The organism is Achromobacter sp. EB05 (assembly GCF_044232075.1).
In the GTDB taxonomy this organism is placed as follows: Bacteria; Pseudomonadota; Gammaproteobacteria; order Burkholderiales; family Burkholderiaceae_B; genus Achromobacter; species Achromobacter dolens.
This window is the reverse complement of record NZ_CP155917.1, coordinates 57,672-114,322: the sequence shown is the minus strand read 5'-3', so window position 1 is coordinate 114,322 and position 56,651 is coordinate 57,672. Positions and strand designations below refer to the sequence as shown.

Below are 56,651 nucleotides of genomic sequence, written 5' to 3'. Positions count from 1 at the left end.
TCGCCTCGCTGGCCGGCATCCAGGCCGGCACCTACTGCCACGCGCTGCTGGCGGCCTTCGGCCTGTCGCAGCTATTCGTGGCGGTGCCCATGGCCTACGACGCGGTGCGCTTCGCCGGCGCGCTCTACCTGCTGTACCTGGCCGTGCGCGCGTTCCGCTCGCGCCCCGTGTCGCACATGCCCGATGCCGCCCGGGCCCGCTCGCCCGTGCGCGAAGTCTTCCTGCAAGGCCTGCTGACCAACCTGCTCAACCCCAAGATGGCGCTGTTCGTGCTGGCTCTGTTCCCGCAGTTCGTGCGCCCGCAAGACGGCTCGGTGGCCCTGCAGATCCTGGTGCTGGCCACCATCCTCAACGTCATCGGCCTGTTCATCAACGGCGCCGTCATCCTGGCCGCGCACCAGCTCAGCCGGCGCTGGGCCGGCCGCCAACGCGTGTCGCGCTGGCCGCAGTACGTACTGGGATCGGTGTTCCTGGCGCTGGCGCTGCGCCTGGCCACCGCCAGCCGCAACTGACGCGCGCGCTCCATGCAAAAGATCGAAGGCAAGGAATTCCGCATGGCCCTGCACAAGGGCAACGCGCATTTCCACGACCTGCATCTGCACGACTGCGCCTTCGATAACTGCGGTCTGTCGATGGTCAAGTATCCGCAACGCATGTCGCGCGTGCAGAACGTGACGCTGTCGCAATGCCGCGTCGTGAATTCAGAGATCAAGCCGTGCGTGTTCGAGGACGTGGTGGTCGAAGACCTGTCCACCAACCCCATTCTGCTGGTGTGGGCCGCGTTCCTTCGCCGGGTCACGTTGAAGGGCAAGATCGGCAAGATCAACTTGAACCTGACGCCCGAAGCGTTCTGCACGGATGCGGACCGGCTCCAGCAATTCGAGACCGCCCGCGCCGCGTTCTATGCCGAGACCGATTGGGCGCTGGACATCAGCGAAGCCAGGCTGTTGGGGCTGCGTTGCGAAGGCGTGCCGCTGCACCTGATCAGGCGCGATCCGCAAACGCAGGTGATCCTGGACAAGCGCGGGCGCTATCGTGGGCAGCAGGCGCTGGATGCCAGCTTCGCCAAGGCGTTTCCCGTTGCCGACAGCGTGCTGCGCGGCTTCGACGAATCCGACCGGCCGGCCATGCTGCTGACCGCATCAATGGGTGCGCCGAAGAAGCGGCGTGACGAGGAACTGGGCGCGATCGCGGAGTTGCGCACGCTGGGATATCTGGAAGAGTGAAGCGCGTGCCGCGTCAACGCCATAGCCAGTAGCCGACTGCCGTCACCACCGCCATCCACAACGCCACGATCACCGCCGCGCCCACCCGGCTGCGCGGCTTTTCGCGCTTGGCCTGGATCCACGCGTCCGCCTGGCTGCGGCATTCCCGCAGCACATCTGGCGGCAACAACTTGATGACCAACCAGATCAGGCCCGGCAGCAACAGCACGTCATCCAGATAACCCAGCACCGGGATGAAGTCGGGAATCAGATCGATGGGACTGAGGGCGTAGGCCACCACGAACAGGCCCAGCGCCTTGGCGTGCCAGGGCGTGCGGGGGTGCTTGCCGGCGAACCAGAGGGTCAGGCCGTCGCGCTTGATGCGCCGGGCCCAGGTTTTGAGGCGGTCGCGGGTTGGCATGGAGCGCGGGGTAGGGGGCAGCGGGGATGGATTCCAGATTGAACCCGTGACTTGGCTTCAACGCAATCTGCTCGCTAAATCCGCAGCCGCTTGCATCGCGTGCTTTGACGCCCGATAGGGGGGCAATACCTTGGGCAATCGCCGGATGATGACCGCGACGCGTCTTTCCGAGGCAGCCAAGGCACGCACCAGGACGTCGCCGAACATCTTGCGAATGGCGGTATTCGTATCGATCGCGCCCACCTTCGCGTACAAGCGACCGCAGGTGGGGATCGCACCAGTACGGACCCAGCGTCGTTCATCACGGCACAAAAAGGCGAACATCATCAGTCTTCGCATCCTCAAAAGCTTGCTTTAGTTGATCTCGACGCGGTCCTTCGGGCTCGTTCTTCAGCGCATCTTCCAGCGCCTTGGCTTGCCTGGCCTGAGCCTCCAGGAACTGCCCGACCTGCTTCTGAGCCTCCGACGCGATCTCGAACCCCGCCTCGATCTTCTTCTCGTCGAAGATCGGCTTGAGCGCATTCAACGTATCCGACGACGTGTCGCGATTCAGCGCAGCGTTTGACTGGATATCGCCGCGCCGACCAAGGTCGTGTTTCGCGCGATATCCAACTGGAAGCCGCCGTCGCCCGCCTTCAGGCCCGCCTGTTCGCTGGCGGATCGGAAGTCGCCGTTCATCCGGCCTTGGGCGACGTGGCCCGACACCGAACGCTTGCAGTAGCCGTACACGCAGATGTTGGCCTTGATCGCGACGCGGTCCTTCAGGCTCGTTCTTCAGCGCATCTTCCAGTGCCTTGGCTTCCCTGGCCCGCGTTTCCAGGAACTGCCCGACCTGCTTCTGAGCCTCCGACGCAATCTCGAACCCCGCCTCGATCTTCTCCTTGTCGAAGATCGGCTTGAGCGCATTCAACGTATCCGACGACGTGTCGCGATTCAGCGCAGCGATCGTTTGAGTCGCCGTCAGTCCAGTTAAGTCCTGCTGCGCGACTTCATCGCGAATCACGACATTGCCGCCACTGATCGCGCTGCGCGTGGCCGAGCTGGCATTGCCGGAAGCGCCTACGACAACAGGCAGGCCTGCCGACGCCCCGCTCTTGTCGCCCGGGTCCCGCGCGTTGTCGGCCCCGCCCGCCGTCTGGCCGTTGGCGTTCGCGGCTACGTCCGCTTTGCCCGCATCGCCTTTCTTGGGTGCGCCCCCGCCGTCGCCGCCCCAGCTATAGCCCCCGCTCAGGGCAATCTGGTCGGCCTTGTACCGGGCCGTGTTCTTTACATCCTGAACATCCAGCGTGCGCGTGCCGAGCGCGTTTCGGCCTTCCAGCGCCGCGCGCTCGCTGCTGGATATCGCCGCGCCGACCAAGGTCGTGTTTCGCGCGATATCCAGTTGGAAGCCGCCGTCGCCCGCCTTCAGGCCGGCCTGTTCGCTGGCGGATCGGAAGTCGCTGTTCATCCGGCCTTGGGCGACGTGGCCCGACACCGAACTCTTGCAGTAGCCGTACACGCAGATGTTGGCCTTGACGCCGATGCTTTGCTGCTTGGCGTCGTAGGTGCTGGCATCCTGCAGGGTCTCCAGGCGCAAGTCCTTGCCCACCGACGCGATGATCCGGTCGGCTCGACCAGTTCCACCGATCAAGGACGTGTCAGCGCCGGATCGCAACGCCAGCATAGTGCCGGCGCCCACGAGGCGCTATCGACGAATCCCTACATAAGGCGACAGTAAAGCAAACCAGAGCCCTCCCGGATCACAATCCGTCGCACCCGAATTGAGCCATTCCCTTATTACGGCGTTCACAATCTCTTCATTTGATTTTCCATATTGAAGCTGAAGCAGCCAATCATATTCTGTCCCCCCTCCACCTACTACAGGCTTAGCTCCCCTGTCTAACAGTGCAAGGACACACCGGCGCACAAACTCCGTGAGATCGTCGCCACTCAATCCAAACTCTTGTCGACCTGTCGGGATGATCTGCCACATACCCACGGCATCGGTAGGCAATTCCCCCGCTATCGTGTTTATACATTCAGCCATTGTCTGGCCAAAAATTCCAACGGAGTGAAGATTCAAACTCATCTTTGGTGCACCTTAAATCCTGGTGGCAAGCTCAGGTTATTGCTCTTTACCACATCAATCGTGGCACCGCTTTTTACGCTGTTCCGAATGCCAAAGACAGTTCCATCTGCTCTTTGATACCAAGTACCGGCATATCCCGGCGGGGTTGGGACCGGACTAGCCCCGCTCATCAACTGTGCCTGTAGAGCGCCAAATTGTTCTGGTGTCACAGTCCTGATTCTTGGCCCGGCGCCAGGGTGCACATTTCCTACAGGAATGCCGTTCGGCATCAAAATATCACTCGTGCTCCCACGGTTTGTGGCATCGTTCAATATGACCTGCGGCCCTTGCGGCTCAGCCATCGGCGTAACGCTGCCGCCTAGATACGCATTCCCATCCGCGTCATAGCTCGGCGTGGCCAGACTCCCCTGATCCGCCTCATACCCCGGCGTACTCTGCGCATGCCGCCCATCTTCCGCATACCCCGGCACTCGCGTATCGCCACCCGGCGGCACAGCCGGTGTCTCCAACGGCCCATTCGCCTCTTCCGGTCCGCTATCCTTCTCGAATAGCCTGTTCCACACTCGCGTCAGATGCCGCGCAATGTTCTCATTCGCGCTTGCCACGCCGTTAGAGTCGCGCCGCCCCAAGCTTCCGAATGCGCCGCCGGCCGAGCCCGCGCCTATTACCGGCAACGGCAATGCAAGTTGGTTGTTCTCCAACTCCACCCGCGCCGCGTCATTCACCGCCGCCACGGCCTTCGGATCCAGCGCCGCAGTCAGGCCCGCCAGCACGCTCGTCACCAGATTGATGCGCGCCTCGCGCTTCACGGGATCGAGCTTGTTCGATGACTTGCCGGACACCTGCTCCATGAGCTGGCTGATGACGATTCCCGCGGATGCGCCGGTGGCGGCGGCGCCGCATCCTGTGCTTTTTGCCGCAGCCCCCGCGCATCCCAGCAAAGCATGCAGTGCCACATGTCCGGCGGAACCTTCCCCGCCAAGCAGCGGCGCGATTTCCTTGATCTTGGCCGCGCTCAAGCTCTGCAAGTAATTCACGGTTGCCGCTTGCACGAACCCGCTGGCGCTACCCGTCACGTTTGCGCCAGTGGCCAAGCTCACAGCCATCAGTGCTTCACGGTATCTGCCTCCTGGTCCCCATTTCTGGACCGCTTCGTGTTGGGCACGTAGTTGATCTCGACGCGGTCCTTCGGGCTCGTTCTTCAGCGCATCTTCCAGCGCCTTGGCTTCCCTGGCCCGCGTTTCCAGGAACTGCCCGACTTGCCGATTGACCTCCGACGCGATCTCGAACCCCGCCTCGATCTTCTCCTTGTCGAAGATCGGCTTGAGCGCATTCAACGTATCCGACGACGTATCCCGATTCAGCGCGCCGATCGTTTGAGTCGCCGTCAGTCCAGTTAAGTCCTGCTGCGCGACTTCATCGCGAATCACGACATTGCCGCCGCTGATCGCGCTGCGCGTGGTCGAGCTGGCTTTGCCGGAAGCGCCCGCGACAACAGGCAGGCCTGCCGACGCCCCGCCCTTATCGCCCGATTCCCGCGCCTTATCGGCGCCGCCCGCCGCCTGGCCGTTGGCGTTCGCGGCTACGTCCGCTTTGCCCGCGTCGCCTTTCTTGGGTGCGCCCCCGCCGTCGCCGCCCCAGCTATAGCCCCCGCTCAGGGCGATCTGGTCGGCCTTGTACCGGGCCGTGTTCTTTACATCCCGAACATCCAGCGTGCCCGTGCCGAGCGCGTTTCGGCCTTCCAGCGCCGCGCGCTCGCTGCTGGATATCGCCGCGCCGACCAAGGTCGTGTTTCGCGCGATATCCAACTGGAAGCCGCCGTCGCCCGCCTTCAGGCCCGCCTGTTCGCTAGCCGATCGAAAGTCGCTGTTCATCCGGCCTTGGGCGACGTGGCCCGACACCGAACTCTTGCAGTAGCCATACACGCAGATGTTGGCCTTGACGCCGATGCTTTGCTGCTTGGCGTCGTAGGTGCTGGCGTCCTGCAGGGTCTCCAGGCGCAAGTCCTTGCCCACCGACGCGATGATCCGGTCGGCTCGACCGGTCGCACCGATCAAAGAGGTGTCAGCGCCGGATCGCAACGCCAGCACGTTGCCGGCGCTCACGTCGGCATAGGTCCAACGGGTGTCCTTGCCATCGGCGCGGCCACGAGCGCCGCTGACGCCGATGGTGACCATGACGCCAGCCCCGTTCTCGCTGTCGGCCGACACGCCGATGCCCACGCTTGCGCTGGAACTCTTGTTCTTCGTGTTCTGCTCGAAGGTGTTTTGCGCGGCCCGCAGCTGGATGTTCCCATCGGCATCAAGCAGGGCATTGCCGCCCGCCGACAAGCGCGATCCCGTGAGCGTGATGTCCGAAGCCGACCCCGCGCCCTGGGCGAGGAGGGTAAGGTCCTGGCCGGCGGCCACCGTCGATCCGGCCGTCGACGAAGACGCGCGGTCCGTGGCGCTCTGGCTCTTGCTGGTGCCCAGGTCGATACTGAGGCTCACGCCGCCCGCGCTTTTCGGGTCCGCCATCATCGCGTCGTAGGCATTGAGCGCGGCAAGGCCCGTGGTCGCCAGGGCCAGGCCCTGCATGACCTTGTTGTCGGTCTTGCCGGCGGCCTCGTTCATCCGGCCGGCGGTCTGCATCGCGCTGATCAGCGGCGCGCTGGCGTTGATGCTGACGCCGGATTGCTTGACCTCGTGCAATTCCTTGTCGCGCGTGGTGTCGAGCGCCGCGGCGATATTGATGCCGCGCCCGGTCAGCGTCACATCGCCCTGGCGCGCCAGGACGTTGCTGCCCGTCACGTTCAGTGCGCGCTCCGCGCGGATCAGCGTATCGCCTTCGACGCTGCCGACGGTGCTCGCGGTATGGAACACGTTCTTGCCGTCGAGCGAGTCGGTTTGCCTGCGCGTGCCGTAGCTCAGCCCTCCCATCGCGCCTAGCCCCGACTTCCTGACCATCTTGTAGTCATAGCGGTCAGAACGATTCTCGCCAGGCAGAATGTTCACGTCGCGCTCGCCAGCGATGAGCAGGTCTCGCTGCGCGCCGACGTTCGATCCCGTCACGTTCAGGTCGCGGCCCGCCGTCAGCACCGCCGTGTCGCCAGTAAAGGTGGCAGCCTGCGCCAGTATCTGGTCCACCGACTGTATCTTGTGGGTGGACTTGGATCGCAGAAAGCCGCGCTCCTTGTTATGGCTTTCGGCATACGCGTACAGCGTCCGCTCGCCAGCGGTTATCTGGATGTCACGGCCCGCATCGACGGCCAATTGCTTGCCCGCGGTGACGTCCGCCGCGCGCGCAATGACGTCTTGACCGGCAACCAACGCCAGGTTGCCACCCGCGGCGATTGTCGTGCCGGTCTGCTCACTGCTACGAAACTCGTAGCGATTGCGCGCGTCCCGCACATTGGTTTCGCCATGGCTTTGGGTCAGGGCGGTCAGCGACAGGTCGCGTCCGGCCTGCAGGCGCGCGTCGTCCTGGACGGCTAGCTGCGCCGCCGTCAAGGCAAGGTCGCGCCCGGCCCGCATGTCCAGACTGCCTGCGTCAATACGCGCGATGCCGGTCAGGTACGAGCCCCAGGTCGTGCCGTGGTTCTCCTTGGCGGCGGTCGATGTCAGGCGTATATCGCGGCCGGCCAAGAACGCAACCGTCTTGCCCACGATCCTGGATACCTGGTTGGTGAGGTCCTCGCGCGCGGCCAGATCGATCCGCCCGCCCTGGATGCGCCCGCCCGCCTGGTTGACGATATTGGCCGCGCCCATCACGAGCGCCACGCGCGCGCCCAGGGTGCCGCTGTTGGCGATATCGCCTTGGGCCGCGAGTTCGACATTGCGCCCGGTCATCAACGTGCCGTCGCCTTTCAAATCGTCCGGCCGCACCAGCAGATAGACCCTCGGGACAAGCACGCTCCCGATGCTGCCATCGGCCAGTGTGATCGACTCCTCCTCCAGCCAGACGAGATCAGTGGTCAGCAGGCGCTGCTGCGCCTCGCTCAGCGCCACGCCGATCTTCAGGCCATTGCGCTGGGCGAAGCGCGCGCCTTCGGCCATGAGCGCCTTGTATTGCGCGTCGTAATCGCTGTAGTTCTCCAGGAAGCGCTGCCCCGAGGAAGCCAGGATCTGGTCAGACACGAGCTTCTGTTCGTAGAACCCGTCACCCAGGCGTCTGGGCTGGCCCGTGGGCGTCAGGAATCCGGCGCTTGCGGGAAACAGGGCGTCCCAATCCGGCGGGCGCGCGTCGGACGACCCTTTGCCTGTCGTCGCAGCGCCAATAGTGGTGTCCGGCGCCGCGCCGGGCTGGCGCAACAAGTCCAGCAGGTAATCGCTGGACACGAACGGACGCTGGCCAACGAAACGCGGGTCGGTAGCCACGATGTACGGCGCGTCCGGCTTGCCGTTGACGACAAAGAACTGACTGTCGGGAATACTCGCGGGATTGGCAACGACACGCACCGTGTTGCCACCGGGCAGGTCCACACTGGCCACCTGCACGGGGCCGGGTGCGGCGATGCCGCTGGCCCCCGGCGTCTTGCCGCTCAGTGACACCACTGCATTGCCGCCTGCGGCGCCCACCGGCAATTCGATGCTCTCTTCGCTTGCGGTGCGCCGGTAACGCGATTGGTTTTCTTTGCGGTGGTTCTTTCTGCCCGGATAGGTATGGGTTTGCGTGCCCTCGCGCGTCGTGATGCGAACCCCGCCGGCTCCTATATTCTGGATCGCCGGACCTTGCACGGACAACGCACCGCCCGCCGCAATCTGGCTTTTATCGTTGACGACAGTGCCGGCCAGTGTCATGGCGCCGCCGGCCAGGATCTTGCCGGGATCGGAGCTCAGCGTCCGCGTTTCGGTGACCGTTTCATCCAGGTAGTAGTAGGTAAAGTCATCGACCAGATGGCGCTGGAAGTCCGCATTGAATGCGTTGATGCGGGTATTCAGTTCGAGGAAGGGCGCCTGGTAAGCGGCGAACGCGCGCTTGTAGGCCTCCCGGCTGGCGTTCTCCTCGGCAATGCATCGGCCATCGCGTCCGCAGTAGCGCGGCGTCCACTGCGGCGCCGGGCCTGTCGGCGGCTTCACGTCGAAAACCTGCCAGATCTTCGCATCCACGCGGTAGGCGTAGGACGGCCCCGAGCTCCCGAACCTACCGCTCCCGAATTTCTTGGGCCGGGAACACTTCGGGCCGCTCCCCTCCAGGGCGCAGCGGTCCAATTGGGGAACCCGGATAGGCGTGACCGGAATATGCCCGTGCTTGTTGCGAATACCTGGCGTGTAATCGAACTGCGGCCCGTAGCGCGATGCCGGATATTGGTCGGACGGCAGCAGCAGCATGCGCTCGGCGTCGTCGTCCATGAAGCTTCGGGGATCCTGACTGCACAGCTTGGTGACCGAGTCGCAGACCCAGTTGTCCGCCATGTCGTACATGACGCCGGAATTCCATGGCTTGGCATAGACCTTTTTCTGCTCGGCCACCTTCACCATGCCGCTGGTGTACTGGGTGTTCTGGTTATCGATCCGCGCCGCGCAGATGTGCGCATCGCCGGCAGCCTCGATGGTGGCCGAGGCGTTCAAGAGCGAGGCGGCCTGATCGATAGCCGCGCCGTGCATATCCAGCGCGCCGCCGATGCGCAGGTCGGCGCCCGAGTAAATCAGAGCATGGTCGCGGTTGGTCAGCGATGCCACTCCGAGATTCATGTTCCCGCGCGAGGCGATGACGGCGCCGCCGCCCGCCCCGGCGCCATTGACCAGCGTGCCCGCCTGGATGGACAACGTGTCGCCATAGATCCGGCCGGTGTTCTCCAAGCGATCCGCGGCGATGCGCGTCGAGCCGCCGTCGATAAGACCCGAGTTGGTCAAGCCGCGCGCGACCGTGATGGCATTGGCGCCGCCGGCCAACAGTTCGCCCGAGGCCTGGTTGTTCAACGAGTCTGCCGTGATGGTCAGATCGCGAACGGCGCTGATCCGGGCCCGGTTGTCCATGTCGCCGCCCACGGACAGCGCAAGATCGCGGCCGCTGGCGATGTCGCCTTCCTGGTTCAGGGAGCCGGCGTATTGGAACGACAGATCGCCCGCCGACTGCAATGTGCCCAACCCTTGCAAGACCTTCGTGCTCACCGCCAGGCGCTTGTCCGCCAGCAGCTTGCCGCCGGCGTTGTCCAGCCGGTCGGCCAGGATTCGCGCATTGCCCTGGGAGGCGATTTCGCCGCCGGTGTTGTCCAGGTCCTGGGTGGACAGCGTCAGATCTTCGCGCGCTTGCACGGACCCCGTCTGGTTACCCACCCGGTCCGCCAGAATGTCGACCACCTTGCCCAGCACGCCCTTGGGGGGATCGCCGGCCGCGGTCAACGTGCCGCCGTTATCGAGGCTGGCCGCGCGCAGCGTCAGCGCGTTGTCGGCCTGGATCAGGCCTGCGTGGTTGTCCACCGCGTTCGTGGTGGCGGGGGAGGAGGTTGCGGTGACGGTCACATCACGCCCGGCCAGCGTGCCGCGGCGGTTGGCGATGGCGGCGGCCTCGATGCGCGCGGCGCCCGCTGCGGCAATCCGCCCACCCGTGTTGTCGAGATTTCCGTCAAGCTCGATCTTGGCATCGCTCGTCGCAATCAGCTCGCCGCCCTGGTTGCGCAGATTGGTGGCGGTGGCGATCAGATCGCCGCCAGCCAGCACCGAGCCCGTGTTGTCCAGCGTGGTTCCGGCCTTCAGGGTGGCGCGCCCGACTGCCGTGGCGATACCGGCGTTGCCCAGCGCACCGCCTGCGCTCAGGTCGAATGCCGCGCCGGACTGCAAGCGGCCGTCCGCCGTGGTGTTGAGTTTGCCGGCGGCGCTGACGGCGAGGTCGCCCGTTTGCGTCGCGGCGAGGCCGCCCAGCGTTGCGTCGGCGCCCGCGCGCAGGGTCATGCCGTGTTGCGCGACCACCGAACCCAGCGCGGTGAGCGCAGCGCCAGCGTGAGCCGTCAGGCCACCGCCCGCCTGCTGCCGCGAGGCGGCGCGCAGCGCGATGTCGCCGCGCTGCGTGGTCAGCGAAAGATCGCCCTGCAAGGCGACGACCGTGCCTTCGATGCTGAGCGTGTCGCCCGCGGTCAAAGATTGCGAGCCGCCCGCCAGCATGCGGCCAGCCACTTCCAGTGCCCCTGATGCTGAAGCGTTCAACGTGCGGCCAGCTTGCGCCAGCCCGGCCGTGCCCACCGCCACGTCACGGCCTGTCAGCGTCAGGGTCGCGTCGGTGGCGGTGGTCCCGTTCAAGTGTGCGTCGTGCGTGGCGGCAAGCCGCATGTCTCCCACCGAACTGAGGGCGCCCGCCACGAACAGGGAGCGCCGCGCGTTGGCGGTCAGCGTACCGGCGGCCTGCAACGACCCATCCTGTTTGACGACGACATCGCTCCCAGCCGTGAGAGAGGCATCGCCCGCTGCGCGCCCGCCCAGCGCAGCCGCCAGACCGCCCACGCGGACGTCGCCTTTTGCGGCAAGCGTCAGGCCGCCGCCGGCGGCAATGACGCCATCAGCGTCCAACTGGGCGCCGGCACTCGCGTTCAGGTTCTGCGACGCCTGCATCCTGCCGGTTGCCGCGACTTCCAGGTTTGCGCCCGCGTCAGCCGTAAGCCCGCCCGCCAGCGCAGTCGCGATGCCGGCGACACGGATGTCGCGCCGCGCGCCCAGGACAACGGGCGAGCCGGCGGTCGCCGCGCCGGTGATGAACAGATCGCGGCCCGCCTGCGCTTGCAACGCACCCAGGCGCGCACCAGACCCGGCGCCCTTGGCGGTACCCGCGATGCCGGCGATTCGCAGGTCCTGGCCCGCGCTCAGCAGCAGCTTGGCGCTGCCCTGGGCCAGGCCCGTCTCGCCGACGGTCAGATCATCGTTCGCCTCGCTGCGCAGGGTACCGTTGGCGACGGTCTTGCCGTTCAACTCCGCGTTCTTGCCAACTGTCAGGATGATGTCCCGCAGACCGGAAATCGAGCCGTTCGCCAGCAGCTTGCCGCTGGCCTGCGCCTGCAATGATCCGCCGGCCTGCAGCGCACTCGCACCGCCCAGCGTCAAGCCGCCGCCGCTGCTGACCTTGAGCGCCCCCGTGTCCACCAATACCGTGCCGTCCACGGTCAAGTCCCTTTCGACTCGCAACGTCGCGGCTTGACCCGCCACCAACGTGCCCGCCAGCGTCCCGGTCCCTACCCGTGCCAGGATCGAACCATTGGCCTGCTGTCGCGATCCCGCCAAGGTGGTCAGGCCGCCGGGCGTCTGAATGATCAGGTTGCCGGCGGCGAAGTGCTGGCCCGCAAGGCGCTGATTGGTCGCTTCCAGTATCAGGTCGCCCAGCGATGTCATCGTGCCGGTGGCCATCAGCGTGCTGCCCGCGCGTGCTTGCAATACGCCACCTGCCAGCGTCTGGCTGTCGGCAGACAGGTTCATACCTTTTCCGGCGATCAGATCCAGGGGCCCGTTGGCGGACGCAGCGGTGCCGGCCAAGTCCATCTGGCTGCCGGCCTCCAGGTGCATGCCCATGTCACCGCGCGTCGCGCCGGCCACCGATAAATCGCCTGCCGCGAGCAGGCGCGCCTTGCCGGATGCGTCTGCCTGCCCGGTGGCGCCGATACGTAGATTGCGTCCGGCGTCCATACCCAACGATCCACCGGCACTGAGCGTTCCGTCCACACGCGTATCGCGTGTCGCCCGCGCCTGGAGATCGGCCGCGGACACCAATGCGCCGCCCAATGTGAGGTCGCGGCCCGCAGTGGCCCGCACCTGCTTGCCTTGCAGCTTGCCCGCCGAACCCTGCGCCAGATCGTTGCCGCTTGTCAGGCTCAACGCCGCGTCGCTCAGGACGGCCCCGCCCAAGGATGCATCCCGGCCGGTTCGTAGCGTGACGTTGCCGGTCGACTGCAATTGCGTGCCGGCCTCCAGGGTCAAGTTACCGTCGGCCTGGGTCAGCAACGTCCCCGACGCGTACACCTGTTGCGGCAGTACCAGGTCGCGTCCCGCTTGCAGCGTGACGTAATCCTTTGCGGACACCACGCCGGCCACCAGGGATACGCCGCCGCGCGAGTCGGCCGGCGCGTCGGACGGCTTGCCCAACTGCGCATCCGCCTGCGCTGCGGCATCGGCACCACTATCGGTGGTTACGCCCTGGGCGGGTTGCGGCACGGCCGTCTGAAGGGCCACCGTCAGGTTGCGGCCAGATTGCACGCGCGCGTCCTGGCCCGACGTCAGCAGGCTTCCCGATAGCGAAAGGTCCCTGCCGGCGGCTACACGCAAGGCGCCCTGTGTACGCAGGCTGCCTTGTGCGCCCACAGTTGCGTCGCCGCGCGCGTCCACGTCCAGCGCCGCGCCCGCGCCGACCGCGCCCGACACCGCGACTTTACCTGCGGCGGTGAGCGCCACCGCGCCTGTCGCCTGCGCCGCGCCCTGCACGGCCAGGTCGCCGCCACTCTCCACGCGCAGATCCCCCGCTGCCTGCACGGTGGCGCGCGGCGCAATGCGGACGTCGCCGGCGGCATTGACCTGCAAATCGCCCGTCAGCGCCATCAGATTGCCGCCGATGTTCACCCCCACGCCGGCCTCGGTGCCGATCAGGCGGATGCTGTTGGCGTACATGCCGCCCAGCGCGGCGGTGTCCAGCGTTACCCCGGGTGCTGGGCCATCACCCGCCTGCGGCGATACGGCGCCCGTGCCATAGTCGACCTGCGACGCGCCGGCCGTCACGCTCAACCGGTTCGCCCAGACCTGCGCGTTGATCTCCAGCGTGCGCGCGATCAGGTCCACCTGGCTCAGGTTCATGCCGTTCAGGCCTTGTCCCTCGATGCCAAGCCGGCCTGCCGCCACGTCAAAGCCGATGCCACCGTCCGGCCCGACGCGGGGTTTGCCGGTGGTCAGCGTGGCCCGGTCGGCATTCAGGAATCCGCAGCCATTGCACGTAATGCCTGCCGGGTTGGCGACGATGACGTTGGCCCGATTGCCAGCCACTTCCAACGTGCCGAGCAATTGCGACGGATTGGGCGCGGTGACCTGGTTGAGAATGGTGCCCGCATGCCGATTGCCCAGCATGGGGTTGCCGTCCACTTGCCCGGCCAGTTGCGACGGGCTGGCGCCGCCGCTGTTATTGAGCACCACGCCGGATGGGCCGACGTTGAATTGCGTGTAGCGGTTGTTCGACACGCCACCGGCCGAAGGCGGCGCGATATTGACCACCGGCACGCCATGGCTGACGCTCACGAAGGGCTTGGCGCCCGGCACACTTCTGTCCACCGAGATCGGCAGGGTCTGCGCCATCACGGGCGACCAGACCTGCGTGAAGACCACGGACCACGCCATCAGGGAACGGAGCTTGGACATCATTCGTACTCGGTTGAAGGCGGCTTGGAGGGAGGGCGTCGCAATCGTCTTGATGACTGCGGGACTCCCCACATCCCGTCACCCGCCACGGATCGCCAGCGCTATCTGCGATCGGCAATTGCGTGTTTCGCGAAGCGCCATGCAGGGCTTCACTTTTAGCCGTGCCCCGTTCGTGCAAGACGTAGGAACGATCCGAGATTCAGCGTGACACGCGCGAAAATCGGATGAATGACGTGTTGTGTGGGTAGTCCGCGCATCGGCGGCAATCACGGTGGATGGGATCGAAAGCCCCGCGCCGGCCTCACGCAATGCCTTTCGTCCGTTCAGTCCAGGCCCACCTTCGCCGAATGCTTCGGCGCCCGATAATGCGACGAACGCTTGCGTGATTGCCGTGTCGTGGCCTCAAGGGACCGCCCCGGCTTGGCCAGCGCCCGCGCCAGTTGCTTGCCTGACACCCTACGGCGGCCGACGGTGTCTTCGTCCACGTCCACCTTGACGTACAGCCGGAACAGCCAGAATTGCCGTTCGGCATCGCACCAGTAATAGATCACCCGCAGGCCGCTGCGCTTGCCCCGGCTACGGTGGGGATCGGCGTAGCGCAGCTTGCGGAGTCCGCCCGTGCCTTCGAGCACCACGCCCGCCTCCGGCATTTTCAGCATCATGCATTGCAGCGCGCGAAATGCGTCATCGTCCAGGAACTTCTCGCGGTCGCGCGAGAACTCGGGCCGTTCGACAAACAGGGCATTCATGGCAATGCACGCGTATCACTATCGTGGATAGACTGAAACCCATTTTGAAGGGCTTCAACGTATCCATGCGCGTGCGGGCCGTGGGTTTCGGACGAAGCGAATGACTGCGCCTCACGGTGGAGGTCAGAACGGCTTCATCACCACCAGCAGAATGATCAGCACCGGCGCGGCCAGCACCACCGGCATCAACCGCGCACGACTCGCCTCAGTGACGTCGCCCGCCGCCTCCGCCAACCGCCGCAGCCGTCCCGCCTGCATCCCGTGCACCGCCGCCAGCAACAGCACCAACGCCAGCTTCACCGAAAGCCACCCGCTGCCAAACCAGCCCGCGCTCGTCGCCAGATACACGCCGCTGGCCAACGCGCCCACCATCGACGGCGTGGTCAGCAACCGTTCCCACTTGCGCAGCAGGCGCAGGCGCGCCAGCTCCTGCGGCAAGGCCGGGCCCGGCAGCTTGTCGGCCGCCGCCAGCACGAACGCCTGCACCACCATCCCCGCCACCCAGAACAGCACCAGCGCCAGGTGCAGCGACTTGATCAGCAGATACGCCATCGCTCACGCCTCCCGCGCGCGGCGCAGCGAACGCGCGATCACGAAGCCGCCAAACGGCACCAGCGTCGCCACCAACGTCCACACCAGCCGCTGGCGCGGCCAACCCTGCGCCGACGCCACATTGCACGCCAGCGCGATATAGACCATGAACGCCACCCCATGCACCGGCCCCACCCACGAGACCCCTTGCGGCATCCCGGCCAGATGCTTCAACGGCACCGCGATGCCCAGCAGCGCCAGCAGCGTCACCCCTTCCAGCATGGCCGCCCACTTGAAGAGAGCAGGGGTCGAAGCATCGGCGTCTTTCAGGGGCATGGCAGCGTCTCGCAACAGGATGAGCGGCATTGTCCGGGCTGGCGCAATCGCCAGCCATTGGCCAAAATGCCAATCTTCGAAAGAAATCCGCCAACCGTGCGCCGCCGTCCGCCCGACCCATCTCGAGGCCCCAGCCCCATGCCCCCGCCCACCCCGCACCGCGTCGCCGTGCTCGCCTTCGACGGCCTCGTCGCGGGCGACCTGTCCATCCCCTGCGAGATCTTCCAGCTCGCCGAAACCCTCGACGGCCGCCGCCCCTACGCCGTGCAGGTCCACGCCGGCAAACCCCGCGTCCGCACCCACGCCTACGACCTGCACATCCGCCACCGCCTGGACGCCGCGCGCGGCGCCGACACCCTCGTCATCCCCGGCCTGGCCGACCCGGCCGACAGCGTCCCGGACGACATCCTCGACCTGGTCTGCCACGCCCACGCCCGGGGCGCCCGCATCGCCTCCATCTGCACCGGCGCCTTCGTCCTGGCCGCCAGCGGCATCCTCGACGGCCTCAAGGCCACCACCCACTGGAAAGCCGCCGGCCTGCTCGCGCGCCGCTACCCCGCGATCGACGTCAACCCCAACGTCCTGTTCGTCGACAACGGCCAGGTCCTGACCTCCGCCGGCGCCGCCGCCGGCATGGACCTGTGCCTGCACATGATCAAGCGCGACCACGGCGCCGCCGTCGCCGCCAACAGTGCCCGCCTGGCCGTCGTGCCGCTGGAACGCGCCGGCGGCCAGGCGCAATTCATCGTCCGGCCCACGCCGGCCTCGCACACCGACCTGACGCCGCTGCTGCACTGGATCGAACACCGGCTGGCCGAGAACCTGACCGTCGCCGCGCTGGCCGCCCAGGCCGCGGTCAGCGTGCGCACCTTGAACCGGCGGTTTCAGGAACTGCTGGGGGTGAGTCCGCTGCAATGGGTGATCCAGGCGAGGGTGAATCGTGCGCGCGAGATGCTGGAGACGACGGACCTGCCGGTGGAGCGGGTGGCGATGGAGGTGGGGTTCGGGTCAGCGGTGTCGCTGCGGGAGCATTTCACGGGGATCTTGGGGACGAGCCCGGTGGGGTATCGACGGGCGTTTCGGCGGGCGGGGTGAGGACTGCCTGATGCTTGGGGATGGGGCGGCCTGACGCTTGGTGGCCTGGAACTGGCCTGACGCATTACGCGACAGGCCGTTGGTCTTTTTCGGGTTACTGGATCGAGCGCGGCGCGTTGTGCGTGGCGGCGTCGAACGCGGCGTCATCGGCGTAGGCGCGGGCCGATTCCAGCATGGCGTCGGTCAGGGTGCCGAGGTGATCGCACAGGCCTTCCACGCCACCCATCAACGCGGCCACCGTCCATGCGTCCAGCGGCTGGCTGCCGGTGGCGGCGGGTTCCGACGCGCTGTTGCCGACCAGGCGGGCGATGGTCTGGATGGCGTAGCGGGCGCGTTCGATGTTGTAGAGGTGGGAGAGGGGGACCGGGCCGTGCTCGGGGTCGGTGTCGACCAGCCAGGGGTTTTGGGTGAGGGGGTGGGATTGCATGGACTTCCTCCGACGATGTGGAAACCCCGCTGCCCCACTTCCAAATGGGGCGGGCGGGCACAGGACAAGGTTGGAAGACCGGATCGTCGGAACCGGCGTGCGGCTAGCGCACCCCTGCCAAGGCCCGCCCATTGGGCGTGCGGAGGCTTGCTGATTGTAGAGTCAGCACCGACGACTTTACCGGCTTCCAAACCGGGCTACTGTTGGTAGGGGTAGCTTACGGAGTATAAGGCGGTGGCCAGTCCTTTATCTGCGAAGCGAGGCAATTTAGCCACTGGCACAAACACCAAGCGATGATTGCTTTCGACCCGTTGGAGTCTCTCCCACGATCCCAAAGCAGCCCTCGGGGGTGCTAGGCCATAGCATCCAATCCGTCATAGACAACAGAACGGCCAGAACTAATCTATGCGCCAGCCCACTTCCGGCTAGCCCATGCTGCGTTAGCACTCCACCTCGTTGGGCTTGTCGGTTTTACTCCCACACAGAGGGTTTCCCGCGAATTTTGCAGGACGCATTACGTTCGAAAGCATCATTTGAACGGCCAGGTGGCCGTACAATAATCTTGCTTAAGGGTTGTTCTTCCACAAAAAGCCGCTGGAGAAGAGTAAATGGCCAATCTGCCATACGTAACAGCTGTTGGTAACATTGAAAAGGCACTCAAGGGCATCAAGACGGCTGCAACGCCAGAGTCCGTGAGCCAGGACTTTGTCAAGACGATTCTCGGAATCAAAGGAGGATCGGGTAACCAGATGACTGCATACTTAAAGAAAATCGGGTTCGCAGCACCTGATGGCACACCGACGGACCTATATAAAAAGTTCAGGAACCCGGCTACTGAGGGATGGGCAGCGGCCCAAGCTTTGAAAATCGGATATGCCCCTCTATACACTCGAAACGAGTATATGCAGCGCCTCGGTGATGATGAGCTCAAGGGACTGATCTACGAAGAAACAGGGGCCGGGCAGGATTCGAGTTCGGTGCCTTTGATTCTGTCCTCAATCAAGCAGATCAAGAAGTTTGCTAAGTGGGATGGCGTGCCACGTGAGGAGACGGTTGAGCGTATCGATCCGGAGCCAGAGTGCTTGCCGACAACGCGAACACCGCTCCCCAACGGTTCGGCAGGGATGGCCACGCAGGGGCTTGGACTGAATTTGGGATACACCATCAACCTGAACCTGCCCGCCACCTCGGATCCCGCAGTGTTCAATGCAATCTTTCGTGCTCTGAAAGAGAATCTTCTGAGGAACTCCAGTGACTAGCCTTGCCGACTCAATTCGGTCTTTCGGGATGTCTGGCCTCCTCATATGCGATGAGCTACGGCAAATCGAACAGAGCTTTGGGATTGAACTGCACCATTCACCGAAGACCGAAGCCGCGAGTGCCGTCGCCTACTACCCGCAATTTGAGCAGAGCGTACGCCGCGAAGCTGCCGAGATGTCTGAAAACTACGAGGTCTTCTACTGTCTCGAGCAGGCAGTACGCAAACTCATTACAGAGACTCTCGAAGAAGCCGAAGGCGCGGATTGGTGGAATAGCACGCGCATTCTGCCTGACATCAAGGCCGATGTGGCTTCGCTCGTTAGGCGAGAGCGCGACAACGGTGTGACGCCGCGATCAGACAATATGATCGACTACACCACGTTCGGCCAGCTCTCAGGAATGATCACGTCCAATTGGGACCTTTTCGAGCCAACTTTGAAGAGTAAGCGAGGGGTAGAGCGCGTTATGGCCAACTTGAATCTAATTCGCGGGCCAATCGCCCATTGCTGCCCGATGCAGGAAGACGAAGAAGACAGATTGAAGTTGGCTGTGAAGGACTGGTTCCGAATGATCGGCTGATACTCAGGGGCCACAGCGCTGTCAAATAGGAGTTGGTCTACAAGGACGTCCATTGGAGGGTTCCTATGCCCGCCGTTTATCGGTCATTTCCGACGTTGGGCGACTGCTTTTCTTTTTTGAACCATGTCCGCTCCTGACCGCCAGCAGGCCCACGCGGACGCCGGCTTTCGACCCAAAGCGGAAATAACTTTCTTTCGAAAGCAGCCGCTTGGGCTATAGGTGGGGGCATTCATTCCATTGCTTGCTGTCGGCGGCCCATACCGATCGTCCGTGTTTGACTAACGCACATCTCGTGAGTATCACCGAGCCGTGCAGGATATGACAGCTCCTGTCGCAAGTCCGCCTAGCTCCAATTGACGACCTACCTGATCGGCTCGCTGCCACGACGATTCGAGGTGTTGGGCCGCGGCTAGGCCGCGGAAGTATGCTGGATCGGGATGAAACTGAGGGCCCTTAGCGTGCGCGTGAACAGGCAGGCAGGCGCGTAGCCAGATTCACCGGGCACGAAAGTGCCACAGCCAAGCTTTTTGCGCTTCACACAATGGCCGCCGGAGAAGTCAGCGCCTTCGATACCGGGCACGAGTTCGTGCGCGCGGGGGCAACGCAAGAGCTCGCTATCCGCGAAGATCTGTTGTGCGAGTTCGCTCGTGAAGACCTGCTGGCCCCAAGCGTTGCACACCTCGTCAGGCATGCCGTGCAACTGGAGTTTGCCGTTGTAGACCTCAACCCGAGGTAGTTCCATCAACAGCGCGAACTTGATCAACTCAGACTCAGTGTTAAAGGTCGCGTTATTGCTCTCGATACGAATCTTCAGTAAGGGCACGCTGATGTGCTGCGCGACGAAGCTTTCCCAAACGCGGTGCGCCGTGTACAAATTACCTTGTGGTGTCACTGTGTCCCAATCGCCCTGAGACATGAGCGAATCGAGGATGGCTTGATAGCGCTGCTGCACGAAGTCAGGATACGGGACCTTACCTTTCGCGAGGTCCGCTTTGTCGCCATCGGTCAGGCTGCGGATCAGCGCGTACCCCGGATTTATGATCTCCACTTTGGTCTGTTGGTCGTTGATATCCTCGACGGAGAAGAATGACGTCGACAGCGCGAGATCCGACAGCCTGAAGACCAGTTCACGTGGGAACTTCGGAATGTCCATGCCACGAAGATACTTGCTGATCAACAGGTCAGACGCTGTGTAGATTTCGAACTGTCTGGCCATAGCGTCAAGATTCTCCTTCTCTCTAGCATCGAATGTCTTCGGTGGTCCGTAGTGTTCAAGCGTACTTGGCGGCAGCTCGGGAAACATTGCGCCGACCAGCGAACGCGACGCTCCGTGTGCAATGCCCTCCACAATCGCCTCATAGCCCATCGGGAGCACGATGGTCACCGGGCGCAGATCGCCCACCTCGGGTGAGCCGATGCCAGCCGACATCGGGAACGCGGGAACCTTTGAGACAGTCGGCTTTCCGTCGTCCCTCATCGACGGGAATGGCACGTCTAACCAAGCATCGGTTGTGTGCCCGCGGACGCCAAACGGAGAGAACGGCGCGAGGAAGTAGTCGGTGCCGGCTCGAAACCCCCGCGAGAATCGCAAGAGCTTTCGAACAACGTCTGGGGCGTCACCAGAAGCCACCCATTTCGACAGCGGCAACTGCCAGACGACGCTACCCCTAGCGAGCTCGATGGCACACTCGACGAAGCGGCGGAGCGCCACCATGCGAGAAGTGAACATCGACAGGCCACCGAGCGTACCGAACGTGTGGAGATAATGCAGCCGTTCGTGCATCACGGCGCTGTATTCAAGTAGCAACTGGAATAGCACCTTTTCGTCGCCAAGGTGCCGCGAGATCAGCTTCGGATCCTTCATGAGTTCGATCGTCTCTGGCGACTGATTTACTTCGATAATCGCGTGCCCGTGGTGGAAAGACCCGATCACAGTACCTTCGCGGTGCGAGAACATCTTCTGTTGCATGTCAGAACCTGATGTTCCAGCGGTTGTCAGCATGTTGGAAGTCGCCCCGCTGCGAGCCCCACGCAATGTTCTTGATAATTTTGCGAGCATCGAGCTGCTTTAGCGCAGTAGCGAGCTGTTCGGCGGCGAGGCCCGACTCCTTCTGAAGCCGCGCATTGTTCGGGTCTTCTGCATAGCGCGCGCGGCACACCCCTAGGGCTCGGACGACGGCGATCGCGTGGTCGTCTTGCGGCGACTGCAGTACCGACACATTATTCCAGAGCGCCTTCAGCACCTTCACTCCGCTACCGAAGCTTCCCAGCGTCCATTGCCCGAAGAACGCGGTCACGACGAGACCGAACACCGCGACCAAACTTTCCTGCGCCGCGTTCGAGAAGCTGAAAGCGACCACTTTCACGGAGCCCGCGCTGTTGGCATCGGCATTGAACAAAATGCTCTTGAGAGTTACGGGCTGACCCGTCGCCGGATTTGTCATCTGCATCCTGCCGACATCGGCCTCCTCCCGCAGGACTTCGGCGAGCAGCCATGAGAGCTTCTCGACGTCGGCATCGGGCATCTGCATAACGATCTGCTCGACGAGGGACTCGTCGAGCTTCGCGGCACGCAGCACAAAAGGAACTAACTGGGTTGACAAGACGGTGGATGAAGGCATTTGGGTCTTCTGTGTAAGTGAACGGACAGTATGCACATACTGCCACACGCAATCTAAAGGAATGCGCATTGCGGCGCTTCGACTTTTCTCTAGCAGCCAGCTATCGCAGCGGCGGGCGACCATCTGCTTTCAGGCGTTTGATCGAACGTCGCTTATTGGCCGCGAGCTGCCATTGATGACGCCCCCCTCTGGCCCAAAGCAATCATTATTTTATAGAGAGCTTATTGCTTGGCTGAGTATCGAAGCAGCCGCGAAAAATGCGCCCCTGCTATTCCAAAGTGCTTGTGCCTCAAAAGTCGCTGACATGTCCCATCCATCGAGAGTGACAGACGCGTAATTTGGCTTTTCACCTTTTCTAATATTTTCTTTTACTCGCTTTGCAGTGGCTTCCTCCCCTCCTATCTTTACCTTGCTAGCATAGAACCAACAAGCCGAAGAAATTATTCCGGACAATATCGATATTATTGACAGGAACTTCATTGAGGCATCTCCTTGCTGTGTTGACGTTGTTGTTTATTGTCGCGCTGACGTGCAAATCGACTCTAATCTGGCAGGCCTAGAATTTTGCGGATTAATACATGCCCACTATCTGGCTGAAATTGATCTTTAACTCGTGCGACGCTGATCTGGCTAAAATCGATCTTTAACTCGTTGCAACGCTGGATAAATTATTCCATTAAAAAATAAGGGCCGCAGCGGGCGGCCCTTGTCTTCATGGCTTAACGAATCGCTTCCATCAAGCCTTGCGCACCTGCGCAATCAACCCATCCAACTGCGTAAGCATCGTATCGATTTCCTCCGCCGTCACATTCAACGCCGGCATAAACCGCAGCAAATTCCCCCGCGGCGCATTCAGCAGCAGACCATTAGGCGTCAGATTCCGCGCAGCCTCGACGATCGCCGGACCATCATCGCGATCCATCACCAGCGCACGCAGCAACCCCATCCCACGCTCGCCCTTCATCCCATACTTGGCCGACAGCGCCAGCAGGCCTTCGGACAGTTGCTTGGCACGCGCATTGACCGACTCCATGAAGCCAGGCGCAGCCAGCGCATCAAACACCGCCACCCCCACAGCCGCCATCAACGGATTCCCGTTATACGTACCCCCCTGGTCCCCATGCGAGAACACGCAGACTTCCTGACGGGCCAACAGCGCAGCCAGCGGCACCCCACCACCAATCCCCTTGGCCAGCGTCATGATGTCCGGCACCACGTCGGATTGCTGGTAGGCGAACAGCGTGCCAGTGCGCCCCATCCCCGTCTGCACTTCATCCACAATAAACAGCAGCTTGTGCTCATCCGCCAGTTTGCGCAGGCCCTGCATGAATTCCTTCGTCGCCGGGATGACGCCAGCTTCGCCCTGGACTGGTTCGAGCATGATGGCGACGGTCTGGTCGTCGATCAGCTTGCGCACCGATTCCAGATCATTGATCTCGGCCTTCGGGAAACCTTCCACCTGCGGCGCGAACATCTTGTCCCAGCCCGGCTTGCCGGACGCGGACATCGTGGCCAGGGTGCGGCCGTGGAAGCCGTGGTTCATGGTGATGATCTTGTAGGCGCCCTTCTTGTTGACCTGGCCCCATTTGCGCGCCAGCTTGATGGCGCCTTCGTTGGCTTCGCCGCCGCTGTTGGCGAAGAAGACGCGGTCGAAGACTGAGGCGCCGGTCAGGCGGGTGGCCAGTTCGATGGAGGGCAGGTTGTAGAACGCCGGCGACGGGTTCATCAGCAGCTTGGACTGGTCCAGCAGGGCCTTCTGCATTTCCGGGGCGCTGTGGCCCAGGGTGTTGACGGCCCAGCCCTGGACGAAGTCCAGGTATCGCTTGCCCGCGTGATCCTCCAGCCAGGACCCCTGGCCGCGCACGAACACGAGGTCCGGACGGGAGGTGATCTCCATGAGGGCGTTGACGTTGTACTGGCTGAATTCCATGGCGGTTCCTGCTGAAAGGAGAGAACAGGGGTTGAAAAAGAAGGGGAAACGCTAAATGCCGAATTTAGCACCGGCGGGGGAATGCTATCGTGACGCACCCCCAGCCGATCCGCCCCACGGCCGCCCCAAAAGGGCCGCTTGCGCGGGGCTCTCTATTTTATGCAACAGAGCCGGCGCCGGACGCCGCGCTTTGTCGCTTTTTACTGACCGATCATGACACGAATTCTTTCCAGTCTTGCCGCCGGCCTGGTGCTGGCGGCGGCCGCGACGGCCGCGCATGCCGAGTATCCCGACCGTCCCATCCGCCTGATCGTGCCGTTCCCGCCGGGGCAGGCCACCGATATCTTCGCCCGCGCGCTGGCCGAAAAGCTGGGCACCGCCGTCAAACAACCGATCGTGGTGGAGAACCGCGCCGGCGCCGGCAGCAATATCGGCATGGAGCAGGCCGCGCGCGCGACGCCTGACGGTTACACGCTGGTGATCGCGGGCTCGGCCGCGGCGGTGAACCAGACGCTGTACAAGACCATCAACTACAGCCTGACCAAGGATTTCGCGCCGGTGTCGGGGGTGTTCTCGGTGCCGCTGATGTTCCTGGCGACGCCGGCTTCGGGCATCACGTCGCTGCAGCAGTTGGTCAAGCAGGCGCGCGCCAATCCGGGCGAGCTGGCGTATGCCAGCGCCGGCATCGGCGGCACGCAGCATCTGTCGGCCGAGATGTTCAAGGCGGCGGCCAATATCGACATCCGCCATATTCCGTACAAGGGCAGCGGCCCGGCACAGGCGGATTTCCTGGGGCACCAGGTGCCGCTGATGGTGGATTCGGTGACGGCGGGGCTGCCGCACGTGCAGAGCAAGAAGGCGGTGGCGCTGGCGGTGACGACGGCCAAGCGCCTGCCGCAACTGCCGGACGTGCCGACGGTGGCCGAGAGCGGCTATCCGGGTTTCGAGGCGATCGGTTGGGCGGCGGTGCTGGCGCCGCGTGATACGCCGCCGGCCATTACCAACTACCTGAGCCAGCAGATCGGCCACGTGCTGGGCACGCCCGAGATGCAGAAGTTCTTCCGTGATCGCGGCGCGGAACCGATGCCGATGAAGCCCGAGGCCACCGGCGCGTTCATCGCCGGCGAGGTCGACAAGTGGGGCAAGGCGGTCAAGCAGTCGGGCGCGCAGGTGGACTGACGACTGTCCCGCAGGAGCCGGTGGCGGGGGCTGTTCCCGCCCCGGCGCTCGCCGTGGTGCCGATCCGGTGCCACGCATGCGCCGCAACGGCGCATGGCGCACCACCCTGGTGCGATGGGCGAGGAGCACTAGGCGCGCGCCACGGCGCGGCCAAAATGGCACGGAACTTGCTTTTCCAGTTTTGTATACCGAATTGGTGTGCAACGCTCGACCCCGCTCCCGGGGCGGCGCGCCCTGGAGAGTTCCTCATGAACCGTAGAACCCTGTTGCTGTCCCTCTGCACCGCCGCCACGCTGCTGGCCGCGCCGCTCACGCATGCCGACACCCTGGACGATATCGTCAAGCGCGGCACCCTCAAGGTCGCGGTGCCGCAGGACTTCCCGCCGTTCGGCTCGGTCGGCGCCGACATGAAGCCGCTGGGCTATGACATCGACACGGCCGCGCTGATCGCCAAGCAACTGGGCGTGAAGCTGGAGCTGGTGCCGGTGACCAGCGCCAACCGCGTGCCGTACCTGCAGACCCGCAAGGTGGATCTGGTGATCTCCAGCCTGGGCAAGAATCCCGAGCGCGAGAAGGCGATCGATTTCTCCGACGCGTATGCGCCGTTCTTCAATGGCGTGTTCGGCCCGGCCGATGTGAAGGTGGCGTCGGCCGCCGACCTGGCGGGCAAGACCATCGGCGTGACGCGCGGCGCGGTCGAGGACATCGAGCTGACCAAGATCGCGCCGCCCACGGCCACGCTCAAGCGCTATGAAGACAACAACGGCACCATCACCGCCTTTCTGTCGGGCCAGGTGCCGCTGATCGCCACGGGTAACGTGGTGGCGGCCGCGATCCTGGCGCGCAACCCGCCGAAGAAGCCGGAGACCAAGTTCCTGATCAAGGATTCGCCCTGCTACATCGGCCTGAACAAGGACGAGCCGAAGCTGCGCGCCAAGGTCAACGAGATCCTGGCCAATGCCAAGCGCGACGGCTCGCTGACGGCGATCTCCAGGAAGTGGCTGGGCGCCGATCTGCCCAAGGATCTGTAAGGCAGGCGCGCGCGCCGGAGCGCTGTTCATGGCTTATCAATTCGACTTCGCTTCCGTGTTCGACTACACGCCGGTGCTCATCAAGGGCATTGGCGTGACGGTCGAGCTGATCGCGTTTGGCGCGGTGGCGGGCGTGGCGCTGGGCATCGCCTGCGCCTGGGCCCGCACGCAGGGGCCGCGCTGGCTACGCGTGCCGGTCACCGCCTATGTGGAGGTGGTGCGCAACACGCCGTTCCTGATTCAGTTGTTTTTCGTGTTCTTCGGGCTGCCGTCGCTGGGCGTGCAGTTCAGCGAGATGCAGGCGGCCTGCCTGGCGATGGCGCTGAACCTGGGCGCCTACAGCGCCGAGATCATCCGCGCCGGCATCGACGCCACGCCCAAGGGCCAGTACGAGGCCGGCGCCAGTCTGGCGATGACGCGTTTGCAGGTGTTCCGCCATGTCGTGCTCAAACCCGCGCTGGCGCGCATCTGGCCGGCCTTGTCGTCGCAGATCGTGATCGTGATGCTGGGGTCGGCGGTGTGCTCGCAGATCGCGGCCGAGGACCTGACGTTCGCGGCCAATTTCATCCAGTCGCGCAATTTCCGCGCGTTCGAGGTGTATTTCGTAACCACCGGCATCTATCTGGTGCTGGCGGTGTTGTTGCGCCAGTTGCTGCGCATGACGGGCAGGCGGTTGTTCCGCAAGGCGGCGCGATGATCGAGTTCACCACCTGGGACATTGTCCGCAACCTGCTGCTGGCGGCGCGCTGGACCGTCGTGCTGTCGCTGGTGGCGTTTGCCGGCGGCGCGCTGATGGGCATGCTGGCGCTGATGATGCGGACCTCGCGCGTGGCGCTGCTGCGGCGCGTGAGCTGGGCGTATATCGAACTGTTCCAGGGCACGCCGCTGCTGATGCAGTTGTTCCTGGCGTTCTTCGGTTTGTCGCTGGCCGGGGTCGAGGTGCCGCCGTGGCTGGCCGCGGGCGCGGCGCTGACGTTGTGGTCGGGCGCGTTCCTGGCCGAGATCTGGCGCGGCTGCGTGGAAGCGATTCCGAAAGGCCAGTGGGAAGCCTCGGCCAGCCTGGCGCTGGGCTACGTGCAGCAGATGCGCTACGTGGTGCTGCCGCAGGCGCTGCGCATCGCGGTGGCGCCGACCGTCGGTTTCGCGGTGCAGATCGTCAAGAGCACGGCGCTGACCTCCATCATCGGTTTCACGGAGCTGTCCAAGGCCAGCACGGTGATCACCAACGCCACCTTCAGCCCCTTCACTGTCTATGCCTGCGCCGCGCTGATCTATTTCGCGCTGTGCTGGCCCTTGTCGCGCCTCAGCCTGCTGCTGGAAAGGAAGTTGCATGCCCCTCATCGCCCTTGAAGACGTCCGCAAGAAGTTCGGCGACAACGAAGTCCTGAAAGGGGTGACGTTGCGCGTCGAGCCCGGCGAGGTCATCGCCATCATCGGCAAAAGCGGTTCCGGCAAGAGCACGCTGCTGCGCTGCGTGAACGGCCTGGAGCAGATCGACAGCGGCGCCATCATGGTGGCGGACGCGCAACTGGGCGACGACGAGTTGCGGCTGCGCGCGCTGCGGCTGAAAGTGGGCATGATCTTCCAGCAGTTCAACCTGTTCCCGCACCTGACGGTGGGGCGCAACGTGATGCTGTCGCCGATGGTGGCCAAGCGCATGCCGCAGGACCAGGCCGCCGACCTGGCGCGGGCGATGCTGACGCGGGTGGGACTGGCACACAAGTTCGACGCGTGGCCCGAGGAATTGTCGGGCGGGCAGCAGCAGCGCGTGGCGATCGCGCGCGCCCTGGCGATGCAGCCGCTGGCGCTGCTGTGCGACGAGATCACGTCGGCGCTGGACCCGGAGCTGGTCAACGAGGTGCTGGCGGTGGTGCGCGAGCTGGCCGCCGACGGCATGACGCTGCTGATGGTGACGCACGAGATGCGCTTTGCGCGCGAGGTGTGCGACCGCGTGGTGTTCATGCACCAGGGGCGCGTGCACGAGATCGGGCCGCCGGAGGAATTGTTCACCGCGCCGGCCACGCCGGAGCTGCGGCAGTTCCTGGGGATGACGGACCTGGCCGGATAGGGCGCGTGGATCCTGGCGGCGGCCATGGCCCGGCCGCCGAGGGTCAAGCGGCTGGCAATCGACCCAACAATGCGTCGAAGCGACCCAGGCGCACGTGACGCAGTTGCCCCCCGACGACCACCCCGCCATCCGGCAAAATCCACGCGCGCTGGATGCCGCTGTCCAGATCGAGCGCGCCATGGCGGATGCGCAGGACCTGGCCGGAATCGGGATGCCACAACTGGCCCAGGTCCAGGCTGCGGTGCGGCGCGTGCCAGTGGCCCAGCAGCAGCCAGCCTTGCGGCAGGGACTGCAGGATCATGCCGCCGGCGGGCATCTGTTGCGGCGCATGGCGGCTGACGGCAAGGGCGTCCAGGTCCGCGTGGCAAAGCGCGTCGTCTTCCAGCCAGGCGATGGCGCCGCTGCCGCAGGCGACGGGATGCGAGAGATCCCCCGATCCCGCCTCGGGATAGCGCAATGCCAGGGGATGCAACTGGCCGTCGCGCCACCGCAGAAGCCGGCCACGGCACAGCACGCAGGCACGGCCGTCGGGCGTCTGAATCACCGCCGAGCGGTCGCTGACGGGGCGGCGCTGCGGCGGCGCGGTGTACAGCAGTGCCGGCTCGATGGCGACCGCTTCGTCCTGCGCGGCAAAGCCCCGGTACACGAACACCATGCCGCGATCCACCAGCAGCAGGTCGTCGCCCGCGAAGCCCAGGCTGAATTCGGGCGTGCGGCGCTGCGCCTGCGCCGCGCGCGGCGGCAGCGCAAGGCCGGGGCGGTTGAGCGGCGCGGCCTCGACCCGGGGCGCGCGCAGCAGATGGGCATAGGGCGTGCTGGCGATGCCGTCTGGGCCTTGCTCGATCCAGGCATGGACGCCGTTGGCGGCGACGGCCGATGCCAGCAGGCCGCGATGCGGCTGGAACTTGCCGCCAACCTCGCGCAAGGCCGGCCAATCATGCAGGTCCACCAGTTGCGGCGCCGCCGTGTCACGGTTGGCCATGCATGCCCAGCCCGGCGCCAGCGGGACGCACTGCGCCATGTCCAGATAATCGCCAGGCTGCGCCAGCGGACCGGAAGCAGGGCGCGGCAATGCCGCCGGCGCGCCTTGCGGGGCGCCGTCCTGCCGATGCCGCGTACCTTGTTGGCCCCGTGCCCCGATCTGTGCCAGCGCGTCGCCAGCATCGGCCAGAGGCACGATCAGCAGATGGATGGCGTCGTCGTCTTCGTCCTGCTCGATCAACGCCAGCCCCTGCGCTTCCAGTTCCTGGCCCAGCAGCGGCAGGAAGTCGTCGGCGCGGTCATCGCGCAACGCCGCGCGCAGCGCATCGAGCCGCGCGGCGGCCAGGGCCGGGTAGCGCGCCGCATACGCCTGCCGCAACGCGTCCAGCAGTTCCGGCAGCGGCGTCTTCCAATCGAAGGACAACGGCTCCATCGCGATCGGCGCGGCCGCCATCAGCGCGAGAACCCGCGCGCCGAGATCTCCCAGATGTCCTGCACGATGCCGTCGCGATACACCACCAGCCCGTCGTGCAGGTTGAAGGTGGGATCGACGTGCGACGGCACCAGCAGCAGCGTGTCGCCCAGCGCCGGCGGCTGCGCGTCGGGCGCCACGCGCACCACGCCGTGTTCGTCGTTGATGGCGGCGTATTGCAGGCCCTGGGCGCCGTGGATCGCGGGCGGGCCGCATTCGGCGGTGGTGGACTTCAGGCCGGCGTCGAGGATGACGCGGTCCGGCGCTGGGGTGCTCATCACGGTGGACAGCACGAACAGGCTGTTCTGGAAGGCGAGCGCGCCGTCCCATTCGTTGGCGCCGTAGTCGCCGTCCATGAAGGCGTAGGAACCGGCCTGCAGTTCGGTGTAGACGCCGCTGGCGGCATCGAATTCGGCGCTGCCGGTGCCGCCGCCGGTAATGATGTCGCAGGCGATGCCGCTCTCGCGCAGCAGCAGTTGATACGACGCGGCGATGCGCGCGGCCTGGCGGCAGACCGCGGCGCGTTCTTCGCGGGTGCGCAAGTGCTGCACCGAGCCGTGATAGGCCTGCAGGCCGACGAAGGTCACGCCCGGCAGGTCGCGCGCCTGCTGCGCCAGCGCCAGCACGGTGGCGTCGTCGGACGCGCCGCAGCGGCCCTGGCCCACGTCCACTTCCACCAGCACGTCGATCTCGGCGCCGGCCGCGGCCATGGCCTGCGAGATCCGCGCCAGGTTGGCGGCATTGTCGACACAGACGCTGAGCTTGGCGGCGCGCGCCAGTTGGGCCAAGAGGCGCAGCTTGGCCGGGCCGACCACTTCGTTGCTGATGTGGATATCGGTGATGCCGGCGGCCACGAACGGCACGGCCTCGCTGACCTTCTGGCAACAGATGCCGCGCGCGCCCAGCGCCAGTTGGCGGCGCGCGATCTCGGGGCATTTGTGGGCCTTGGCGTGCGGCCGCAACGCGACCTCGTGGCGCTCGGCCCAGGCCTGCATGGCGCGCAGGTTGGCCTCGAACGCGGCCAGGTCCAGCACCAGGCTGGGCGTGTCGACGCTGGCCAGGGGATCGCCGGCCTGCGCGGGCGGGGGCAGCGCAATGCCGCGTATGACTTCCTGGGACATCTGGAAACTCCGTTGTCTGCACTGCGGGGAAAGCGATGACCCCCTGGTAAACCATAGCCTTGCAAGCATTGGCGCGGGGGTGCTGCCATGCCAGAATTTCACCACAAATAAAGCCCCGCGCCATGCGCCCGCACAACGGGCCGATTCGATACCGAGCGGGAGCCGAGGCCGCGCAACGGCCCAGCAGCACCAATGCATGCCCCTTATCTATTCCCTGGAGAAGCTCGCATGAAAACGAAAAGCTGGATCACCACCCTGACCCTGGCGTTGTCACTGGCGGCCGCGGCCGGCACGGCGCAGGCGCAGCAGTTCTTCCGCATCGGCACCGGCGGCACCGCCGGCACCTACTATCCCGTCGGCGGCATCATCGGCAACGCCGTGTCGCAACCCGGCAAGCTGATCGCCACCGCGGTCGCCTCCAATGGCTCGGTCGCCAACATCAACGGCATCATGGGCGGTTCGTTCGAGGCCGGCTTTACGCAGTCGGACGTGGCGTACTGGGCCTACAGCGGCACCGGCACGTTCGAAGGCAAGCCCAAGGCGCAAGACCTGCGGCTGATTTCCACGCTGTACCCGGAAAGCATCCACCTGGTGACGCGCAAGGGCGCCGGCATCAAGGGCGTGGCCGACCTGAAGGGCAAGCGCGTGTCGATGGACGAGCCAGGCTCGGGCACGCTGGTGGACGTGCGCCTGATCCTGGGCGCCTACGGCATGACCGACAAGGACATCAAGGCCGAATACCTCAAGCCCAACCAGGCCGGCGACAAGCTCAAGGACGGCGGGCTGGACGCGTTCTTCTTCGTCGGCGGCGCCCCCGCCGGCGCCATCGCCGAGCTGGCCTCCACCGGCAATATCGAGCTGGTGCCGCTGGTCGGCCCGGAAATCGACGCGCTGCGCGCCAAGCAGGAGTTCTTCACGCCCGACGTGATCGCCGCCAACACCTACCAGAACCTGCCCGAGGTCAAGACCATCTCGGTCAACGCGCAGATGGTCACGTCGGCCAAGATTCCCGAGCAGACGGTGTACGAGGTGACCAAGGCGCTGTACAGCGACGCCACCCGCAAGACGCTGGACGCAGGCCACGCCAAGGGCAAGCTCATCACCAAGGAAAACGCGGTCAAGGGCGCGGGCATTCCGTTCCATCCGGGCGCCGAGAAGTTCTACAAGGAAGTCGGCCTGCTGAAGTAGGCCCGTCGCCGCGGACCCGTTGGCGCCGGCCTGCCGCGCCGGCGTGGATCCGCACGCATCCGCGCGCGCCGTCGCGTGGCAGGGGCAGGGCCGCCCGGCCCTGCCCGCCGTGTTCTTCCCGAGATTCCAGGCCATGGAAATTGACCACCAGAAGACCCAACAACTGGCGGAGAAGTACGACTCCGAGATCCGCTTTCGCCCGCTGCACCAGACCGCCACCTGGCTCGTGTCCGGGCTGCTCGTCGCGCTGTCGCTGTTCCACTACTACACCGCCGGCTTCGGCCTCTTGCGCGAGGCCACGCACCGCGGCGTGCACCTGGCGTTCGTGCTGAGCCTGATCTTCCTGGTGTTCGGCTTTTCCAAGTCGCACTACCAGCGCGAGCCGAAGTCCACCTGGTATGCGCCGGGCGGCGTGCCGCTGTACGACTGGATCATCGCCATCGCGCTGGCGCTGTCGGTGCTGTACATCCCCTACATCTTCGAGGACCTGGCGTTCCGCGTCGGCAATCCGATGCCGATGGACGTCTTCATGGGCTCGATCCTGCTGATCGGGCTGCTGGAGGCGACGCGCCGCGCCATGGGCTGGCCGCTGCCCATCATCGCGCTGGTGTTCATGGCCTATGCGATGTTCGGGCCGTATTTCCCCGGGCTGCTCAAGCACGCCGGCAACACCTGGCCGCAGATCGTCAACCACATGTACCTGACCAGCCAGGGCGTGTACGGCGTGGCGGTGGGCGTGGTGGCGACCTACGTGTTCCACTTCGTGCTGTTCGGCGTGCTGGCCACGCGCATCGGGCTGGGCCAGTTGTTCCTGGACGTGGCCTCGACGGTCGCCGGACGCTATGCCGGCGGGCCGGCCAAGGTGTCGGTGTTCGGCTCGGCCATGTTCGGCATGCTGTCGGGCTCGTCGGTGGCCAACGCCGTGACGGTGGGCTCGCTGACCATTCCGGCGATGATCCGCATCGGCTATCCGCGCCACTTCGCGGCGGGGGTGGAGGCGGCCAGCAGCACCGGCGGACAGATCACGCCGCCGATCATGGGCGCGGCGGCGTTCCTGATGATCGAGTTCCTGGGCATTCCATACCAGCAGATCGCGATCGCCGGCATCTTCCCGGCCTTCCTGTATTTCTTCGGCATGTTCATGCAGGTGCACTTCGAGGCCAAGCGCGAGGGCCTGCGCGGGCTGACCGAAGCCGAGATGCCGAAGCTCAAGCAGTCGTTCAAGATGCGCTGGCCGACGCTGATCCCGCTGTTCCTGCTGATCGGCGTGCTGGCCAGCGGCCGCACGCCGTACCTGGCGGCGTTCGCCGGCATCACGGGCTGCATCATCGTCGGCCTGCTCAATCCGTTCCAGCGGCTGCGCTGGCGCGATCTGTACGAGGCCTTCGAGACCGGCGCCAAATACGCGCTGGCGGTGGGCGCGGCGGCCGGCACGGTGGGCATCGTGATCGGCGTGGTGACGCTGACGGGCGTGGGGTTCAAGATCTCGTACATCGTGATCGCGGCCTCGCAGGCGCTGGCCAGCGGCGCGGCCATGGTGATTCCGGACAGCCTCGCCAACATGCAGTCGCTGACGCTGATCGCCGCGCTCATCATGACGGGCATCGTGTGCATCCTGATGGGCTGCGGCGTGCCGACCACCGCCAACTACCTGATCATGGTGGCGGTGGCCGCGCCGACGCTGGTGCAGTTGGGGGTGCAGCCGATCGCGGCGCACTTCTTCGTGTTCTATTTCGGCATCCTGGCCGACATCACGCCGCCGGTGGCGCTGGCGGCCTACGCGGCGGCGGGCATGGCGGGCAGCGACCCATTCAAGACCGGCAACACGGCGTTCCGGCTGGGCATCACCAAGCTGATAGTGCCGTTCGTGTTCGTGTTTTCGCCGTCGCTGCTGATCTCGGTGCAGGGCTTCACCTGGTACGACTTTTTCGTGACCCTGTTCGGCTGCATGGTGGGGCTGGTGCTGCTGTCGGCGGCGTTCTCGCGCTACATGCTGGTGGGCATGAAGAGCTGGGAACGCTGGCTGTGCACGCTGGGCGCGCTGCTGACCATCCTGCCGGGGCTGACCAGCGGGCTGGTGGGGCTGGCCATCTGCATTCCGGTGTTCATCCGCCAGTTGGCGCAACTGAAACTGGAAACAGCGCCGAAAACCGTCTGAAGTGTAGGGACATTAAAGAGGGGCGGACCCCGGAAGTCCGCCCCGGCCACATCGCGCAACCCCTTATTCTGTCAGCCTTTCCGCGCGGTTTTCATGACTGTCGCAAGGCCACTACGGCCCACCGCCCTCGGCCTTTTCGGCGGTTGCCCGGGCAAATAAATCAGCGTAAAGTAAAATTCATGTTTGCTGGTCTGCCGATATGCGGGCCGACTGTGCAAACAGGCACAAGACTGCGCCATATGTTCGATATCCTGGTTTACCTGTACGAGAATTACTACACGCCGCAAGCCTGTCCCGCCGCTGACGTGCTGGCCAAACGGCTGGCCGCCGCCGGGTTCGAGCACGAGGACATCGATGACGCGCTCGGCTGGCTTTACGGCCTGGCCGAAACCACCGAACGCTGCGTCGATCTCGCCCAAGCCCCCGCCACCGGTACCCGGATCTACACCGATAACGAATACCAGCAACTCGGCTCCGAATCCATCGGCTTCATCGCCTTCCTGGAATCGGCCGGCGTGCTGCCCGCGCCCTTGCGCGAGATCGTCATCGACCGGGGCCTGGCGTCGCCGGAATCGCCCGTGCCGCTCTCCAAGATCAAGATCATCGCCCTCATGGTTCTCTGGAGCCAGGAAGCCGAGATCGACAACCTGGTCCTGGAAGAGCTGCTGGACGAAGACGGCGTGCGCTTGCTGCACTGACGGCGCCGGCTCCGGCCGGCGTTCGTATCCCCGCGCCGCGCGCGCTTCCTGCGCGCGGCGTCGCCACGCCGCAACCCCCTTGCTCCGCTTCGCCATCCCGTGACCTACACCGGCCGCTTCGCCCCCAGCCCCAGCGGCCCGTTGCACGCGGGCTCGCTGGTGGCCGCGCTGGCCAGTTGGCTGGACGCGCGCGCCCACCAGGGCCGCTGGCTGCTGCGCATCGAGGACGTGGACACGCCGCGCACGGTGCCCGGCGCGGCCGAAACCATCATGGGCCAACTGGAGGCCCTGGGCCTGCGTTGGGATGGCGACATCGTCTGGCAATCGCAACGCGGCGACGCCTATCAGGCGGCCTTCGACGCGCTAGCCGCCCGCGGGCTGGTCTATGGCTGCGGCTGCACCCGCCGCGAGATCGCCGATTCGGCGCTGCGCGGCCAGGCGGCGCCCGGCGCGGACGGCGAACGCCCATACCCCGGCACCTGCCGCCACGGCCTGGCGCCGGGACGCGAGGCGCGCGCCTGGCGCGTGGTCATGCCGGAAGGGGTGGAGCGTTTCGAGGACCGCTGGCTGGGGCCACAGGAGCAGGACGTGGCGCGGGCGGTAGGCGACATCGCCGTGAAGCGCGCCGATGGCCTGTGGGCCTATCAACTGGCGGTGGTGGTGGACGATGGCGCGCAGGGCGTGACCGACGTGGTGCGCGGCGCCGACCTGCTCAGTTCGACCGCGCGCCAACGCGTGCTGGGCCGGCTGCTGGGCCTGCCGCCGGTGCGCTACCTGCACGTGCCGTTGATCCTGGACCCTGCCAGCGGCCTGAAGCTGTCCAAGCAGAACGGCGCCCCGGCCATCGACACGAGCGCGCCGCTGGCGTCGCTGCAAGGCGCCTGGCGCGCGCTGGGATTCGCGCCGCTGGACGCGCCGGACACGGCGGCCTTCCTGCGCGAGGCGACGGCGCGCTGGGCCGCGCGCTTTCCGCTGCCCTGAGCCGGCCTGTCACTCCTACAACGGCTGCAGATCCTCGCCCAGCATGCGCACAAGCAGGGCCTCGCCGTTCTCGGCCACGCGCAGTTCGCCGAACTTGGCGACCTCATAGCGCTTGGCCTGGCCTTCAGGGAAGAAATAGGCATTGGTGACGATGCGCACCTGGTTGTCGCGCACGCGATAGCGCAGCGGCACTTCGCCGTCGCCATGCGGCCTGGCGTCGGTCTGAATGCGCACGGGCTGGTACACGCCGCGCGAATCGCCCGTCAGCATGACGTAGCCGTCGGACGCTCCGCCCATGACGGAGTCCTCCGTGTCCTGGCGCTCGCCGCCCAGCCGCAGCCGGGTGACTTCGCGCCCGGCGGCGAAGTTGAGCGCCATGTAGTCGCCCTGCATCAGCGAGCGCGGGTCGACCGGCGCCAATTCCAGGATCACCACCTTGCCGCTGGCCAGCAGCTTTTCGCGCTGCCAGATACTGCCGTTGGCCACCACCAGCACCAGCGCCAGGCCGCCCAGGATCGCCAGGGTGCGCCAGCGCAGGGCCGGCGAGACCGGCGGCAGCGGCGCGCGGCGCGACGGGTCCTGGGTGCGCATCAAGCGCGGCACCAGCCACACCAGCACCCGCAGCACGAACAGCAGCACGGCGCCGCCGCCCAGCCACAGCGCCTTCTGCAACAGCGGCACGTCGAGCTGGTAGTAGTACACGCCCAGGTAGGCCAGCAGGCTCAGTACGCCGAAGATCGTGACGCCCAACTGGTTCAGGCCGAAACCCAGCAACAGCCAGGCCAGCGCGAAGCCGACCCCGGGGCTGGGCAGCCAGAACAGCGCCAGCAACAGCAGGGCGATCGGCACGCCCCAAATGACGCCGGGGGTCAGCACATGCCGGCGCGGCCACAGCACCGCCATCGCGGCCGCCGCGGGCAAGACGGCGCCCGCGCACACCAGCAGCGCGGTCTGCGGATGCAGTTGCCACATGGCCGGCAGTTGCAGCACCGACAGGCCGCTGGCCAGCCACACCATGCCCTGCACCGACAGCAGGAAGGCCCAGGCCAGCGGTTGCAGCGCGTGGCCGCGCTTGCCGCCCAGCCGGTGCGCCAGGGTCAGGATCACGGCCGTGGCCCAGGCGCCGGTCACGGCGATGGGCAGCCAGATGAAGGCGGCGCGGGCCATGTCGAGATACAGCAGGGAGTCGATCATGTCCTCGCGCAGCAGCTCGGGCGCCAGGATGCGCCAGATCAGGCCGGCGCCGGCCAGGGCGATCAACCCGCCGCTCAGGAAGCGCAGGATCACGTCCGGCCCCAGCGCGTACACCGCCGTGGCCATCAGCAGCACGAACAGGCAGGCGCTGGCGAACGAGGTCGAGCTGGACATGCCGTAGATGATGAGGATCTGGCCGGCGAAGGCCATGGCCGTGCCGCACTGGCGCCAGAACGGGCCGGCGTCGCTGCGCAGCACCGCCACGCCGGCGGCGCACAGCACCAGGCCGGCCACCAGCGCGCCTTCCTCTGAATTGATGATGCCGGAGAAGGCCACGAACACCAGCAGCAGCAACGTGGCCAGCCAGGCGCTCAGGCCCAGGATGCACTGTACATACCAAGGCGGTTCGGTATGCGGCACGGCGGGCGGCGCCACCTGGGCGACGGGTTCGCCTGCCTCGGCGGGGTCGACCGCGTTGCCCGCCGAGGCGGCGGCCGGCTCGGCGTCGGCGGGCGCGGCGGCGGCGACCCGGGGCGGCTGGGCCAGCCCGCGCAGCCAGCGCGCGGCCCAGACTCCCTCGGCCATCAGCAGCGCCGCCAGGGGCAGGGCGGCCCAGACGCCGGGCTCCAGCCGCAGCAGCCATTCGCCGACGATGCGCAGCGAGACGCAGATGGCGCCGGCCGCCAGCATGGCGAGAATGACCAGGTCACGGCGGCCGCGCTGGTAAAAGAAACCCAGGCCCAGCGTCACGGCGATCCAGGCCAGGCTGTTGACGGAGCCCAGGCCTCGCAGCATGAAGTCGCCGAACATCAGCGCCACCACCAGCGGGCTGACCACCAGCGCCGCCAGGACCCGTGGTCCGATCAGGGTGCTGGCGCGCCAGCGGCGCGCCGCCAGTTCCCAGCCCAGCAGCAAAAGCAGGTTCCAGGCGGCCACGATCAGGCTGGCGACCTGGGGGCCGCCGAAGATCAGCCACCAGGCGAAGGCGCGCTCGCCCAGCCACAGGACCAGGGCGACGTTGGTCACCAGCGCCCACAGCAGCCAGACGGCCTGGCTGGCCGCCACCAATGCCCACGGCAGCAGCAGGACCGCCCACCAGGCGAACAATTCCCAGGTATCGGCGCCAGTCTGGTAAGTTTGGCCTAATAACGCGAGCAGGGCGCCGAGCAGGATGCCGGCCAGGGCCAGCAGCGCGCCGGGAATGCTGCGGCGCACGCCAGGGGTGGCGCGCAGGCGCAAACCGGTCCACGCGGCCGCCAGCGCGGTCAGGGCCAGCAGGCCCTGCGTGCCGGCGAAGCGCTGGATTTTTGTCATGTCCTGCCAGTTCGCCGCGACCCAGCAGATGGCGGCGCTGCCGAGCAGCAGGACCCCCAGCCAGAGGGTGCTGCGCGCCAGGAATTGACGCCATGCGTGAAGTTCCGATCCCACTTGCCGTTCAATGCCGACTTGCATCTCGCGAAACTCCGATCTTATTATCCGCGCTACTACGGCGGGACTGCCGCCACTGGATACACATGAATAAAACGCTGATTATTGCCGAGAAGCCCTCGGTGGCCCTTGATATATCACGCGCCTTGGGAGGCTTTGCGCGCGAGGGCGACTATTTTGAAAGCGAACGTTACGTACTGGCGTCCAGCATCGGGCATTTGCTTAGCTTGGTCGCGCCCAACGATCCGGTCAAGGGGAAATGGAGCTTCACGCACCTGCCGGTAATTCCGCCTGAATTCGAACTGGGGCCGACCGACAAGAAATCCGCCGAGCGCCTCAAGCTGCTGGTGCGCCTGGCCAAGCGCAAGGACGTCGATGCCATCATCAACGCCTGTGACGCGGGGCGCGAGGGCGAACTGATCTTCCGCTACATCATTCAGTATGCGGGCGTGAAAAAGCCGATCCAGCGCCTGTGGCTGCAATCCATGACCCAGGCCGCCATCCGCGAGGCCTTCGCCAACCTGCGCGACGACAGCCAGCTCAAGCCGCTGGAGGCCGCCGCCCGCTCGCGCGCCGAGGCCGACTGGCTGGTGGGCATCAACGGCACCCGCGCCATGACCGCCTTCAACAGCAAGGACGGCGGCTTCTTCAAGACGCCGGTGGGCCGGGTGCAGACCCCCACGCTGGCCATCGTGGCCGAGCGCGAGGAACGCATCCGCCGCTTCGTGCCGCGTGACTACTGGGAAGTGCGCGCCACCTTCGTGGCCGCCGCCGGCCTGTACGAAGGCCGCTGGATCGATCCGGACTTCAAGAAGGACGAGCGCGACCCCGAGAAGCGCGAGTCGCGCCTGTGGTCGCAGGCCGCCGCCCAGAGCGTGGTGGCGGCCTGCCGCGACCAGCCGGGCAGCGTCACCGAGGAATCCAAGCCGTCGACCCAGATGTCGCCGGCCCTGTACGACCTGACCTCGCTGCAGCGCGAGGCCAACGGCCGCTTCGGCTTCTCGGCCAAGACCACCCTGGCCCTGGCCCAGACCCTGTACGAACGCCACAAGGCGCTGACCTATCCGCGTACCGATTCGCGCTATCTGCCCGAGGATTACATCGGCACGGTGCAGGAAACCATGCGCGCGCTGGCCAAGGGCGGCTCGAACGCCGTCGGCGGGCTGTCGCGCCATGCCGACACCGTGGTCAGCCAGCACTGGGTCAAGCCGAACCGCCGCATCTTCGACAACAAGAAGGTGTCGGATCACTTTGCCATCATCCCGACGCTGCAGATCCCGCACGACCTGAGCGAGGCCGAGGCCAAGCTCTACGACCTGGTGCTCAAGCGCTTCCTGGCCGTGTTCTTCCCGGCCGCCGAATACCGCGTCACCACCCGCATGACCGAGGTGCAGGGGCATCGCTTCCGCACCGACGGCAAGGTGCTGGTCAATCCGGGCTGGCTGGCCGTGTACGGCAAGGAAGCCCAGGGCGAGGACGCCAACCTGGTGCCGGTGGGCGACGGCGAGACCGTGCGCACCGAGGACGTCGAAGCCGTGGGCCTGACCACCAAGCCGCCGGCGCGCTTTAACGAAGGCACGCTGCTGTCGGCCATGGAAGGCGCCGGCAAGCTGGTGGACGACGAGGAACTGCGCGAGGCCATGTCCGAGCGCGGCCTGGGCACGCCGGCCACGCGCGCGGCCATCATCGAAGGCCTGCTCAACGAGGTCTACCTGCGCCGCGAGGGCCGCGACCTGGTGCCGACCGCCAAGGCGCGCCAGTTGATGACGCTGCTGTCGGGCCTGGACGTGTCGGAACTGACTTCGCCCGAGCTGACCGGCGAATGGGAACACAAGCTCAAGCAGATCGAGCAGGGCGCGCTGGACCGCCAGGCCTTCATGCGCGAGATCGCCCAGATGACGCAGGTGATCGTCAAGCGCGCCAAGGAATACGAGCGCGACACGGTGCCCGGCGACTACGCCACGCTGCAGACGCCGTGCCCCAAGTGCGGCGGGGTGGTCAAGGAAAACTATCGCCGCTTTGCCTGCACCAACTGCGACTTCTCGATCGGCAAGCACCCGGGCGGCCGCACCTTCGAGCTGCCGGAAGTCGAGGAACTGCTGGCCAAGCGCGAGATCGGTCCGCTGCAGGGCTTCATCAGCAAGATGGGCCGGCCGTTCGCCGCCATCCTGCGCATCAGCGACGAGTACAAGCTGGAATTCGACTTCGGCCAGAACGACGAGGACGACAACGAGGCGGTGGACTTCTCCGGCCACACGCCGGTGGGCACCTGCCCCAAGTGCCAGTCGCGGGTGTTCGAGCACGGCATGAGCTATGTCTGCGAGAAGTCGGTCGGCCCTGAAAAGAGCTGCGACTTCCGCTCGGGCAAGGTCATCCTGCAGCAGGAAATCTCGCGCGAGCAGATGGAAAAGCTGCTGACCGACGGCCGCACCGACCTGCTCGACGGCTTCGTGTCCAGCCGCACCAACCGCAAGTTCAAGGCGTTCCTGGTGCGCCAGCCCGACGGCAAGATCGGCTTCGAGTTCGAACCGCGTCCGGAGAAACCCGGCCGCGGCCGCGCCCCGGCCAAGACCGCCGGCGCCGCCACCAAGACGGCGGCGAAGAAGGCGCCGGCCAAGAAGGCCGCGGTGAGGAAGACCGCGACCAAGACCGCCACGAAAACGGCCACCAAGACGGCGACCAAGACCGCCGCCAAGAAAGCCGTGAAGAAGGCCGCGCCCAAGAAGACCGCGGCATAAGCCGCCACGGTCTACACTTGCGTGGCACGACGAGAACGCCCGGGCAACCGGGCGTTTTCCATTGTTGGACGGCAGGCGCCGCTGCGGTATTGTTGACGCCAAACAACCACACCCGATCGAGACCGAGGAAGACATGAGCACGAGCCCCCACTTCACCACCCGCCGCCGCGTGCTGGCCGCAACCGGGGCGCTGGCCGGCGTCACCCTGATCGGCGGCCGCGTCGCCTTCGCCCAGCCCAAGCTGGGCCGCGTGGTCTACGGGCAGGGCAGCATCGACCCGTTCTTCGCGGCTGGCTACGTGGCGCTCAAGAAGGGTTACTTCGGCGAAGCGGGGCTGGAGGTCGAGTACCTGAATTCGCAGAGCGGCCCGCGCACCAACCAGTTGCTGGCGGCCGGCCAGATCGCGTTCGGCGCCACCGCGGCCACCGCCGCGCCGGCGCTGACGCTGGCCGGCAAGCCGGCCGCGCTGGTGTTCGGCTTCGACCGCAAGCTGACCTACGCCAACGTCATCGTGCGGCGCGAGGATTTCGACAGCGGCAAGATCAAGTCGCTCAAGGACCTGGCCGGCAAGCGCGTGGGCGCGACCCAGCCGCAGTCCAGCACCTGGCTGATGGCGCTGTACCTGATGCAGAAGGCCGGCGTGGCCGACAAGGTCGATATCCGCCCCCTGGGCGACCTGGCCACCATGCTGGGCGCGCTCAAGACCGGCTCGGTGGCCGCCAGCATGGCCACCATGTCGATGATGGAACAGGCCCGGCAGGAAGGCTGGGGCGTGCCAATCTTCGACGCCACCACCGAGGCCTCGTGGAACGAATTCATGGGCGGCGACGTGCCGGGCATCGCCGCGCTGACGCTGCAGGACACCATCCAGAAGCGGCCGGAAACCGTGCAGGCCTTCGTCACCGGCCTGGTGAAGGCACAGAACTTCATCACCGCCCACAGCGCCGCCGAGATCGCCGACGTGATCTACGACGATTACCTGAACGCCTTCCCGCGCGCCGCCATCGAGAAAACGCTGGGCGTGTACAAGGACACGGTGTTCCTGGGGGACAACGTCATCACCGAGGACGCCTACAACCGCATGACCGCCATCATGGGCGACGGCCGCCAGTTCTCGAACGACGAGATCAAGACGGTGCCGTACGACAAGTGCGTCGACATGCGCTTCGTGCGCCGAGCGCGGAGCTAGCGATGATCACGCTGGACCGGGTGGGCAAGGCCTACCAGACGCGCCAGGGCACCACCCACGCGGTGGGCGAGGTCAGCCTGGAGATCGCGGCGGGCGAGTTCGTGTCGATCGTCGGCCCCTCGGGCTGCGGCAAGAGCACGCTGCTGAACATGATCGCCGGCTTCCTGCCGCCCACCACCGGCCGCATCGTGGTGGACGGACGGGTGGTCGACGGCCAGGTGCCGCCGGCGCTGGGCTACATCTTCCAGAAGGACACGCTGCTGCCCTGGTTCAGCGTCAGGAAGAACGTGGCGCTGGGCCTGAAGTTCCAGGGCGTGCCGGCCGCGCGCATCGCCAGCCGCGTGGCCGAGCTGCTGGAGCTGGGCCACCTGACGGCCTTCGCCGACGCCTTTCCGCACCAGCTCTCGGGCGGCATGCGGCGGCGCGTGGCGCTGCTGATGAGCCTGGCGGTGGAGCCGCGCATCCTGCTGCTGGACGAGCCATTCGGCGCGCTCGATACGCACACCAAGACCCACCTGCACCGCGAGCTGATGGAGATCTGGCGCAAGCTGGGCCAGACCGTGGTGCTGGTCACGCACGACCTGGACGAGGCCATCCTGCTGTCCGACCGGGTGGTGGTGCTGTCCGGCCCGCCCAGCCGCGTGCTGCTGGACGAGCGCATCGCCATCCCGCATCCGCGCGACGTCTTCACCCTGCGCGAGACGCCGCAGTTCGTCACCCACGTGCAAAGCCTCTGGAGCGTGCTGGGCCAGCAGTTCCGCGCCGCCGCCTGATTCCGCCATGACCGCTCCCGAATTCACCGATACCCTGCAGGACCAGTTGCGGCTGGACCGCCGCGCCAGCGCGCGGCGGCGCCTGCGCATCACCTTGTGGCAGGTGCTGATCCTGGCCCTCATCCTGGGCTCCTGGGAAACGCTGACGCGCATCCCGTGGTTCACCCAGAACACGCTGTTCGACCCGTTCTTCATCAGCCAGCCGTCGCGCGTGGCGGTGCGGCTGTGGGAATGGCTGCAGCCCGGGCCGCGCTCGGTCTGGCCGCACCTGTGGCTGACGCTGCAGGCCACGCTGGTCGGGCTGGTGGTGGGTGTGGGCAGCGGCTTCGTCGTCGGCATGACGCTCAGCCGCAGCCGCTTCCTGGCGGACGTGTTCAACCCGTTCATCGTGGCTTTCAACTCGATGCCGCGCATCGCCTTCGTGCCGCTCATCACCATGTTCTTCGGCCTGGGGCTGGCGTCCAAGGTGGTGACCTCGTGGTTCGTGGTGTTCTTCCTGGTGTTCTTCAACACCTACAAGGGCGGGCGCAGCGTCGAGCGCGAACTGGTGGACTTCTGCCGCACGCTGGGCGGATCGCCGCGCCAGATCCTGTGGCGCGTGCGCATCCCGACCGCCGCCGCCTGGACCTTCGCCGCGCTGCCCAACGCCATCAGCTTCGCGCTGATCGGGGTGGTGCTGGCCGAGTTCGTCGGCTCCACCACCGGCATGGGCTACCTGATGATCACCGCGCTGGCTACACTGAACGCCACCGACATGTTTGCGGCGGTCACGCTGTTGTCCATCGTCGGCATCGCGCTGGTGTACTGCGTGACCTGGCTGGAACGGCGGCTGCTGCACTGGGCGCCCGAATTCCGCGAATGAACCGAGCCGCAACCATGACGACTTCCTTGCCCTATCTGCGCAACTTCGACCTGAGCGGCCAGGTCGCGCTGGTGACCGGCTCGGCCCGCGGGCTGGGCTTCTGTATCGCCCGCGCGCTGGCCGGCAGCGGCGCGCGCGTGCTGATCAACGGCCGCAACGAGCAGGCCGCGGAAAGCACCGCCGCCGCGTTGCGCGGCGACGGCCTGGACGCGCACGCGCTGGCCTTCGACGTCAGCGACGATGCGGCCATGGCGCGGGCGTTCGCGCGCATCGACGCCGAACACGGCCGCCTGGACATCCTGGTGAACAACGTCGGCGCGCGCAACCGCAAGACGCTGGCCGACACCAGCGCCGCCGAGATCCGCGAACTGATCGACACCGACCTGGTGGCCGGCATCCTGCTGGCCAAGCACGCCGCCGAGCGCATGGCGCGCCAGGGCGGCGGCCGCCTGATCGCCATCACCTCCGTGGTGGGCGAGCTGGCGCGAGCCGGCGACGCGGTCTATCCGGCCGCCAAGCAGGGCCTGACCGGCATGGTGCGGGCGCTGGCGGCGGAGTTCGGCGGGCGCGGCATCACCAGCAACGCGATCGCGCCAGGCACCTTTGCCACCGAGACCAACGCCGAGATGGTGGCCGACCCCGCCGTCGGCCCGCGCATCGCGGCGCGCAACCCGACCGGGCGCTGGGGCGAGCCGGAGGAGATCGCCGGCGCGGCGGTGTTCCTGGCATCGAAGGCGGCGTCGTACGTGAACGGCCACGTGCTGGTGGTGGACGGCGGCCTGTCGATCCAGTTCTGACAGCGCGCTGGCCGTTCGGCAAAAACGAAGGGGCCCGCAAAGGGCCCCTTCATCATTGCGGCGGTCCCGGCAGGGATGTCCGCCTGCCCGGCAATCACCGCCGGCTCAGGTCGTCTCGTCCTGGTACCAGACGCCTTCGGCCAGCATCATCTTGTGATGGCCATGGCCGGCCGGCATCATGGGGAAGCAGTTCTCCTGCGCCGTCACCGCCACGTCGAGGAAGTAGGGGCCGTCGTGCGCCAGGCATTCGGCCAGCGCCGCGTCCAGTTGCGCCGGGTCCTCGACCCGCGCCGCGCCCCAGCCGAAGGCCCGCGCCAGCGCCACGAAGTCGGGCAGCGAGGCGTTGTAGCTGTGGCTGTAGCGGCCGCCGTGGATCAGTTCCTGCCACTGGCGCACCATGCCCATATAGCCGTTGTTGCACAGCACGACCTTGACGGGCGCCTGGTGCTGCATGGCGGTGGAGAGTTCCTGGATGTTCATCAGCACCGAGGCGTCGCCGCTGACGCACACCACGGTCTTGTCCGGATGCGCGACCTGCGCGCCGATGGCGGCCGGCACGCCGTAGCCCATGGTGCCGGCGCCGCCGGACGTCAGCCAGCGGTACGGCTGGTCGAAGCGCAGATACTGCGCGGCCCACATCTGGTGCTGGCCGACGTCGGTCGAGACGATGGCGTCGCGACCCGCCAGCGCCGCGTTCAGGCGCGACATCAGGTGCTGCGGCAGGATGGCGTCGGCCGCCGGGGTGTAGCCCAGGCAGTCCTGCGCGCGCCAGGCCTGCACCCGCGCCCACCACGGCGCCAGACGCGCCGGGTCCAGCGGCTCGCCCAGCTCGGCCTGCAGGGCGCGCACCAGCGGCAGGCAGTCGCCCACCAGGGCCACGTCCACGCGCACCACCTTGTTGATGGAAGCGGGGTCGATGTCGATGTGGATCTTGCGCGCATGCGGGCAGAACTCGGACAGCTTGCCGGTGATGCGGTCGTCGAAGCGGGCGCCGATGCAGACCACCAGGTCGGCGTTGTGCATGGCCAGGTTGGCCTCGACGGTGCCGTGCATGCCCAGCATGCCGACGAATTGCGGGTCGGAGGCGGGGAACGCCCCCAGGCCCATCAGCGTCAGGGTGCAGGGCGCGCCGCTGGCGCGCACCAGCTCGGTGAAGGCGGCGCAGGCCTCGGGGCCGGCGTTCACCAGCCCGCCGCCGCCGTAGAAGATGGGGCGCTTGGCCTGGGCGATCAGCGCGGCGGCGCGGCGCACCGCCGACTGCGGCAGCTTGGGCGCCAGCTTGCCCGACTGGCGCCGCGCGCGCAGCGCCGCCAGCTTCTGCTGCGACGGGGTGTAGTCGTCGCCGTCCGCGTCGCGCGGCACGGCCAACTGCACGTCCTTGGGGAAGTCCAGCAGCACCGGGCCGGGCCGGCCCTGGCGCGTCAGTTCGAAGGCGCGGGCGGTGACGGCGGCGACGTCGTCCACCGAGCGCACCTGGGTGTTCCACTTGGTCACGGAACGCGAGATGCCGATGGCGTCGCATTCCTGGAAGGCGTCGGTGCCGATGGCGCTGGTGGCGACCTGGCCGCTGATGCACAGCACCGGGATCGAGTCGCACATGGCGTCCAGCAGGCCCGAGGTCGTGTTGGCCATGCCGGGGCCGGAGGTCACGAACACCACGCCGGTGCGGCCGGTGGTGCGGGCGTAGCCCTCGGCGGCATGCACGGCGGCTTGCTCGTGGCGCACCAGCACGTGGCGCAGGCGCGGCTCGGCATAGAGCGCGTCGTACAGCGGCAGCACGGCGCCGCCGGGATAGCCGAACACGGTGTCCACGCCGTGCGCAATCAGCGTTTCCAGCAGAATCCTGGCCCCATTGGCGGGGGGAGTTTCAGGGGCGGCAAGCGCGGCGGCGACGGAGGGGTGCAGGCGATCGTTCATGCTATCCATCTTATTGGGAATCCGGGAGAATATTTATCTTCTTTTCCACGCATTGCCGGCAAACGCAGTAAATTTATCTTTGGATCGGAGGAATCAAAGAAAATGAACCTGGACAAGTTTGATTTGGCGATTTTGCGCGTGCTGCAAGACAACGCCCGCGCCAGCCTCAACGACATCGGCGCGGCGGTCGGCCTGTCGTCCACGCCCTGTTGGAACCGGATCAAGCGCATGGAGGCAGCCGGCGTGATTCGCGGCTACACGGTCGACATCGACCCGGCCAGCCTGGGCTTCATGGACACCGTCATCGTCCATGTCACGCTGGAGAGCCACAGCGAGGAAACGCTGTATGAATTCGGGCGGGCGCTGGCGCAGATACCGGAAGTGCTGGAAGCCTTCCTGGTGTCGGGCGACTACGACTACTACATCCGCATCGCCGTGCGCGACACCCGCGACTACGAGCGGCTGCTGCGCGAGCAGTTGTACCGCATCCCCGGCATCCGCCACAGCAAATCCTGCTTCGTATTGCGCCGCCTGAAGGAAACCATGCTGCCGCTGAACGGGCCGACGACCTGAACGAGCGCGGCCGGGCGACCGCGCCGCGGCGATGTCAGTGCAGCACGCAGTCCACCGGCTGCGCCGGCTCGGGCAGCGGCCGCACGCCCAGCCCGTCGAGCAGGTCGATCTCGATCACCCGCGCCAGCGCCGACAGCGGCAGATCGTTTTCCTCCAGGCCGAACGGGTCTTCCAGCTCGTCGCCCAGCGCATCCAGCCCGAAGAAGGTATAGGCGATGATGGTGACCGCCACCGGCATCAGGTATTCCAGCGTGCCCACCAGCCCGAACGGCAGCAGCAGGCAGAACAGCCAGGCCGTGCGATGCAGCAGCAGCGAATAGGCGAACGGCGTCGGCGTGTACTTGATGCGCTCGCAGGCCGCCTGGATCGCCGCGCACTGCGCCACGCGCTGGGTCAACGCCTGATAGAGGATGTCGGTCAATTCCCCGCGCCGCAGGCAGGCCGCCAGGTCGCGGTTGATCGCCAGCAGCAGCGCGTCGGGCACATTGCGATTGCCCGCCAGCGTATCCAGTTCCTCCGGCTGCACCCAGGGCCGCACGGCCGCCAACACGTCCTGGTCTCGCAGCCGCGCCGCCAGCGCATAACCGAAGCCGATGCAGCGCCGCACCAGCCTTTCCTGCACCGGATTGGCGGTGCTGGCCGCCAGCAGCACCGCGCTCTCGCGCGCCAGGCTGCGGGCCTGCACGATCAGGTCGCCCCATTGCTTGCGCGCTTCCCACCAGCGGTCGTAGCAGACGTTGTTGCGAAACCCCATGAACACCGACAGCGCCAGCCCGAACAGCGAGAACGGCACCGCCGACAGGTGCGTGGGCGAGAACCATTGACGGTGGTACATCCACACCACCACGCACGACAGCAGCGTAATGACCAGGATGCGGCTGAAGATGCGGGGAATGATCGAACCGCGCAAAACAAAGAACAAACCCAGCGCGGAAGGACGCGGACGGACAATCATGGTGCGGGTAAACAAAGAAACGAGGCGGCGCCCACTATACGCCTGTCATCCTGTCATGAGCGCGCCGATATAATTCTGTTTCGTCTCACCGCCACACTGCCGCCACTCAATGACCTCCGAAGACACCCCCATCAAGCCCTGGTACGTCGTGCGCCGCTCCAAGCTGCATGGCAACGGCGTCTTCGCCGCCCGCAAGATTCCCGCGGGCACCCGCATCATCGAGTACGGCGGCGCCCGCATCAGCGCCAAGGAAGCCGACCGTCGCCACCCCACCAACCCCGACGATCCCTTCCACACCTTCTTCTTCGCCCTCAGCTCCGGCCGCGTCATCGACGGCGGCGACCAGGGCAACGACGCCCGCTGGATCAACCACTCCTGTGAGCCCAACTGCGAGGCCCAGGAAGGCAAGCACGGCAAGCGCGTCTACATCGTCGCGCTGCAGGACATCCCGCGCGGGACCGAACTCTCCTACGACTACGGCCTGGTCCTGGACGGCCGCATCACCAAGGCCCTGAAGGAAGGCTACAAGTGCCTCTGCGGCACCCCGCCGTGCCGCGGCACGATGCTGGCGCTGCCCGAAAAGAAGAAGAAAAAGAAAAAGGCCGAAGCGCCAGCGGAACCGGAAACCACGAAGTAAGCAAGCGGCGAGGGCGCCGACAGCGCAGCCACAACGGCCGCGCTCGCCCAACACCCGGCCGCCAGCCACGCCAGCCCGGCAGCCAACCCGGCATCGCCCCGACGCAAGACACCCAAACGCCAAAGAAGGCCGCCCGCGCGGCCGCCTTTGGCGACCCCGCAAGCCCCTCCGCCCCAGCCCGGCTCTTGGCCAAAACGCCAAGCAAGCCACCCGCCCCCACGCCCGTGAAGTGACAACCGACCGAGCCGGGGGTGGCGGGGCTTGGGGGGAGCGGGGCGTGTAGATGCGCCCGAGGGAATCTGAAGCCCAATAGTCGTCATTCACGACGCCCGTGACGAAGAAACTGTCTTCGTGGCTGCACCTGTGGCAAGGTGGAATGCCGCTCAGGTAAAGACCGACCTTCCAATGGTGCGTGTTTGCCCACGCCCGTACTGAAGCATGGCCCCGGGTGACGTCACCGACATTGGCGAGCACACGCTTAGCGCGTGCATCCCGTTTGAGAGAGTGAGTACAACGACGTACCCATGCCTGGCGGCATTCCGTTAGCGATGATGGAGCAAGCCATGTCACCTCGCAAGTCCGATGCAACCCTAAGCCTGGCCCATCCCGATGCCGCGGGCATCGACATCGGGTCGGCCAGCCACTTCGTTGCCGTGCCTCATGACCGCGACGACCAACCTGTCCGCGAGTTCAAGAGCTTTACGGCCGATTTGTATCGCCTAGCGCAATGGCTCAAGGACTGCGGCGTTACCGCCGTGGCCATGGAGTCCACCGGCGTTTACTGGATCCCGCTTTATGAGCTGCTCGATAGCCAGGGTTTCACCGTTTACCTGGTCAACGCCCGTCACGTGAAGAACGTCTCGGGCCGCAAGTCCGATGTCCTGGACTGCCAGTGGCTGCAACAGCTCATGAGCTATGGCCTGTTGGCCGGCGCCTTCCGTCCCTCTGACGAGATTTGCGTCTTGCGCGAGTTCTCGCGCCAGCGCGAGATGCTGCTTGCCTCGCAGGTGCGCCACGTGCAGCACATGCAGAAGGCACTTGCCCAGATGAACATTCAGCTCACGCAAGTGCTGTCGGACGTGGTCGGGGTCACCGGTCAGGCCATCATCCGCGCCATCGTCGGTGGCGAGCGCGACCCGCATGCACTGGCCCGCCTGAAGAAGCGCCAGGTCAAGGCCAGCGAGGACGATATCGCTGCCGCGCTGCAAGGCAACTGGCGTCACGAGCACTTGTTCGCGCTGCGGCAAGCGCTGGCCCTGTACGACACCTATCAACAACTGCTCAACGATTGCGATCAGCACATCCAAGCCGAACTGCACAAACTGCACCGCCATGACGGCGATCCGGGCAAGTCGCAGCGCCGCTGGCCCAAAAAGGCCATGGCCTTCGATCTGCGCACGCATCTATTTGCCATGTGCGGCGTGGACCTGACCCGCATCAACGGCATCGACGAGATGACTGCCTTTACCGTCCTGGCCGAGGTCGGTCCGGACATGAACCGCTTCCCTTCGGCCAAGCACTTCGCTTCGTGGTTAGGCTTGTGCCCGGGCACACGCATCTCCGGAGGCAAGGTTCTGAACGGCGCCACCAAACGCTCACCCAACCGCGCCGCACAGGCCCTGCGTCTGGCGGCAATGGCGCTACGTCACAGCCAGTCCGCTTTAGGCGCCTACTACCGAAGGCTGTGCGCTCGCCTGGACAAGCGGCGCGCCATCACCGCAGCCGCGCACAAACTGGCTCGACTGATTTACACCCTACTGACCAAAGGGTCCGAATACGTCGACCAAGGTGAGCTGTACTACGAAGAACGCCACCGCCAACGCGTCCTGCATCACCTGACAAAACGTGCAGAGACCATGGGCTACAGCTTGGTGCCGTTAACCGCCTCAGGAGAAACCAATGAGGTATCAATGACTTAAGTGGAGTTTCTTGAGAGGAACAGCCGAAGGCTGTGACGAAGATGACGAAGGGGCAGTCCGGAGCGAACGCTCCGGACCGCAATCGTAGCCCCGCTCCCCCCAAGCCCCGCCACCCCCGGCGTCTTAAGAACCCACCCCCACCCAAAACCCCACCCGCAATAAGCATATTCAGCGCCCCTCCCAAGACCAGCGTAAAATCCCCGATGTCGTTAACACGACAAACAAGCAGTACGTCTTCAGGGCGGGGCGAAATTCCCCACCGGCGGTATGCCAAGCAACTTGGCGAGCCCGCGAGCGCCCGGCGTCCTTCACGGAGGACACCGGGGTCAGCAGATCTGGTGAAATGCCAGGGCCGACGGTCACAGTCCGGATGAGAGAAGATGTGCCGTCACACGCCCCCTGTCCGCGCCCCATACGCGCGGGCAATCGGTTTGCGTTCGGCTGTCGATTAGCCCTGAAACGTTTTTCGCCCACTTTTTCGCGAGAGCGTTTCAATGTCCAACGTTACCCTTACCCCGCAGTCCCCCCTCCCCGGCCTGGCCGCCCAGCCCTTCGCCGCGCGCCTGCAACGCGCCCTGCATCACCTGCGCCTGGGCCGTCCCGTCATCCTCATGGATGACTTCGACCGCGAAAACGAAGCCGACCTCATCGTCGCCGCCGACAAGCTGACCGTGCCCGTCATGGCCCAGTTGATCCGCGACGGCAGTGGCATCGTCTGCCTGTGCCTGCCCGGCGAAACCCTCGACCGTCTCGACCTGGCCCCCATGGTCCAGCGCAACCAGAGCCGCTTCGCCACCGCCTTCACCGTCTCGATCGAAGCGCGCGAAGGCGTCAGCACCGGCGTGTCGGCCGTCGATCGCGTCACCACCATCCGCGCCGCCATCTCGCCCACCGCCCAGGCCGAGGACATCGTCAGCCCCGGCCACGTCTTCCCGCTGCGGGCCCAGCCCGGCGGCGTGCTGACCCGCCGCGGCCACACCGAAGGCTCGGTCGACCTGGCCACGCTGGCCGGCCTGCGTCCCGCCGGCGTGCTGTGCGAACTGATGAACGCCGACGGCACCATGATGCGCGGCGCCGCGCTGGAGCGCTATGCCGCCCTGCACGGCCTGGTCGCCCTGACCATCGCCGAACTGGCCGACCACCTGCAGCAAGTGCGCGACGGCCAGGCCCAGCCGGTCGATGACGAAGTGCTGGAAATGGCCGCCACGGTCTGAACGAAAAAGGCGCCCGCAATAGCGGGCGCCTCGATCGTCAAACCAGTCTTCGGACGCTTAGGCGGCGGCCACCCGGCCCCGCAGCGCCATCGCCACGAACACCGCGCCCAGCGCGCACGCGCCGCCCAGCGCATAGACCGCCCCATAGCCCCGCATCCCGGCCAACCAGCCGGCCGCGGGACTGGCGATGCCCAGCGCCACGTCCAGGAACGCCACATACGCCCCCATGGCCGCGCCGCGGCTGGCCGGCGGCACGCGCCGCACCGCCTCCACGCCGAAGGCCGGGAACGCCAGCGAATAGCCCGCGCCGCTCAACAGCGCGCCGGCAAACGCCCACGCCGGCGTCGGGCCCATCCAGATCAGCCATTGGCCGGCCGCCTCGATCAGCACGCACACCAACGCCACGCGCGCGCCGCCCAGCTTGTCGGGCAACCCCGCGAAGAACAGCCGCGCCACGATGAAGCCGACGCCGAACAGGCTGAACATCCACGCCGCGCCATCCCAGCCGCGCTGCGCGAACAGCAGGCTGATGAAGGCGGTGATGACGCCGAAACCCACGCTGGTCAGCGCCAGCCCCAGGCCCGGCAGCATCACCATGCCCAGCACGCGGTAGAACGGCGTGCGCACGCCGCCGGCCGCCGGCACGCCGCGCTGTGGCAGCACCAGCGCCAACGCCAGCACCGGGATGAACACCGTGGCCCAGGCGATGCCTTCGAAACCGGCTGCGCCGTAGAGACGCATGCCGGCGGGCGCGCCCAGCCCGAAAGCGGCGTAGATCGCCACGCCGATCCAGGCCATCACTCGGCCCGCGTTCTGCGGTCCGACGCGGCCCACGCCCCAGCTCAGCGCGCCGGTGACGATCAGACTTTCGGCGCAGCCCATGAGGGCGCGGCCGGCCATCAACGCGGCCAGCGCCGCGCGTGGTTGCGGGGCCAGCGTATCGGCCAGCAGGTAGAGCAGGCCGGCCGCCGACCCGAGCAGAAAACCGGTGACCACCGCGCGCCTGGCGCCGCGACGATCGGCCAGCGAACCGGACCAGGCGCGCGACAGCAGCGCCGCCGCGAACTGCAGGCCGGCCACGATGCCGACCACCAGCGCGCCCTGCGCCAGCACGCCGTCGACGTACAGCGGCAGCACCGGCATGGGCAGGCCGACCATGAAAAAGCCGACGAAGACCGCCAGCGCCAGGGGCAATATCTGCATGAAAACGGGACGCGCGGTCCCGCCGGCCGCGGGCAGCGCCGTGGCCGTCGATGCATTCGACATGAGGATTCCTTGAAAGGGGGAAGCGGCACCGCATGGCCGGCTCGCCGTAATCGACGATGGCATAATCGGCCGGTGCTCGACGCAATTCCAGTTGCGTATCGAAATTTTATGAGCCGGTGCTCAGGTTTGAAACTCGCTTTCCCCGAACCCAATGACATCCATCCCGCAGCCCCGTAAATCGCCGCGCCAGCAACGTTCGCAACAGACCGTGGACACCATTTTGCAGGCGACAGCTCGCGTTCTGGCCGAGCACGGCTACGCAGGCACCAACACCAACCTGATCGCCGAGACCGCCGGCGTCAGCGTCGGCTCGCTGTATCAGTACTTCCCCAACAAGAATGCGCTGATCGCGGCGCTGCACGACCGCCATGACCAGCAGATGCTGGCGCTCATCGACGAGGTGTTGGACGGCAGTCCCGCGGCGACGCTGCGCGAGCGGGTCGCGGCGATCGTCGCCGCGTCGCTGCATGCGCATCTGCTGGAGCCAGCGCTGCACCGCGTGCTGGAGCGGGAATTCCCGCTGTTCGACCAGCCGCGCGAACACAGCCGCGCCGACCAGGACATCCACCGGCGCATGCGCCACCTGCTGGAACTGCATCGCGAGGAGATCGCGCAGCAGGACCGCGAGCTGGCGACCTACGTGGTGCTGCGCATCATGGAATCGTTGGTGCACGCGGCGGCGCTGGAGCCGCCGGCCGGCTTGAGCCCGCAGCAACTGGAGCGGGCGGTGGTGGATGCGGTGATGGGATACCTGGGCATGCCGCCCCCCGCCGCCAAGGCCCGGCCCGTGCGCGCGGCGGCCCGCAAGGCCGGCGCGGCCTGACACCACGCGAGGAACGCGCGCCGACGGCGCGGCGCCGGCGTCCTAGCCGCGCGCCATGCGCGCCAGGCAGTCGGCCGCGTCGCCCACCACGATGCGGGCGCTGCACGCCAGCATCAGGTTCAGGTTCAGGCCGAAGTCTTCGACCGTGCAGCCCTGTGCGTCCACCGCGCGGTCCGGATCGTCGGCGGCCACGCCGACCGCGACCTGCTGGCGCACGCTGCCGGCTTGCGCCGTATAGCCCCACACCGGCTTGCCCAGGGCGATCGCATAGCCGACCTCGAAGGCCGTGCCCGAATCCGGTTCTGCGCCGCGGAACGTATTGAGATTGGCCATGACCAGGTCGGCGCGCTGGATCATCGCCACGTTGGCCTGGTAGATCCATTGCGCCAGGGCGGCGCCGGACAGGCCGGCTGGCGCCGCGTTGTCCAGCGGGTACAGGCCTTCGAAACCATGCGCGGCGGCCAGCGCCTTGAGCCGCTCGCCGTGCGCCACGGCATCGGGCAGGAAGACGTCGAAACCGGCCAGGTAGACGCGGCGCACGGGCTTACTCCGGATCGGCAACCGAGAACGCTTCGCCGGTGGCGAAGAACGAACCGCCCGCGACGTAGTGCACCGAGCGGCGCGCGTCGTCATCGAAGTGCCAGCGGTTGCCGGAGAACACGTCGGGCGCGGCCCAGGCGGCCACCACCTCGCCGATGAACAGGTCATAGGCCTGCTGGTTGTGCGGCTCGGGCACCACCTTGCATTCGAGCCAGCCGAGGCAGCCTTCGATCAGCGGCGCGCCGATCTTGCTGGCGGGGAAGGTGCCCAGGCCGCTGGCCTTGAACTTGTCTTCATCGCGCCCCGAGTGCGAGCCGACCTGCAGGGTGGCCTGGGCCTGCGCGCGCGACGGGATGCACAGCGCGAATTCGCCGGAAGCCTCGATCAGCGTGCGGGTGTAGGTGTTCTTGTCCACCACCACCAGCATCTTGGGCGGGCTGAAATCCAGCGGCATGGCCCACGCCGCGGCCATGACGTTGCGTTCGCCGCCGTGGGCGCTGGTGACCAGCACGGTGGGACCGTGGTTCAACAGCAGGTAGGCGCGGGGCAGGTCGACGGGTTCGATGGCGGACATGGGCAGCCTGTTCAGAACATGCCGTTCTTGTTGGCGGGGTTTTCAGGGATTTCCTGGCTCACGTCCCAGTGCTCGACGATCTTGCCGTTCTCGACGCGGAAGATGTCGACCACGGCCTGGCCGCGGTCTTCGGGCGATTCGCGCCACAGGTTGTGGATCACCACCAGGTCGCCCTCGGCGATGACGCGCTTGATGTCGACGCTGGCCTGCGGGTGCTGCTCAAAGTAATGGGGGAAGAAATCCACCATCGGCTCGACGCCGTCGCGCATGTAGGGATTGTGCTGGGTGTAATTGTTCCTGGCGACATACAGGCGCACCGCCTCGTCGATCTCGCGGTCCTGGAACATCATGCGGAAGAACGCCACCACGATGTCCTTGTTCGACTGCGGCGCGGCGGCCTGGACCGGGGCCAGACAGGTGGCAGCCAGCAGCAAACACAGGGCCAACGATTTCAACTTCATGCTCATACTGACTACTCGGGTCGTGCGCCGGTTTGGCGGCCTGCCAGTTTACAAACAAAACCGGCTGAATCGACCCTGCCGCCAGTGCGGCCTTGCCCGAAAAGCGGACGCCCCCCCGGGGCGGGCGAGGGCCGTGGGCGGCCGGCTATCGCATGCAAACAACACCGCGCCACGGCCTGCGGGATATCAATAACCGACGGTGAAGCGGCGGCGGGAATGCCGGGGCGTCTCGATTTCGTCGGCCAGGGCGATGGCGTAGTCTTCCATCGAGATCCAGCTCTTGCCGGCCTCATCGACCAGCAGCGTGTCGTCGCCGATGCGGAACTTGCCGGTGCGCTCGCCCGGCTCGAACAGCGCGGAAGGCGACAGGAACGTCCAATTCAGAACCTTTTCCTGACGCAAGGCGTCCAGGAACACCACGCCGCCGCGGGCTTCCGGCTTGTACGCGTCGGGGAATTCGGGGGTGTCGATCAGCATCTTGCCCGGCGCCACTTCCAGGCTGCCAGCGCCGCCGACCACCAGCAGGCGCGGCACGCCCGCGTCCTTCACGGCGGCCAGCAGCGGCTTGGCGTCAGCCGACACGAAGCGCGAGGCGCTGACCACCGCATCGTGGCCCTTGAGCAGCGGCGTCAGGCCGTGCGGATCGGTGGCGTCGCCCTGGGCGATGGTCAGGCCGGGCTGGGGATTGACGTCGCCCAGGTTGCGGGCGATGCCGGTCACCTGGTGGCCGCGCTTGAGTAGTTCGTCCGCCACGCGGGAACCCACGCGGCCGGTAATTCCGATCAAAGCGATTTTCATGGTCTTGCTCCTTGGAGGGTGGGCGCCGGGCGGGGGCCGCGAGTTGCGGTCCTTGCCTGCCCGGGCTCAGGCAAAGCCATACTATTCGGCCCGACGGCATCCAGGAACCCACGGGCATGGAAGAGTTTTTTGCAATCCATGCACCAATCGGATTCCCGTTCCTTTGGCCTCAAGCCGCGGCGCGTTGCGCCTGGTAGACCTGCAAATGCGCGTAGGCCGTGCGCAGCGTGGTGGCATCCACCGCCAGCGTGCGCGCGCGCCGCACCATGTCGCCGACGATGTGGTCGGCCTCGACCGGCAGGCCCTGGCGCAGGTCGCGGAACATCGAGGCGGTCATGGCCTGGGACGGGTCGGTCAGGATCTTGAGCGCGTTGGCGTCGGCCTCGGGCCGCACCGCGTGGCCGCTGGCGGCGGCAACCGCCTGCGATTCGCGCAGCAGGCCGCGCACGATGTCGGCGCCGTCGTCGGTGGCGGCGATCTGGCCGACCGTGCCGCGCATCAGGCAGGTGGCGGCGGCCAGCGTCGTCAGGAACACGTATTTTTCCCAGATGTCCTGGTAGATGTCTTCGCTCAGGCGGCTGACGTATTCGCCG

48 protein-coding genes and 1 riboswitch (2 of these 49 cut by a window edge) are annotated in these 56,651 nt (G+C 66.3%); of the genes, 24 read left to right on the top strand and 24 right to left on the bottom strand.

Annotated elements, in window-relative coordinates; translation table 11 throughout:
* Positions 1-512, top strand: partial view of a LysE family translocator gene (locus AAID08_RS00510; protein WP_054419531.1) — the 3' portion only. Its footprint begins 121 nt before the window's first position; only the last 512 of its 633 coding nucleotides appear in the window; its start codon lies off the left edge, out of view; its stop codon occupies positions 510-512.
* Between the two features lie 12 nt (positions 513-524).
* On the top strand, positions 525-1,226 hold the full coding sequence (locus tag AAID08_RS00505) for a hypothetical protein (protein ID WP_395757242.1): 702 nt from the start codon (positions 525-527) through the stop codon (positions 1,224-1,226).
* Positions 1,227-1,239: 13 nt separating this feature from the next.
* On the opposite strand, the gene AAID08_RS00500 is transcribed toward AAID08_RS00505, so the two are convergent.
* The 8 genes from AAID08_RS00500 to AAID08_RS00465 all read right to left on the bottom strand — a co-directional run bounded on the left by AAID08_RS00500 (position 1,240) and on the right by AAID08_RS00465 (position 15,611).
* Entirely contained in the window at positions 1,240-1,626 is a 387-nt protein-coding gene (locus AAID08_RS00500) for a YkvA family protein (protein WP_395757241.1), read from the bottom strand.
* 57 nt (positions 1,627-1,683) lie between these two features.
* Positions 1,684-1,953, bottom strand: a complete 270-nt coding sequence (locus tag AAID08_RS00495; RefSeq protein WP_175167303.1) for a hypothetical protein — start codon at positions 1,951-1,953, stop codon at positions 1,684-1,686.
* Complete coding sequence (locus tag AAID08_RS00490; RefSeq protein ID WP_175167304.1) at positions 1,928-3,289, bottom strand: hemagglutinin repeat-containing protein; 1,362 nt, start codon at positions 3,287-3,289, stop codon at positions 1,928-1,930. The genes AAID08_RS00495 and AAID08_RS00490 overlap by 26 nt, the downstream gene beginning before the upstream one ends.
* Before the next feature lie 21 nt (positions 3,290-3,310).
* Complete coding sequence (locus tag AAID08_RS00485) at positions 3,311-3,694, bottom strand: hypothetical protein (protein ID WP_082884037.1); 384 nt, start codon at positions 3,692-3,694, stop codon at positions 3,311-3,313.
* A complete protein-coding gene (locus AAID08_RS00480) occupies positions 3,691-13,998 on the bottom strand; it encodes a hemagglutinin repeat-containing protein (RefSeq protein WP_395757240.1) in 10,308 nt (3,435 codons plus the stop codon). The genes AAID08_RS00485 and AAID08_RS00480 overlap by 4 nt, the downstream gene beginning before the upstream one ends.
* A 320-nt stretch (positions 13,999-14,318) precedes the next feature.
* Positions 14,319-14,744, bottom strand: coding sequence for a hypothetical protein (locus AAID08_RS00475; RefSeq protein ID WP_054504346.1), 426 nt, complete (start codon positions 14,742-14,744; stop codon positions 14,319-14,321).
* Between the two features lie 123 nt (positions 14,745-14,867).
* Entirely contained in the window at positions 14,868-15,296 is a 429-nt protein-coding gene (locus AAID08_RS00470; RefSeq protein WP_064527464.1) for a CopD family protein, read from the bottom strand.
* 3 nt (positions 15,297-15,299) lie between these two features.
* Positions 15,300-15,611, bottom strand: a complete 312-nt coding sequence (locus tag AAID08_RS00465) for a DUF3817 domain-containing protein (protein ID WP_054440187.1) — start codon at positions 15,609-15,611, stop codon at positions 15,300-15,302.
* A 138-nt stretch (positions 15,612-15,749) separates the two neighbouring features.
* On the opposite strand from AAID08_RS00465, the gene AAID08_RS00460 reads away from it, so the two are divergent.
* Entirely contained in the window at positions 15,750-16,706 is a 957-nt protein-coding gene (locus AAID08_RS00460; RefSeq protein WP_395757239.1) for a GlxA family transcriptional regulator, read from the top strand.
* A gap of 94 nt (positions 16,707-16,800) precedes the next feature.
* Here the strand turns inward: AAID08_RS00460 and AAID08_RS00455 are convergent, their stop codons facing one another.
* Positions 16,801-17,133: a hypothetical protein gene (locus AAID08_RS00455; protein ID WP_054449109.1), complete on the bottom strand. Its 333-nt coding sequence runs from the start codon at positions 17,131-17,133 to the stop codon at positions 16,801-16,803.
* 608 nt (positions 17,134-17,741) lie between these two features.
* Here AAID08_RS00455 and AAID08_RS00450 point away from each other — a divergent pair.
* Together AAID08_RS00450 and AAID08_RS00445 are read left to right on the top strand one after the other, a co-directional pair.
* The gene (locus tag AAID08_RS00450) at positions 17,742-18,392 is read left to right on the top strand and encodes a DUF5343 domain-containing protein (protein WP_395757238.1); all 651 of its coding nucleotides are present in this window, start codon (positions 17,742-17,744) and stop codon (positions 18,390-18,392) included.
* On the top strand, positions 18,385-18,972 hold the full coding sequence (locus tag AAID08_RS00445; protein ID WP_395757237.1) for a Swt1 family HEPN domain-containing protein: 588 nt from the start codon (positions 18,385-18,387) through the stop codon (positions 18,970-18,972). Before AAID08_RS00450 ends, AAID08_RS00445 begins: the two co-directional genes overlap by 8 nt.
* 409 nt (positions 18,973-19,381) lie before the next feature.
* Here the strand turns inward: AAID08_RS00445 and AAID08_RS00440 are convergent, their stop codons facing one another.
* From AAID08_RS00440 to AAID08_RS00425, 4 genes are all read right to left on the bottom strand, one after another.
* A complete protein-coding gene (locus tag AAID08_RS00440) occupies positions 19,382-20,941 on the bottom strand; it encodes a hypothetical protein (protein ID WP_395757236.1) in 1,560 nt (519 codons plus the stop codon).
* A 1-nt stretch (position 20,942) separates the two neighbouring features.
* Positions 20,943-21,593, bottom strand: a complete 651-nt coding sequence (locus AAID08_RS00435) for a hypothetical protein (RefSeq protein WP_395757235.1) — start codon at positions 21,591-21,593, stop codon at positions 20,943-20,945.
* Positions 21,594-21,803: 210 nt separating this feature from the next.
* Positions 21,804-22,073: a hypothetical protein gene (locus tag AAID08_RS00430; protein WP_395757234.1), complete on the bottom strand. Its 270-nt coding sequence runs from the start codon at positions 22,071-22,073 to the stop codon at positions 21,804-21,806.
* Positions 22,074-22,329: 256 nt separating this feature from the next.
* On the bottom strand, positions 22,330-23,523 hold the full coding sequence (locus tag AAID08_RS00425) for an acetylornithine transaminase (protein WP_100503050.1): 1,194 nt from the start codon (positions 23,521-23,523) through the stop codon (positions 22,330-22,332).
* Positions 23,524-23,736: 213 nt separating this feature from the next.
* Here AAID08_RS00425 and AAID08_RS00420 point away from each other — a divergent pair, with 213 nt between their 5' ends.
* The 5 genes from AAID08_RS00420 (at position 23,737) to AAID08_RS00400 (ending at position 27,801) form a co-directional block, all read left to right on the top strand.
* Entirely contained in the window at positions 23,737-24,702 is a 966-nt protein-coding gene (locus tag AAID08_RS00420; RefSeq protein ID WP_026384005.1) for a tripartite tricarboxylate transporter substrate binding protein, read from the top strand.
* Positions 24,703-24,950: 248 nt separating this feature from the next.
* Positions 24,951-25,733 carry a transporter substrate-binding domain-containing protein gene (locus tag AAID08_RS00415; RefSeq protein WP_006389455.1) on the top strand — a complete coding sequence of 261 codons (783 nt, stop codon included), beginning with the start codon at positions 24,951-24,953 and terminating at the stop codon, positions 25,731-25,733.
* Positions 25,734-25,761: 28 nt separating this feature from the next.
* A complete protein-coding gene (locus AAID08_RS00410; protein ID WP_313037036.1) occupies positions 25,762-26,430 on the top strand; it encodes an amino acid ABC transporter permease in 669 nt (222 codons plus the stop codon).
* On the top strand, positions 26,427-27,083 hold the full coding sequence (locus AAID08_RS00405) for an amino acid ABC transporter permease (protein ID WP_024067353.1): 657 nt from the start codon (positions 26,427-26,429) through the stop codon (positions 27,081-27,083). The genes AAID08_RS00410 and AAID08_RS00405 overlap by 4 nt, the downstream gene beginning before the upstream one ends.
* Positions 27,064-27,801 (top strand): amino acid ABC transporter ATP-binding protein, encoded by a 738-nt coding sequence (locus AAID08_RS00400; protein WP_006389458.1) that lies wholly within the window; start codon positions 27,064-27,066, stop codon positions 27,799-27,801. The genes AAID08_RS00405 and AAID08_RS00400 overlap by 20 nt, the downstream gene beginning before the upstream one ends.
* A 43-nt stretch (positions 27,802-27,844) precedes the next feature.
* Here AAID08_RS00400 and AAID08_RS00395 read toward each other — a convergent pair whose 3' ends face one another.
* Together AAID08_RS00395 and AAID08_RS00390 are read right to left on the bottom strand one after the other, a co-directional pair.
* Positions 27,845-29,236, bottom strand: coding sequence for a hypothetical protein (locus tag AAID08_RS00395; protein WP_395757233.1), 1,392 nt, complete (start codon positions 29,234-29,236; stop codon positions 27,845-27,847).
* Positions 29,236-30,375 carry a DSD1 family PLP-dependent enzyme gene (locus tag AAID08_RS00390; protein ID WP_395757232.1) on the bottom strand — a complete coding sequence of 380 codons (1,140 nt, stop codon included), beginning with the start codon at positions 30,373-30,375 and terminating at the stop codon, positions 29,236-29,238. Before AAID08_RS00390 ends, AAID08_RS00395 begins: the two co-directional genes overlap by 1 nt.
* A 228-nt stretch (positions 30,376-30,603) precedes the next feature.
* Here AAID08_RS00390 and AAID08_RS00385 point away from each other — a divergent pair, with 228 nt between their 5' ends.
* The 4 genes from AAID08_RS00385 to gluQRS all read left to right on the top strand — a co-directional run bounded on the left by AAID08_RS00385 (position 30,604) and on the right by gluQRS (position 35,400).
* Positions 30,604-31,563, top strand: coding sequence for a TAXI family TRAP transporter solute-binding subunit (locus tag AAID08_RS00385; protein WP_054504337.1), 960 nt, complete (start codon positions 30,604-30,606; stop codon positions 31,561-31,563).
* Positions 31,564-31,696: 133 nt separating this feature from the next.
* Positions 31,697-33,721, top strand: coding sequence for a TRAP transporter permease (locus AAID08_RS00380; protein ID WP_054504389.1), 2,025 nt, complete (start codon positions 31,697-31,699; stop codon positions 33,719-33,721).
* A 239-nt stretch (positions 33,722-33,960) separates the two neighbouring features.
* Positions 33,961-34,419 carry a DUF494 family protein gene (locus AAID08_RS00375; protein WP_054504336.1) on the top strand — a complete coding sequence of 153 codons (459 nt, stop codon included), beginning with the start codon at positions 33,961-33,963 and terminating at the stop codon, positions 34,417-34,419.
* Positions 34,420-34,518: 99 nt separating this feature from the next.
* On the top strand, positions 34,519-35,400 hold the full coding sequence (gene gluQRS / locus AAID08_RS00370; RefSeq protein ID WP_054504335.1) for a tRNA glutamyl-Q(34) synthetase GluQRS: 882 nt from the start codon (positions 34,519-34,521) through the stop codon (positions 35,398-35,400).
* A gap of 15 nt (positions 35,401-35,415) precedes the next feature.
* Here gluQRS and AAID08_RS00365 read toward each other — a convergent pair whose 3' ends face one another.
* The gene (locus AAID08_RS00365; protein ID WP_175143542.1) at positions 35,416-38,046 is read right to left on the bottom strand and encodes a GDYXXLXY domain-containing protein; all 2,631 of its coding nucleotides are present in this window, start codon (positions 38,044-38,046) and stop codon (positions 35,416-35,418) included.
* 62 nt (positions 38,047-38,108) lie between these two features.
* Here AAID08_RS00365 and AAID08_RS00360 point away from each other — a divergent pair, with 62 nt between their 5' ends.
* The 5 genes from AAID08_RS00360 (at position 38,109) to AAID08_RS00340 (ending at position 44,381) form a co-directional block, all read left to right on the top strand.
* Entirely contained in the window at positions 38,109-40,760 is a 2,652-nt protein-coding gene (locus tag AAID08_RS00360; RefSeq protein ID WP_395757231.1) for a DNA topoisomerase III, read from the top strand.
* A gap of 133 nt (positions 40,761-40,893) precedes the next feature.
* Complete coding sequence (locus AAID08_RS00355; protein ID WP_049070409.1) at positions 40,894-41,949, top strand: ABC transporter substrate-binding protein; 1,056 nt, start codon at positions 40,894-40,896, stop codon at positions 41,947-41,949.
* A 2-nt stretch (positions 41,950-41,951) separates the two neighbouring features.
* The gene (locus tag AAID08_RS00350) at positions 41,952-42,722 is read left to right on the top strand and encodes an ABC transporter ATP-binding protein (RefSeq protein WP_020925717.1); all 771 of its coding nucleotides are present in this window, start codon (positions 41,952-41,954) and stop codon (positions 42,720-42,722) included.
* A gap of 7 nt (positions 42,723-42,729) precedes the next feature.
* Positions 42,730-43,584, top strand: coding sequence for an ABC transporter permease (locus AAID08_RS00345; protein WP_175143544.1), 855 nt, complete (start codon positions 42,730-42,732; stop codon positions 43,582-43,584).
* Between the two features lie 14 nt (positions 43,585-43,598).
* The gene (locus tag AAID08_RS00340) at positions 43,599-44,381 is read left to right on the top strand and encodes an SDR family oxidoreductase (protein ID WP_175189568.1); all 783 of its coding nucleotides are present in this window, start codon (positions 43,599-43,601) and stop codon (positions 44,379-44,381) included.
* Positions 44,382-44,486: 105 nt separating this feature from the next.
* Here AAID08_RS00340 and ilvB read toward each other — a convergent pair whose 3' ends face one another.
* The gene (ilvB, locus tag AAID08_RS00335) at positions 44,487-46,307 is read right to left on the bottom strand and encodes a biosynthetic-type acetolactate synthase large subunit (protein ID WP_109421647.1); all 1,821 of its coding nucleotides are present in this window, start codon (positions 46,305-46,307) and stop codon (positions 44,487-44,489) included.
* A 93-nt stretch (positions 46,308-46,400) separates the two neighbouring features.
* On the opposite strand from ilvB, the gene AAID08_RS00330 reads away from it, so the two are divergent.
* The gene (locus tag AAID08_RS00330) at positions 46,401-46,871 is read left to right on the top strand and encodes an Lrp/AsnC family transcriptional regulator (protein ID WP_336235537.1); all 471 of its coding nucleotides are present in this window, start codon (positions 46,401-46,403) and stop codon (positions 46,869-46,871) included.
* Positions 46,872-46,905: 34 nt separating this feature from the next.
* Here AAID08_RS00330 and AAID08_RS00325 read toward each other — a convergent pair whose 3' ends face one another.
* Complete coding sequence (locus AAID08_RS00325; RefSeq protein ID WP_054504561.1) at positions 46,906-47,826, bottom strand: bestrophin family protein; 921 nt, start codon at positions 47,824-47,826, stop codon at positions 46,906-46,908.
* Between the two features lie 109 nt (positions 47,827-47,935).
* Here AAID08_RS00325 and AAID08_RS00320 point away from each other — a divergent pair, with 109 nt between their 5' ends.
* From AAID08_RS00320 to ribB, 3 genes are all read left to right on the top strand, one after another.
* Positions 47,936-48,463 (top strand): SET domain-containing protein, encoded by a 528-nt coding sequence (locus AAID08_RS00320; protein WP_006389476.1) that lies wholly within the window; start codon positions 47,936-47,938, stop codon positions 48,461-48,463.
* A 563-nt stretch (positions 48,464-49,026) separates the two neighbouring features.
* Positions 49,027-50,382 (top strand): IS110 family transposase, encoded by a 1,356-nt coding sequence (locus AAID08_RS00315; RefSeq protein ID WP_049073553.1) that lies wholly within the window; start codon positions 49,027-49,029, stop codon positions 50,380-50,382.
* A gap of 228 nt (positions 50,383-50,610) precedes the next feature.
* Positions 50,611-50,768, top strand: a riboswitch (FMN riboswitch).
* Between the two features lie 108 nt (positions 50,769-50,876).
* Positions 50,877-51,596 (top strand): 3,4-dihydroxy-2-butanone-4-phosphate synthase, encoded by a 720-nt coding sequence (ribB, locus tag AAID08_RS00310; protein ID WP_395757230.1) that lies wholly within the window; start codon positions 50,877-50,879, stop codon positions 51,594-51,596.
* A gap of 57 nt (positions 51,597-51,653) precedes the next feature.
* Here ribB and AAID08_RS00305 read toward each other — a convergent pair whose 3' ends face one another.
* On the bottom strand, positions 51,654-52,862 hold the full coding sequence (locus tag AAID08_RS00305) for an MFS transporter (protein WP_395757229.1): 1,209 nt from the start codon (positions 52,860-52,862) through the stop codon (positions 51,654-51,656).
* 151 nt (positions 52,863-53,013) lie between these two features.
* Between AAID08_RS00305 and AAID08_RS00300 the strand changes: the two genes are divergently transcribed.
* Positions 53,014-53,685, top strand: coding sequence for a TetR/AcrR family transcriptional regulator (locus AAID08_RS00300; protein ID WP_054504498.1), 672 nt, complete (start codon positions 53,014-53,016; stop codon positions 53,683-53,685).
* A gap of 42 nt (positions 53,686-53,727) precedes the next feature.
* Here AAID08_RS00300 and AAID08_RS00295 read toward each other — a convergent pair whose 3' ends face one another.
* From AAID08_RS00295 to panE, 5 genes are all read right to left on the bottom strand, one after another.
* A complete protein-coding gene (locus AAID08_RS00295) occupies positions 53,728-54,225 on the bottom strand; it encodes a nucleoside 2-deoxyribosyltransferase (RefSeq protein WP_054504497.1) in 498 nt (165 codons plus the stop codon).
* Positions 54,226-54,229: 4 nt separating this feature from the next.
* A complete protein-coding gene (locus AAID08_RS00290; RefSeq protein ID WP_054504496.1) occupies positions 54,230-54,799 on the bottom strand; it encodes a flavin reductase family protein in 570 nt (189 codons plus the stop codon).
* Between the two features lie 11 nt (positions 54,800-54,810).
* Complete coding sequence (locus AAID08_RS00285) at positions 54,811-55,266, bottom strand: nuclear transport factor 2 family protein (RefSeq protein ID WP_054504495.1); 456 nt, start codon at positions 55,264-55,266, stop codon at positions 54,811-54,813.
* Positions 55,267-55,446: 180 nt separating this feature from the next.
* A complete protein-coding gene (locus tag AAID08_RS00280; protein WP_116793567.1) occupies positions 55,447-56,058 on the bottom strand; it encodes an NAD(P)-dependent oxidoreductase in 612 nt (203 codons plus the stop codon).
* A 169-nt stretch (positions 56,059-56,227) separates the two neighbouring features.
* Positions 56,228-56,651: the 3' end of a 2-dehydropantoate 2-reductase gene (gene panE, locus AAID08_RS00275; protein ID WP_020925731.1), read on the bottom strand. 503 nt of this gene lie beyond the right edge of the window; 424 of the gene's 927 nt are visible here — the last part of the coding sequence; its start codon lies beyond the right edge, outside the window; the stop codon is at positions 56,228-56,230.

What these genes read in the sequence shown, in the direction of transcription:
- AAID08_RS00505 (WP_395757242.1), top strand. Translation starts at nt 525, where the DNA reads ATGCAAAAGATCGAAGGCAAGGAATTCCGCATGGCCCTGCACAAGGGC.
- AAID08_RS00500 (WP_395757241.1), bottom strand. Translation starts at nt 1,626, where the DNA reads ATGCCAACCCGCGACCGCCTCAAAACCTGGGCCCGGCGCATCAAGCGC.
- AAID08_RS00495 (WP_175167303.1), bottom strand. Translation starts at nt 1,953, where the DNA reads ATGATGTTCGCCTTTTTGTGCCGTGATGAACGACGCTGGGTCCGTACT.
- AAID08_RS00490 (WP_175167304.1), bottom strand. Translation starts at nt 3,289, where the DNA reads ATGCTGGCGTTGCGATCCGGCGCTGACACGTCCTTGATCGGTGGAACT.
- AAID08_RS00485 (WP_082884037.1), bottom strand. Translation starts at nt 3,694, where the DNA reads ATGAGTTTGAATCTTCACTCCGTTGGAATTTTTGGCCAGACAATGGCT.
- AAID08_RS00480 (WP_395757240.1), bottom strand. Translation starts at nt 13,998, where the DNA reads ATGATGTCCAAGCTCCGTTCCCTGATGGCGTGGTCCGTGGTCTTCACG.
- AAID08_RS00475 (WP_054504346.1), bottom strand. Translation starts at nt 14,744, where the DNA reads ATGAATGCCCTGTTTGTCGAACGGCCCGAGTTCTCGCGCGACCGCGAG.
- AAID08_RS00470 (WP_064527464.1), bottom strand. Translation starts at nt 15,296, where the DNA reads ATGGCGTATCTGCTGATCAAGTCGCTGCACCTGGCGCTGGTGCTGTTC.
- AAID08_RS00465 (WP_054440187.1), bottom strand. Translation starts at nt 15,611, where the DNA reads ATGCCCCTGAAAGACGCCGATGCTTCGACCCCTGCTCTCTTCAAGTGG.
- AAID08_RS00460 (WP_395757239.1), top strand. Translation starts at nt 15,750, where the DNA reads ATGCCCCCGCCCACCCCGCACCGCGTCGCCGTGCTCGCCTTCGACGGC.
- AAID08_RS00455 (WP_054449109.1), bottom strand. Translation starts at nt 17,133, where the DNA reads ATGCAATCCCACCCCCTCACCCAAAACCCCTGGCTGGTCGACACCGAC.
- AAID08_RS00450 (WP_395757238.1), top strand. Translation starts at nt 17,742, where the DNA reads ATGGCCAATCTGCCATACGTAACAGCTGTTGGTAACATTGAAAAGGCA.
- AAID08_RS00440 (WP_395757236.1), bottom strand. Translation starts at nt 20,941, where the DNA reads ATGCAACAGAAGATGTTCTCGCACCGCGAAGGTACTGTGATCGGGTCT.
- AAID08_RS00435 (WP_395757235.1), bottom strand. Translation starts at nt 21,593, where the DNA reads ATGCCTTCATCCACCGTCTTGTCAACCCAGTTAGTTCCTTTTGTGCTG.
- AAID08_RS00430 (WP_395757234.1), bottom strand. Translation starts at nt 22,073, where the DNA reads ATGAAGTTCCTGTCAATAATATCGATATTGTCCGGAATAATTTCTTCG.
- AAID08_RS00425 (WP_100503050.1), bottom strand. Translation starts at nt 23,523, where the DNA reads ATGGAATTCAGCCAGTACAACGTCAACGCCCTCATGGAGATCACCTCC.
- AAID08_RS00420 (WP_026384005.1), top strand. Translation starts at nt 23,737, where the DNA reads ATGACACGAATTCTTTCCAGTCTTGCCGCCGGCCTGGTGCTGGCGGCG.
- AAID08_RS00415 (WP_006389455.1), top strand. Translation starts at nt 24,951, where the DNA reads ATGAACCGTAGAACCCTGTTGCTGTCCCTCTGCACCGCCGCCACGCTG.
- AAID08_RS00410 (WP_313037036.1), top strand. Translation starts at nt 25,762, where the DNA reads ATGGCTTATCAATTCGACTTCGCTTCCGTGTTCGACTACACGCCGGTG.
- AAID08_RS00405 (WP_024067353.1), top strand. Translation starts at nt 26,427, where the DNA reads ATGATCGAGTTCACCACCTGGGACATTGTCCGCAACCTGCTGCTGGCG.
- AAID08_RS00400 (WP_006389458.1), top strand. Translation starts at nt 27,064, where the DNA reads ATGCCCCTCATCGCCCTTGAAGACGTCCGCAAGAAGTTCGGCGACAAC.
- AAID08_RS00395 (WP_395757233.1), bottom strand. Translation starts at nt 29,236, where the DNA reads ATGGCGGCCGCGCCGATCGCGATGGAGCCGTTGTCCTTCGATTGGAAG.
- AAID08_RS00390 (WP_395757232.1), bottom strand. Translation starts at nt 30,375, where the DNA reads ATGTCCCAGGAAGTCATACGCGGCATTGCGCTGCCCCCGCCCGCGCAG.
- AAID08_RS00385 (WP_054504337.1), top strand. Translation starts at nt 30,604, where the DNA reads ATGAAAACGAAAAGCTGGATCACCACCCTGACCCTGGCGTTGTCACTG.
- AAID08_RS00380 (WP_054504389.1), top strand. Translation starts at nt 31,697, where the DNA reads ATGGAAATTGACCACCAGAAGACCCAACAACTGGCGGAGAAGTACGAC.
- AAID08_RS00375 (WP_054504336.1), top strand. Translation starts at nt 33,961, where the DNA reads ATGTTCGATATCCTGGTTTACCTGTACGAGAATTACTACACGCCGCAA.
- AAID08_RS00365 (WP_175143542.1), bottom strand. Translation starts at nt 38,046, where the DNA reads ATGCAAGTCGGCATTGAACGGCAAGTGGGATCGGAACTTCACGCATGG.
- AAID08_RS00360 (WP_395757231.1), top strand. Translation starts at nt 38,109, where the DNA reads ATGAATAAAACGCTGATTATTGCCGAGAAGCCCTCGGTGGCCCTTGAT.
- AAID08_RS00355 (WP_049070409.1), top strand. Translation starts at nt 40,894, where the DNA reads ATGAGCACGAGCCCCCACTTCACCACCCGCCGCCGCGTGCTGGCCGCA.
- AAID08_RS00350 (WP_020925717.1), top strand. Translation starts at nt 41,952, where the DNA reads ATGATCACGCTGGACCGGGTGGGCAAGGCCTACCAGACGCGCCAGGGC.
- AAID08_RS00345 (WP_175143544.1), top strand. Translation starts at nt 42,730, where the DNA reads ATGACCGCTCCCGAATTCACCGATACCCTGCAGGACCAGTTGCGGCTG.
- AAID08_RS00340 (WP_175189568.1), top strand. Translation starts at nt 43,599, where the DNA reads ATGACGACTTCCTTGCCCTATCTGCGCAACTTCGACCTGAGCGGCCAG.
- ilvB (WP_109421647.1), bottom strand. Translation starts at nt 46,307, where the DNA reads ATGGATAGCATGAACGATCGCCTGCACCCCTCCGTCGCCGCCGCGCTT.
- AAID08_RS00330 (WP_336235537.1), top strand. Translation starts at nt 46,401, where the DNA reads ATGAACCTGGACAAGTTTGATTTGGCGATTTTGCGCGTGCTGCAAGAC.
- AAID08_RS00325 (WP_054504561.1), bottom strand. Translation starts at nt 47,826, where the DNA reads ATGATTGTCCGTCCGCGTCCTTCCGCGCTGGGTTTGTTCTTTGTTTTG.
- AAID08_RS00320 (WP_006389476.1), top strand. Translation starts at nt 47,936, where the DNA reads ATGACCTCCGAAGACACCCCCATCAAGCCCTGGTACGTCGTGCGCCGC.
- AAID08_RS00315 (WP_049073553.1), top strand. Translation starts at nt 49,027, where the DNA reads ATGTCACCTCGCAAGTCCGATGCAACCCTAAGCCTGGCCCATCCCGAT.
- ribB (WP_395757230.1), top strand. Translation starts at nt 50,877, where the DNA reads ATGTCCAACGTTACCCTTACCCCGCAGTCCCCCCTCCCCGGCCTGGCC.
- AAID08_RS00305 (WP_395757229.1), bottom strand. Translation starts at nt 52,862, where the DNA reads ATGTCGAATGCATCGACGGCCACGGCGCTGCCCGCGGCCGGCGGGACC.
- AAID08_RS00300 (WP_054504498.1), top strand. Translation starts at nt 53,014, where the DNA reads ATGACATCCATCCCGCAGCCCCGTAAATCGCCGCGCCAGCAACGTTCG.
- AAID08_RS00290 (WP_054504496.1), bottom strand. Translation starts at nt 54,799, where the DNA reads ATGTCCGCCATCGAACCCGTCGACCTGCCCCGCGCCTACCTGCTGTTG.
- AAID08_RS00285 (WP_054504495.1), bottom strand. Translation starts at nt 55,266, where the DNA reads ATGAGCATGAAGTTGAAATCGTTGGCCCTGTGTTTGCTGCTGGCTGCC.
- AAID08_RS00280 (WP_116793567.1), bottom strand. Translation starts at nt 56,058, where the DNA reads ATGAAAATCGCTTTGATCGGAATTACCGGCCGCGTGGGTTCCCGCGTG.